Here is a 57,671-nt window from a genome sequence, read left to right as displayed (position 1 = left end):
ACAGAGGCGTCTCACAGCCCTCACGATCACCACCGGAGGGGCGGATACGTACAGGTCAGAGCCGTAGGCGTCAGTCAGGCGCCGTCGCTTCCCAAGCTGAGAGCGCGAGTTCGATTCTCGTCACCCGCTCCAGCTTGCCGGGGTCAGGATCACCGACTGTCCGCCCGCGCTCGTCATGGCCACGCTGAGCGTGGTGCCGGAGGTGACCGTCTGGGTGCTGACGACCGTGGGAGTCGCGTGCGGGGTGCTGCCCGCCGTGCCGTCGGCGTAGACGGTGGCCGTGTAGGACGTGCCGCTGTCGAGGAAGTCCAGCGGGACCGACACCGTTCGAGCATCCTCGTTGTTCATCGCGCCGAGGAACCATGTGGTGCCGCTGCGGCGGGCCACGGCGACGTACTCGCCGAGGGAGGCCGCGACCGTGGTGCTCTCGTCCCAGGTGGTGGGGATGGCGTCGAACCAGCCCAGGCCGGGCCAGTTGGCGGTGGTGGCGTAGGCGGACGGCTTGGAGTACCAGTAGAGGAAGTTCAGCGGCTGGTAGTAGACGGCGGCCATGGCCATCTGGTGGTTGTTGGTGGTCTGGTCGCGCGACTGGCCGTAGCAGACGGTGTAGTCCATGGGGCCGCCGACGTTGCGGGCGAAGGGCAGCAGGATGTTGTTCGTGGCGGTCGGGAACTGCTCGTTGCCCCGGACGCCCTCCAAGCTGATCCAGTTGGGGTACGTGCGCTCGTAGCCCCACGGCCGGACGTCGTCGTGCATGTCGATCAGCAGTTCGTACTTGGCCGCGGTCTTGGCCCAGGTGATGATCTGGTTGGTCATGGTCTGGGTGCCGTCGTTGATGAAGCCGAGCTTGATGCCTGCCACGCCCCAGCTCTTGTAGAGGCCGAACAGGGTGTCCGGGTCGGTCAGGGCGATGCGGTTGACGTACAGAAAGACACCGACGCCGTTGGCCGTGGCGTAGTCGATCACCGTGGGCAGGTCGATGGCGGATATCGCGGCGGTGGCGTCGGTCGTGGTGAACTCCGGGCCGTACCAGCCGGCGTCGTACTCGATGTAGTCCAGGTTGCGGGCGACGGCGAAGTCCACGCCGGCGGTCCCGGCGGCGGTGGTCAGCTCGCAGCGGAACACCTTGCCCGGCTTGATCCAGGAGGTGTCCGACAGAGCGCAGGCCGGGGCCAGGTTGAGCACGAGTTCGGCGTTGTCGATCAGATCGCCGGCCTCGTCGCCGAGCACCAGCACACGCCACGGCGTGGTGAACGGCGTGGTGACGGTCGAAGTGGTCTGCGCCGTGCCGGAGGAGCGGGCGGGCTTCGTCATCAGGTACGTCTTGAGCGTGCTGCTCTCACCGGTGACCGAACTGATCATCGACCGCGGGTAGTCGACCCGGGAGGACTCGCAGATGGTGGCGAACAGTCCGCTGTCCAGGGTGACCAGCAGTGGCAGGTCGCTCAGGTAGCCGTAGTCGGTGCTGGAGGTGCCGGTGTACGGGATGGCGTCCGGCGCGATGGCGCTGTAGGCGGCCTCGTCCCGGGCGCTGTAGACCGTGGTGCTGTCGGGGAAGACCCAGGTGGTCAGCTCGTCGGAGATGATGGCGCTGCCGGTGTCCAACAGGACGTAGCGCAGCGCGACGCCGGTGTCGTAGGCGCGCAGTTGGACGGCGAAGCCGACGCCGCTGGTGCTGTCCTGGAGGTTCCAGCGCATCTCCTGGTAGTGGTCGCGGACGGTCGCGTTGCGGCCGAAGACCGGGGTCCAGGTGCTGTCCTTGGTCCAGTGCTGGTACTTGGTCACCGAGACGTCGGCGGTGCCCAGTTCGGTGCCGTCGCTCAGTTTCAGGCCCAGCACCGAGGTGTCGAGGACCGTCGTGCCGCTGCGCCTGACCGACCAGTTGAGCATCCCGCCGACCAGGGACATCGAGATCTTGTTCCTGCCGTCCGGCGAGGTTGCCGTGATCGACGAGTCGGCTGCCCGGGCCGCGGGCCCGGTGCCGAGGCCCAGGATCGCACCCCCCGCCGTGACCGCAGCCCCCTTCAGGATCCCTCTTCGGGACAACCCCCCGGAGCTTCCGGGTGCGTGCGGGCGGTTGCGCGGGTCTTCGGATCCGAAGGCTTCCATGGAGTGTGCACCTCTTCGTCGAGCGAACTGCACGGGCGGGGGCGGCACATGCCGGCCCGGCGTGGACTGCGGCGCTGAGGGCCGCCGCACGATCAAGTTCCGGTTACTGACGAACTGCCCCTGAAGGTTGGCGAGTGCGGAGGTTGCCACTTCTCAAACAAAAACAACCAGGAATGAACGCTGTCCGATATGCAGAGGATGTTCTACGCCCTTCTCGTTGGACTGGTCAACCACTTCGACCCGATATTTCGATCTTGACCATGGGTCAGTACAGGGTAAAACTCCACCAATACAAGTGAATCGGACTCCTCGCAGAAGGAGACATGAAAGACCATGGTCGATCATCTGCGCCCGTGGATCTCCAGTGATCCAGTCATGCATCCGGCACAAATCCCATCGGACGTCTCCGGCCACCGTGCCTCGCGCGGCGAATCAGTCGCGAATGAACAAAATCCAAACCCGCACCCTTGACAGGCTTTCTGACGCGGGCTGTCATTAACCCGCCATGCGGCGGATGCGCCATTCGTCTCCCCGACAGCCGGACACCGCACCCGGCCCGCCGTACCCGGCTTCCCCGTACCCGACACCATCCGTCCCCCCACCCGGGATCCCGGACGGCGATTCGCCGTACCCGCCCGAGCAGGGACAGTGCACCGGGAACCTCGACGAAGAGGTGAAGAAAGATGTTCAAGGGAATGTCCCCCAGCCACGGCGGACGTCCGTGGCGCAGTGGCGCCCTCTCGCTCCTGACCCTGCTCGCAGGTGTCGCGGCGCTCCTGATACCCGCACCGCTCGCCCGGGCCGCCACCACCGTGACCTTCACGACCGGCGCCGCGCGGACCGACACCAGTGGCAACACCCTGCAGCTGCACGGCATGGGCATCATCAAGGTCGGTGGCACCTGGTACGGCTTCGGCGAGGACAAGACGGGCGAGACCTCGTCCGACACGTCCTTCCAGGCCATCACCTGCTACAGCTCGACCGACCTGGCGAACTGGACCTTCGTCGGCGACGCGCTGTCCGTGCAGAGCAGCGGAGACCTCGGCCCGTCGCGGGTGGTGGAGCGGCCGAAGGTGATCTACAACTCGTCGACCGGCAAGTACGTGATGTACCTGCACATCGACAGCACCAGCTACTCCGAGGCCAAGGTCGGCGTCGCCACCAGCGACACGCCCTGCGGCACCTACACCTACCAGGGCAGCTCCCAGCCGCTGGGCCACCTCAGCCGTGACATCGGCCTCTTCCAGGACGACGACGGCACCGCGTACCTGATGACAGAGGACCGTTCCTACGGCCTGCGCATCGACCTGCTCTCCGACGACTACCTGTCCGTGGTGAGCACGGTGGCCATCCTGGGCGGCTCCGGCAGCTCCAGCTACGAGGCGCCTGCCATGATCAAGAGCAACGGCGTCTACTACCTGCTGGCTTCACACCTGACCGGCTGGAGCCTGAACGACAACGTCTACGCCACCACCACCTCCCTCAGCGGGACTTGGTCCTCGTTCAGGAACTTCGCTGCCCCGGGCACCCATACGTACGGCAGCCAGACCGCCAACATCATCACCGTGGCCGGCACCTCCGGCACCACGTTCGTCTACGCGGGCGACCGCTGGAACACCTCCGACCTGGGCGCGTCCAAGCTCGTCTGGCTGCCCATGACCATCAGCGGCACGGTGGTGAACGTGGGCCAGTACCCGACCTGGTCGCTGGACGTCTCGGCGGGGACGTGGACGCCGAACTCGGGCGTGCCGAGCGCGGCGGCGCACACGCTGACCAACGCCAACAGCTCGATGCTCCTGGACGTGTCCGGCGCCTCCACCGCGACCAACGCCAAGATCGTTCAGACGTCCTCCACCGGCGGGACCGACCAGCAGTGGACCGCGACCAAGGTCTCGGACAACATCTACACGCTCACGAACGTCAACAGCGGACTGTGCCTGGACGTCCCCAGCAAGTCCACCGCGGAGAACCGCCAGCTCATCCAGTGGACCTGCAACGGCGGCACCAATCAGCAGTTCTTCTTCGACCTGGTCGGCAGCTACACGGGCAAGGTCTTCATGCTGGTCAACGTCAACAGCGATCTGCACCTCGGCGTGCTGGACAGCTCGACGACGACCGGAGCACAGGTCGTCCAACTGACGGGCACGGGCGCCACAAGCCAGAAGTGGACCGTCGGCTGACCTCCGCGGGACGATCCGGGTGAACAGGGGGGCGCAGCACCACTGCGTTCCCCTCCCACCACACCTCATCGATGGGATCGGACCCCTGCGCCGTGTGCGTTCGCGACGGCGTCCCGGTCAGTCCGGGAAACGACGGGGATCGGGTCGGCACCAGCCTCATCCGAGCCTCCGCCCGGAGGCGGTCGGCGGCGGCGCGCCCACAGCGTGCCCGCAAGGGCGGGCAACCACGGCCAACAGTGGCGCGATCCGACCGGAACGACCACTTCAGGTCAGAGACCCGGGCCCTTTTGCTGTCCATCGTGATCAGTTGTCGCGTGCCGGATTCGTACCGGATGGTTGATCGTCGGGGGCGGCTGTCTCCTGTTCTGGCACGGCCGCAGCTGCTGCCTGACCGGCCCGGGCACGAGCTTGAGGGTGTTCGGCGCCGAGCATGGCGGTGATCCACGTCGGCAGGCCCTCAGCCTGCGGTTCCCCGAAGAGCGCTGCTGTGCGAGGGGCCCGGCTCGCGGGAGCCTTTCCCGGTCTGCGTCCACCGATCGGTGGACGCGAAGTTCAACCGGGCGCCTCTGTCTGTCAACTACCCAGGGCAGCAAGGCTTTTGGGCATGAAATCACTCACTGTTCGCATGGCGCGTTGGAGTGCCCGGCACCCCTGGCGGGCCGTCGTCGGCTGGCTCGTGTTCGTGGTGCTGTGCCTGGCGGCCGGCAGTGCCGTCGGCAGCGGCCACCGGTGTCACGCTGACCGGGGCCCTGGTCCGGCAGGGCTGGTCGGCGGAGTTCTTCGGCGAGACGCTGGTGTCCACCCTGATCGTGGTCGCGGTGGGGGTGCTGATCGGCCTGTGGGCGCACTCGGTCGTCGCGCAGAGCAGCGAACGGGCGCGGCTGATCGAGGAGTTGGAGCGGACGGAGGCGCAGCTGTCCGAGGCTCACCAGCGGCAGGGCGCGGCGGACGAACGGGAACGCATCGCACGGGACATCCACGACACGCTCGCCCAGGGCTTCGCTTCGATCATCGTCCTCGCGGAGGCGGCACGGGCGGGCCTGTCCGACGACCCGGCGCGCAGTGCCCGGCAACTGCGGTCGATCGAGTCCACCGCCCGGGAAAACCTCGCCGAGGCCCGGGAGTTGGTGGGTTCGGCGAGGCAGCCGGGTCCGGGCCGGGCGGCGGCCGGTACGGTGGCGCAGACGCTGCGCCGTACCCTGGACCGCTTCGCGGAGGACACCGGGCTCGCCGTGGACGCCGACCTGGCCGACCTGGAGTGCGACCAGCAGACCCGGATCGCGCTGCTGCGCTGCACCCAGGAGTCCCTGGCCAACGTGCGCAAACACGCCCGCGCGTCCACGGTGGGCGTGGTGCTGGTCCGGCGTCCCTACGGAGTGGAGCTGGAGATCACCGACGACGGCAGCGGGTTCGTGGCGGGGGAGTCGACCGGCTTCGGGCTCGACGGCATGCGCAAGCGACTGGCGGAGCTGGGCGGGAGGCTCACGGTGACGAGTTCGGTGGGCGACGGTACCCGGATCCTGGCGACGATCCCGCCGGCGAGTGAGGTGGAGACATGAGCGGACGAGGTCTGCGCATCGTCGTGGTGGACGATCACACCGTGATGCGGGCCGGAGTGGTCGCCCTGCTCGCGGCCGAGGACAGCATCGAGATCGTCGGCGAGGCGGGCGACGGGCGCGCGGCGCTCGAACTCGTCGAGCGGTACGACCCCGATGTCGCCCTGGTCGATCTGCGGATGCCCGTGCTCGACGGGGTGGCCACGACGACCGAGATCGTCGCCCGGTATCCGCGTACCCGGGTGCTGATCCTGACGACGTACGACACCGACACGGACATCGAACGCGGGGTGGAGGCCGGTGCCATCGGCTACCTGCTCAAGGACACCACCCGCGAGCAGCTCGTCGACGCCATCCACGCGGCGGCACGCGGCGAGACGGTGCTCGCTCCCCGGGTCGCCGAGAAGCTCGTGGCGCGGATGCGGCGTCCCGTCCAGGACCCGTTGACCGACCGTGAGACCGACGTCCTCAACGCGGTGGCCGACGGCCTCACCAACGCCGAGATCGGCAGACGCCTCGTGATCGCCGAGGCCACCGTGAAGACGCATCTGCTGCGCCTGTTCGCCAAGCTCGATGTGAACGACCGGACGAGGGCGGTGGTGGTGGCCATGGAGAGGGGGTTCCTGCGGCAGCCTTAGAAGCGCCTTGGCCCGCAGCGACACTGCACGCTCCCACAACCGCCAAGCCTCTCCACAGTCAAGACGGCCCTGCTGAAACCCGCGTCAGGAGCCGACGGCGTCCACGGTGATGTGCCCTGTCCGGCGGTCCGCGCGGAGCACGTTGCGGGCCGCCGTGAGGATCTCCTCGTCCATGTCCGTTCCGGAGGCCGTCAGAACCTGGAGCAGACGGGTCCACCACACGTCGGGGTCCGTCTCGTACGCGTCCAGCACCCGTATGCCATAGCCGCCCGGCACGCCGTTCCCGCCACCGCCCAACCGTCGGCGGACTGCCTCTCTCAGCGTGGCGTGCAGGTCGTCGATCACTCCGAGTGAGGTGCCGGGGAGTCCGGGCGCCGCCCCTGTGGCCAACGCGGTGGCCACCAGTTCCACTTCGATCACTCGGTCCCCCTGTGGTTGTGCGGGTTGTGCGATGTCGTCTCCATCACCATGACCGGGGGTGCTGCAATACTGGTGAATTTTCGATGACCTACGGGAGCGGAGGCTTCGCGGTGGACGGGGGATCTCCTGAGCTGCTTCGATTCGAGGTGCTTGGGCCGTTACGGGCCTGGCGGGGCGGAACGCCCCTGAAACTGGGCCCGTTGAAGCGACAGGCCGTACTGGCCGCGCTGCTGCTGCGCCAAGGGGCCGTGGTCAGTCATGAGCGGCTGCTCGACGCGGTGTGGGGGCCGGAGCCGCCCGCAGGCGGCCGCAAGGTGCTGCCGACGCACGTCAACTCGTTACGCAGGGCCCTTGATCCGGAAGGCACCCGGCCCGCGGAGTCGGTGATCCGCAGCGGCAAGGGCTGGTACCGCTTCGTCGTCGAGGGGATCCGGCTCGACACGGCGGATCTGGACGTGCGGAGCGATGAGGCGCTGCGCACCGTCGCGTCGGGCGATCTGGTCACGGCAGCGGGGCAGTTGTCGGCGGCCGTCGAGTTGTTCCGGGGCGAGCCCCTCGCCAACCTGCCGGGACCGTTCGCCCAGGAAGAGCGGCAGCGGCTGGAGGAGCGCCGGCGGACGCTCCGGCTGGAGCGGCTCAAGTGCATGCTCCTGCTGGGCCGGTTCGCCGAGGCCCTCCACGACCTCGGTGGGCTGTCGGCGTCGTCGGCGGCTGACCGCTACGACGAAGCACTGATGTCCCTGCGCCTGCGGGCTCTGTACGGCTGCGGACGTCAGGCGGAAGCGCTCAAGGCCTACGAGGACATACGCGTACGGCTGCGCGACGAGCTCGGAACCGATCCCGGCGAGGAACTGCGCCGGGTGCACGAGGCGGTGCTGCACCAGGACGACGCCTTCCTCCTACGCCCGCCGGCTCCTTACCCGCCCAGGCCCGCCAAGCCGCGCGAGAGCCCCGTGCCCGCCGAACTTCCGCACGACGCACCGGGCTTCGTCGGCCGCACCGGCGAACTCGCGCGGCTCCACGCCCTGCTTCCGCCCGTGCAGGACCGGGGGGCTGCGAACACCGTGGTCATCTCCGCCATCGGCGGCGCCGCCGGCATCGGCAAGACCGCGCTGGCCGTGCACTGGGCACATCAGGTCCGCGACCGCTTCCCGGACGGCCAGCTCTACGTCAACCTGCACGGCTTCGACCACGACCGGCAGCCCCTCCGGCCTGGCGAGGCCCTTGAACTGCTGCTGCGCAGCCTGGGGTTCACGGCGTCGGAGATCCCCTCGCACCACGAGGCCCAGGGCCGCTTGTTCCGGACCCTGATGGCCGACCGGCGCATTCTGGTCCTGCTGGACAACGCGGCCTCGGCCGAGCAGGTACGTCCGCTGCTGCCGTCCAGCCCGACCTGCTGTGTCGTCGTCACCAGCCGCAACCGCCTCGGCGACCTCGTCGCCCACGACGGTGCCCATGCCCTGCCACTGAACCTCCTCAAGTCGGACGAGGCCCGCGCGCTGCTGAGCCGAACCCTCGGCGCGGACCGGGTGGCCGCCGACGAGCGTGCGGTCGGCGAACTGATCCGGCTGTGCGGCAGCCTTCCGCTGGCGCTGCGTGTGGCCGCCGCCAGGCTGGCGGGCGATCCGGGCCTGCGGGCGGCCGACCTGGTCGCCGAGATGACCGAGGGCAACAGGCTGCAGGCGCTGGAGCCGGAAGGCGAGGCCAACTCGCCCCTGCATACGGCCTTTTCGGTGTCGTACCGGGATCTGGTACCAGGCGCGCGCCGGCTGTTCCGCCTGCTCGGCCTGTGCCCGGGGGCGGAGTTCACCGCCGAGGTCGCGGCGGCCCTGCTGGACGCACCGCTGTCGCAGGCCCGGCGTCTGCTCGGTGCGCTGGCCGCTGCCCACCTGATCGAACCGGTGACGGTGGGGCGTTACCGGTTCCATGATCTGCTTCGCGAGTATGCGCAGGAGCGGGCGCTGATCGAGGAGACGGCCGTGGAGCGCGACGCCGCGTCGGAGCGGCTCATGATCTGGTACCTGAACGCCACTCGCCGGGCCGCGGGAACCTGGTTCTTCCCGGAGCTGCCCCCCGACCTCCGCCCCGGCGGGTACCCGGACAGGCACTCGGTCCCCGGATCCGACCGGTGGTTGGAGGCGGAGGTGGCGAACCTGCTCGCCGCCATCAACCATGCCGCCCACCACGGCCCCCGCCCCGTCGCCTGGCACCTGGCCGACGCACTGTTCGGTCATTTCTGGCACCACCTGCCACGGGCTACGTGGCAGACCACGGCGGAGACGGCGCTGGACGCGGCCACGGCCGAAGGCGACCTGTTCGGCCAGGCAGCCATGCACATGAGCCTCGGAGTGATCAAGTGGGACCGGGGGCATGGCAGGCAGGCGATGGATCACGGCGCACGCGTACTCGACATCAGCCGGCAGCTCGGTTGGGCGACGGGGGAGGCAGCCGGCCTCGGCGTCAGAGGTTTCGTGGAATGGAGCATGGCGCGCCTCGACAGTGCGCACGAGCATTTCACCGCCGGCCTGCGCGGCTTCCGGGCAGCCGGTAACCGCTACTTCGACGGGTTCGGGGTGGTCGGCCTTGCCATGACCTGCCGGGATCTGGGCCGGCTGCACGAGGCTGCCGATCACCTCGAATGCATCATCAACGCCGAGGAAGAGCTCGCCTGGTCGAACAAGAACGGAGCCCTGCAGATTCTGGGCTGGGTCTACTGGGAACTCGGCCGTCTCGCTGACGGCCTTGACGTCCTCGGCCCCGCGGTGGCCGCCGGCAAGAGGGCCCCTTATCGCCCCGGCCGCGCGATGATGCTCGACGCCATCGCGAAGATCAATATCGAGCTCGGCCGCCAGGGCGACGCGCTGATACTGGCCGGGCATGCCTTCGCCACGGTCAGACACACAGGACGCCTATGGATTCAGTCCGGCATCCTCAACACGGTGGCCGCCGCCCACCGCAAACTGGCACATCCGGAACAAGCTCTCCAGGCTGACGAGCAGGCTCTCACCCTGGCCCGCGAGGCGAGATTCAAGCGCGCCGAGGCGGACAGCCTCGTGAGCCTCTCCCTCACCCACAGGCAACTGGGCCGTCACGGCGAGGCCCGCACCCATTCCGAACAGGCACTGCGCCTGGCACGCGACCACTCCTTCCGTGTGGTGGAGGGCCAGGCCCTGACCGCACTGTCCGAAACAGCGGAGTCCGAGGGAGCACACGCCACAGCCGTCGAGCTGGGCCAGGAGGCCCTGGCCGTGCACCGCGAGACCGGCCACCGACTCGGCGAGGCCCGCACGCTCATGGCGCTCGCGCGCGCCCACCGGATGACCGACGGTGCTGCCGCCGAACTGATGAGGCGGCAGGCATGGGAGGTCTTCTCGGACATCGGTGTGCCCGCGAAGGAGTACCAGGATCTCGACCGGTGACGTTTCGGCGGCCGTCCAGGGGCACAACGTCCTTGCGGGAGCAGGTGCGTGGCCGCCGAGGATCTCGTCGGTGTCGTAGTCGGCCGCAAGGGCCACGTTCACCGTGCCGGCGAGGTCCAGGTCGAGCGCGCCGTAGCGGACTCGGAGGGCGATTGCCGGCGGGTGAGGCATCCACGTCACGTGGCACGCGGAGGCCTGGCGGCCACGGTCAGTTGTTGCTCGTGGCGCCGACGATGGAGGAGAAGATCCTTTCCTGCGGTGTGGTCGGCACATGGAAGAGGCCGTTGTTGCGGCCCAGCCGCAGCACCGCCGCCTCGTCCGCCACAGCCTTGACGTCTCCCAGGTTGTGGCTGATGAGAATCACCCCGACGTCCTGTTCGCGGAGCTTGTCGACGAGATCGAGGACATGACCGGCCTGAGAAACGCCCAGCGCCGCGGTGGGCTCATCGAGGAGGACCACCTTCGGCCGGCCGAGAAGCGCGCGGGAGATCGCCACGGTCTGCCGCTGGCCCGCCGACAGCGAAGCGACCGGAGCGCGCAGGTCGGGAACACGGATGCCCAGTGCGTCGAGCTGCTGTCGAGCCTCCCCGCGCATGCCGTCCTTGTCCATCAACCGGAACAGGCGGCCCCGGGCGCCGGGGCACCGCCGCTCCCGTCCGAGGAAGAGGTTTTCGGCGACATCGAGGTAGTCGCACAGCGCCAGGTTCTGGTACACGGTCGCGATGCCCAGGCGCTGAGCGATCCGAGGGGTCCTGATGTGGACGACCTGGCCCTCCCACTCGATGACGCCCTTGTCGGCGGGGTCGACACCCGCGATGACCTTGATGAGGGTGGACTTGCCGGCACCGTTGTCGCCCAAAAGGGCGACAACCTCGCCTCTGCGGAGCTCCAGATCGACATCCTGGAGGGCTTGGACGGCACCGAATCGCTTGGAGATTCCGCGTAGTGACAGCAGAGGTGGCCCAGTCACGCGAATCTCACCCTCTCCAGGACTCCCTCTATCGAATCATCATCTTTCGCCCCTCTCGGGGCGGGTGCAACCCGTCGGCCGACAGGTCGCTGAGGAGGAGACTGAAATGATGGCGTAGTGCGATATTTATTACCAATATGGGCACGCTTATGTGGATCATGGAGGCTGCCAGGCGCCAGCCCCGGCAGGGGGTCACGCTCCTCCTGGTGGGCACGTTGCTGGTCGCCGCCGCCGCTGGCTGCGGCGGGAGTCAGGGCGCCTCGGACGGTGGCGGGCACCGTAAGGTCTCGATCGGTCTGGTGACCAAGACCGAGACCAACCCGTTCTTCGTGACCATGCGCAAGGCCGCCGCGGACGCGGCGAAGAAGAACGGCGCCGAGCTCATCGCCCTGGCCGGCAAGTTCGACGGCGACAACGAGGGCCAGGTCGACGCGGTGGAGAGCCTCATCGCCCGCCATGTGCAGGGGATCCTGATCACGCCGTCGAACACGACGGGGATCCTGGGCGCCATCGCGGAAGCCCGGCGGGAGGGCATCCTGGTGATCGCGCTGGACACCGCCACGGACCCGGCGGACGCCGTGGACGCCACGTACGCGACCGACAACCTCAAGGCCGGACGCCTCCAGGGCGCGTATGTCAGGGCCGTACTCGTCGGCCGGCCCCCCGAGCTGATCATGCTGGACGGTACGGAGGGCTCCTCGGTCAGCCGGCAGCGCCACGACGGGTTCCTCAAGGGCTTCGGGATCAAGAACGACTCACCGGCGATCCGCGGGCGGGCGAACACCAATGGCGACCGCAACCTGGCGCAGACCGCGACGGAGAACCTGCTGCAGCGCACGACCCACGTGAACTCGGCCTACACCATCAACGAACCGGTGGCCGACGGTGCCTCCGCGGCCATCGCCGCACGCGGCCTCACCCGGCAGGTGACCATCGGCACCATCGACGGCGGATGCGACGGCGTGCGGGCCGTCAGAGCCGGCAAGTACGCGGCCACCGTGATGCAGTTCCCGGTCAGGATGGCCGACGACGGAGTGGCCGCGGTCACCGAGTTCGCCGAGAGCGGGAAGAAACCGGTCGGCTTCACCGACACGGGCACGCAACTCATCACCGACAAGCCGGTGCGGGGACTGACGTCCCGCACCACGGACTGGGGACTCCGGCACTGCTGGGGATGACCCTGGGGCGCCGACCGGTGGAAGGAACCAGTAAAGGATCATGAGATCTCCCGGTACCACCAGCACTGCCGCCGAGAGAGAGCCGGGCGCCCTGTTGCGGGAGGCGCTGCGGTACGCCCTGCGCACGCCGACGGTCGGTCCCCTCGCCGCCCTGGCCGTCGCCGTACTGGTCTTCTCGCTCACGACGGACACGTTCATGACGCCGGAGAACCTCTCCCTGGTGCTGCAGCAGACCGTTGTGATCGGCACCCTGGCGCTCGGGCAGTCCCTGATCATCCTCACCGCGGGCATCGACCTGGCGAACGGGGCCATCGCGGTTCTCGGCACGATCGTCATGGCCAAGCTCGTCTTCGAGGGGGACAGCCCCGCGGCGGCGCTGCTGCTCGGCCTGGCCGTGGCGACCTTTCTCGGCGTCGTCAACGGCCTGCTCGTGGCCCGGCTGGACCTGCCCCCCTTCATCGTCACCCTCGGCGCACTGAGCGTCGTCTACGCCACGAGCAGGCTCTATTCCGATTCCCGCAGCTATCCGGTGACCAGCGATCTGCTCGTCTTCTGGGGACACGGCGTCCACCTCGGCGGCGTACTCGTCACCTGGGGAACGTTCCTGCTCCTCGGTCTGTACGCGTTCTTCTGGTACGTGCTCACCAAGACGGGCTGGGGCAGGCACATCTACGCCGTCGGCAACGCGCCCGAGTCCTCCCATCTGGCCGGCATCGACGTCCCGCGCACGGTTCTGTCGGTCTACGCCATCGCCGGTCTCCTCTACGGCATCGCCGCCTGGCAGGCCCTCGGCCGCATTCCCAACGCCGACCCCAACGCGTACCAGACGGCGAACCTGGAGAGCATCACCGCCGTCGTCATCGGCGGGACCAGCCTCTTCGGCGGCCGGGGAAGCGTCGTCGGAACGCTGATCGGGGCACTCATCGTCAACGTGCTGCGCTCCGGTCTCACCCAGGCGGGTATCGACAGCCTCTATCAGGACATCGCGACCGGGACCCTCGTCGTCGTCGCGGTCGGCATGGACAAGATCCTGCGCAGGGGCGGCACTCGCGGACACCGGTGAACGACCGTCCAGCGGCCGGATTCCGCTGCGTTGAGCAGGCCGCGCCCGCCCGGGCACGCGGCGGTCTGGCGGGCGCCGTCCCCGTCCGGCCCGTCCGGTCGAGGATCTCCGGGTCCGCCGGAACGATCCGCAGGGTGTCGTCCGGCGTGCGGGCGAGGATGCCGATCCGGTCCTCGATGCCGGTGCCGGGTCTTTCGGCCGGTCCGGCGGTGCAGAGCGCGAGGGTGCGGGACTGCCGCCCGAAAAATTACCCAAAATGTATTGACTTTTGGTATTTATCGTGGAGGGTGATTACTAGGCCGCAACACCGGAAAGGCCACAAAGTCGGTGAGGACGTCTAGTCGGCGGAGTGACTCGGACAGGATGTGGTTCAGGCCCCCGGCAAGCCGGCGCGATACCGAGGCAACGGTGACGACTGAAGCTTCAGGACACGTGCAGCACTACCGGGGACTGTTTTCGCCCCCGGAGCCGTCGCCTTCCGGCACCCACTCCAGAGAGAAACCCCCAGGTCGTGGACCCGGGGGTTCTTTGTTGTCCGGACCGGCGGGCGGGGCGCGCGGCAGCCGCACCACGGGCTCTCGGCGGCCTCCTCGTTGTGGTGCTTCGCACGCCCGGCGTTGTGGCGCTTCGCACGCCCGGCGCGGACCAGGTCGTCGAGCCCGGCGGTGACCTCCCGTTGCCGGGAGGCCGTTCGGGGCACGCTTGCAACCCCGCCTGCCGGACACCGCACTTGCAGAATGCATATGTCCGAATACAGTGAGTAGTGACATTTGGGCTGATTCGGTGCGGTGTTGTCGCGATGGATCACCCGTTCTGTGCGACTGAGAGGAGCACCCAGATGCAGCCCCACCCTGAGGACCTGCGTGCGGAGGCGACCTACCGCGACGACGGTCACGTCAAGCTTGAGGGCATCTCCCTCACCTGGCAGATCGGCCAGAACGCCCCTGACCAGGGACTCACGCAGCCGCCCGACTGGAACAACGGCCAGCCGGACTACCCGCACCACTACGAGGTGTGGTTGGACGGGCGGCTGGCACAGACGGTGGACCTGTACTGGGCGGTCTGGTACCCGCACTGGCAGGCGGCGAACCGGCACTGGGTGTGCCTGGGTGAGGCTCCGGCCCGCGAGTACCGGGTGAAGATCCGGGCCCGGCACACGGACGGCTCGTGGGGGCCGTTCACGGACGAGCTCACCGTCGACACGTCCACGTCCAAGCCCTACAACGTATTCATCCCCGCGCGCACCGAGGAACGCCAGGAGGGCGGCCGGGAGCGGCACGGGAGTCTGGAGTTCCCGGTCAGCAGGGCGATCCGGGCGATCCGCGACGAGGACGATGCGCCGATCTGCCAGCAGGCGCGTGCGCTGAACACCTCGACCACCTGGCAGGAAGTGGTGCCTCCCGGCACGGTCGGCAATCCGCCGTGGAACGAGGCCCGCGGCTACTTGGAGTACCGGAAGTTCTTCCGGGGCGCCGACGTGGCGTCGGCTGCGAATCCCGCCTTCCAGGGCCTGGACCTGCCCGGCGGGGACGGCCTGGGCGACTGGCCGACCAGCACGCTGCAGGCCGTCGACGGCCGGCACACCTTCACCTACAACTACCGGCAGAACCACATGGGCCCGAAGTGGACGCACCAGTGGTTCATCACCTCAGAGGGCTGGGACCCGGCGCAGGGCATCTCCTGGGACGTGCTGGAGCCGACTCCCTTCATGGTCGAGTACCACGGCGGCGGCACGCACGCCGACCAGGAGCTGCAGTACACGACCGAGGCACTGGCGTCCCGGCGGGGACGGCACGCCATCGTCAACATCTGGGGTGGCGGCGACGCCGGACACGACTCCGTGGGCGAGTTCTTCGTCAGCGTCTCCGACGTGGAGTTCCACTAGACCCGTCCGGGAGATGAGCCATGAGTACACGCACGTCCGCCACCCTCTCCGCACAGTCGCTCTACCACGCCATGTCCGGCCTCGGCGGCCCGCTGAGCTCCGGTGAGGGCACCGCGCCCGACTTCGCCGCCGCACCGCGCGCGGCGGCCGGCGAGGAGCCGTCGGTACTGATCCTCGGCGCGGGGGTCGGTGGCCTCACCGCCGCCTACGAACTGGGCAGGCTCGGTTACCGGTGCACGGTCCTGGAGCCCCAGCCCCGCACCGGCGGCCGCAACCGCACCGCCCGCAAGGGGGACAAGCTGTACGAACTCGACGGCGAGGGCAACAGCCCGGTGCTGACCCACACCTGCGCGTTCGACCAGGGCCTGTACCTCAACCTCGGGCCCGGACGCATCCCCTACCACCACCGCAGAGTCCTCCGATACTGCACCGACCTCGGGGTGACGCTGGAGCCGTACATCATGGAGACCACGGCGAACGTCGTGCACCGGGCGGGGCACACCCCGCCCGGCCGGCCCTGGCGCAACCGGCGGATCGCCAACGACACCCGCGGCCACCTCGCCGCGCTCCTGTCCGCCACCCTGACCGAGAGTGACGAGTTCACCGGGCTGCTGCGGGACCTGCTGGGCAAGTTCGGCGACCTGGACGAGGAGAACGAGTACCACGGCTCCACCCGCTCCGGCTTCGACGAGCCGCTCGACGTCCACGAATTCCCCCGGCCCGCGCCCCCGCTGCCCCTCGCCGAACTGGTCCGGTCGGAGTTCTGGAAGCACAGGTTCTACCAGCCGGTGGACTACCTGTGGCAGGCCACGATGTTCCAGCCGGTCGGCGGCATGGACAAGATCGTCCACGCCCTCACCGAGCGGATCACCTCCGAGTACGACGTGACCGTCGAACTCAAGGCCGAGGTCACCTCGATCGACCTGGCGGGCGACGCGGTCGGCGTCACCTACCGATCGGGCGGACAGGAACGGACGACGACGGCGGACTACTGCGTGAGCAACATCCCGCTGCCGGTGCTCAAGCAGCTCACGCTGACCGGCTTCTCCACAGAGTTCCGGAACGCCGTAGGAGCGGTGGGCTTCGCGCCGACGTGCAAGGTCGGCTGGCAGGCCAACCGGCGGTTCTGGGAGGACGACCACAACCAGATCTACGGCGGCATCAGCTGGACCGACCACCCCATCACCCAGTTCTGGTACCCGTCCAACGACTACTTCTCCGAGACGGGCACCCTCACCGGGGCGTACAACTTCGGCGAGTACGCCGAGGACATGGGCAAACGCACGCCGGCCGACCGGCTGCGCCTGGCCCGCGACGGAGCGGCACAGCTGCACCGGGAGTTCCTGGAGAAGACCACCGTGCCCCAGGACCTGGGGGTGACCATCGCCTGGCACAAGGTGCCCCACCAGCTCGGCGGCTGGGCCGACTGGGACCCGGACGACCCTGACCACCAGGTCGCCTACAAACAGCTCCTCCAGCCCGAGGGCGACGGCCGTTTCTACGTCGTCGGCGACCAGGCATCCCCGCTGCCGGGTTGGCAGGAAGGGGCCATGATGTCGGCGCAGTACGTCGTCGCCCAGATCCTCGGCCTCCTCCCGCGCACCGCCCCCACGGCCGTCCAGGTCCCCGACGCCGCCTTCCTCACTCAGGGGCTCTGACCACGACACGGCGCCCCGGGCCCGGATCCACGGCTGATCCGGGCCCAGGGCGGGTACGCCGGCAGTCGGCTGTCTCCGCACCTGCCGGTGCCCGCAGGCTGCCGTAGCGTTCCATGCGCTGCCACCGCAGGCGTGAGCCCGACACGGCGGTGAAGACGGACTGGATGACGACCAGGTACATCAACTGGCGGTAGACGAACTGCTGCAACGGCAGGCTCCACAGCGGGCCCGGGCGTTCTCCGTCCAGGCGGAACGCGTACAGGCCCGTCAGCAGTTGCAGCAGCAGGAAGGCGAGCCAGAGGGCGGTGATCCTCAGCGGGTCGAGGAAGACCAGGCCGTAGAGGGCGAAGACGTCGACCACGGGGGCGAGCAGGGGCAGCAGGATCTGGAAGAGGAGGAGGTAGAGCAGGCCCCTGCGGCCGAGTCGGCCGGCGGCGCCGCTCTGTACCAGCGCGCCGCGGTGCTTCCACATCGCCTGCAGGGTGCCGTAGCACCAGCGGTACCGCTGCCGCCACAGGGCGCCCAGGGACGCGGGGGCCTCGGTCCAGGCCACCGCGCCCTCCTCGTACACCACACGCCAGCCGGAGCGGCACAGTGCCATGGTGAGGTCGGTGTCCTCGGCGAGGGTGACGTCGCTGACCCCGCCGAGGGCGAGCAGCGCCCGGCGCCGGAACGCCCCGACCGCACCGGGCACGGTCGGCATGCACTCGGCGAGGTCGAAGAGGCGACGGTCGAGATTGAAGCCGATGACGTACTCGATGTGCTGCCAACGGCCCAGCAGGCCACCGCGGTTGACGACCTTCGCGTTGCCCGAGACGGCACCCACCTGGGGGTCGGCGAAGGGCTGCACGATCATGCGGACGGTGCCGGGTTCGAAGACGGTGTCGCCGTCGACCATGACCACCAGGTCACAGGTGGCGGCGGCCAGACCGGTGTTGAGCGCGGCGGGCTTGCCGGCGTTCCGCTGCCGGATCACCCGCACTCCCGGCAGACCGAGGGCCTCCACGAGGTCGGCGGTGCCGTCGGTGGAGCCGTCGTCCACCACGATGATCTCCACCGGATGGTCCGAGGCGACCAGGGAGCGTACGGCCGCCTCGATTCCGGCGCTCTCGTTGTACGCCGGGACGATGACGCTGACCGGTTCGGTCACCGGCGGTCCCCAGGGCCTGGCCCGGCGCCCTGCCCGCAGCCGTCGGTGCCGGTGGGCCGCCACCAGGACGACGGCCGCGCGCAGCACGCTGATCGCTCCGGCCGCGTACATCAGCACGCCGAGCAGCCGGATGGTCCGGTCGCCGAGCTGCAGCATCCTGATGAGGGCGATTCCCTGGAGGTGGTCGCCCGCTCCGGCGGGCCGGACGGGGGCGGCCATGCCGACCGCGGCGCCGACCGTCGAGAACCGGAACCCCTGTGCCTTGAGCCGGGGGATCAGGGTGTTCAGGGCGGCGACGGTCTGGGAGCGGTCACCGCCGGCGTCGTGCATCAGCACGATCTGCCCGGCCCTGCCGTGCGGTGTCGCGTTCGCGAGGACGCGGGCCGTGCCGGGGCGCTGCCAGTCCTCGGCGTCCAGGGTGGAGAGCACCGTGACGTACCCGGCCGTGTCGGCCTGCTTCAGGACGGACCAGTCGGCGTCGTCCAGCGCGTCGTTCTCCGAGGAGTACGGCGGCCGCAGCAGCGCGGTGGTGACGTCGGCCGCGCCGGCCACCGCCAGCTGTGTCTCGCGCAGCTCCAGGGAACGCTGCCACGGGGCGAGGCGGGAGAGGTCGGGGTGGGTGAAGGTGTGGATGCCGATCTGGTGGCCCTCGGCGACGATCCGCCGGACCAGCTCGGGGTGGGCGACGACCTGGGTGCCGACGACGAAGAAGGTCGCGTGCACCTGGTTGCGGCGCAGCACGTCGAGGATGCGCGGCGTCCAGACGGGGTCGGGGCCGTCGTCGAAGGTGAGGGCGATGGTGCGGGCCTTCGGGCGGGCGGTGTGCGGGGAGCCGGCGGCGTTCGCGATCACGGGGCCGCCGTGGGCCACCTGGCCGGGAACTGTCCCGCTCCGGCCACGGGGGCCGGTCACGTCGTCCGAGGTGATCCCGAACATGTGGTGGGTGTAGCCCTGCAGCAGGAGGGCCGCCGACAGGGTCACCACGAGCACGCCCAGCAGCAGCCAGTGGGTGCGGGGGGTGACCCGGCGGGTACGGTCCCGGCGGCGGGGCACGGCGGTGCGGCGCCGGCGATCGGTCGGGTCGGTCGGGTCGGTCTGGTCGGTCACGTCAGGGCCTTGGGTCACTTCACGGGCTTGTGGGACGCGGCCTTGGCGCGCCCCTTGGCGGAGGGCGCGTCCGTGCCGGTGGTGGCACTGGCACCGGTGGTGGGACGGGCGGTCGCGGTCGTGGTCGGGGCGGCGGTCGGGGAGGTGGTTCCGGTGGGCGTCGCGGTGGTCGCGGACGTGGCCACGGGGGTGGTCGCGGCCGTCGGCCGGCCGGTCCGGCCGACGGCCGTCCGCGGCGTCGTGGCGCGGGCGTTCTCGTCCGTCGCGCCGGAGCCCGCGTTCCCCGCCGCGCGACCCGTACCGGCGGGAGATCCGGGGGCGGTCGCCCGGGGCGCGGCCGGGTGCGTGGTGTCCGGGAGCGGGACGAACGGAGCGCTGATGGCGGGGCCGCCCAGCAACGCGCTGACCAGCAGGGCGACATAGACGCCGGCGGGGATCACCAGCAGCCGTGCGGCGCGCCGCACCCGGCGCTGGCGGCGCCCCGAGGCGTCCACGAAGACGGGCCGTGCCGGATCGTTCTCCGGCGTGTCCGGCTCCGGTGCGGGACGGCCGGAGTCGTCGTGGTCCGTCGGCAGCACAGTGATGACGGCACCGTGCGGAGAGTCCCGCTCCGCCGTGGCGGGGTGGTCCGGCCCGGCGACGAGCACTGTCGCACCGGCGGTCCGGGGCTCCGGCTCCGCCGTGGCCGTGCCGGCGGTGATGCCGCCGCCGGTGCCCTCGTGGCCGTGGGCATACCCGTACCCGACGCCGGCGGACGGCTCCTCGCCGTACCCTGCGCCGTTGTCGCCCGTCCACTGCACGAGTCCTGCCTCCTCTCCCAGCCGACCGACGTGGTCGTCCGCATGGAAAGAGCGCAGCGGGCCGAAACCGTTACACCTCCCGCCTCGGATCGCCACCGCTCACTTCTCGGATCGCCACTTCACCACCGCGTCCCCGCACCTGGCCGTGTGCACGTAGAACGCCCGCAGCTCCCGGTGCGCCACGGCGAACGCACGCGCCGTCTCGGGCTCCGCGGGCGCTCCGCCGTAGCGGGGCAGCAGTCCGTCCCGGGCGAAGTCCCACAGTGCCTCGAAGTCGGTCTGCTCCAGGAATTCGGCCACCCGGCGGGCCTGGGCCGCCGTGAGTACCAGCAACGGAGGCTTTCGCCGGTCGGTGCGGAACACGGGGCGGCCGCCGAGCACCACCTGGGCCTGGGGCCGGTCCCCGGGACCGGCCGGTGGTGCGCCGGTGTAGATGCGCTCCTGGTCCAGGCAGCACTCGTCCAGCACCTCTTCGGTGCACCGGCCGGCCGGGTGCCGGACGGTCGCCGCATCGCTCGCGAAAAGCCGTTCCAGCCAAGCCGGACTGTTGCGCAGTGCCGGGGCCGGTACCGCTCGCAGACGGAGGTACGTACTCATGACAGTGGGAGCGCACGAGGGTGCCGAAGCATCACACGGCCCGGCGGTGCCGGGAGACGGAGCGACCGCTCGTTGCCGGTCTGTCCATCCCTCTCCGTACCGCTCACGGGGGGAGTCACGAACGGCACGGAGAGGGGGCCAGGGGGCGGGCCGCGGCGCCGTCGCCGGCGAATCGCCGCTGCCGATGCGGTACCGAGCCCGCCCTCCTCCCCAGCGCAGGTCCTGTGGGAAGCGTCACCCGGCTCGGACGGGTGATACTGCGGGGGCTCCTGTGTCGTTGTGACGTTTCTGTGAGCTCGCGCGCTGGTCACCATGGGGCCGTCGGTGCGACCGGAGCACGGCGGACGACGTGGACTCGGCTGTGAACGGTGCGAACGAGGGCGATCTTGGGCCAGGTACGGCAACCCCGGCGCGTACAGGAGTACGACGGGGAACTGGGCGCGGCGGTGGCGCGCGCCCAGGACGGCGACGAGGCCGCCTTCGCGGTCGCCTACCGGATCGTGCAGCCGGGCCTGCTCGGCTTCCTCCGTGGTGTCGTCGGCGACGAGGCGGAGGACGTGGCGTCCGACGCCTGGCTGGAGATAGCCCGCGACCTCGGCCGTTTCCAGGGCGACGGCGCCGGCTTCCGCGGCTGGACCGCGACCATCGCCCGGCACCGGGCACTGGACCATCTGCGTCGCCGGCGCGTGCGGCCCCAGGCCGGCGGCACCGACCAGGACGTACTGGATCTGGCCGGCCCGCACAACACGCACGAGCAGGCTCTGGAGTCCCTCTCCACCGAGCGGGCCCTGGAGCTGATCCGCGGACTGCCGCGGGACCAGGCGGAGGCCGTGCTCCTGCGGGTCGTGGTCGGTCTGGACGGTCCCGCCGCCGCGCGCGTCCTGGGCAAGCGGCCGGGCGCGGTGCGCACCGCCGCCCACCGGGGCCTGAAACGCCTCGGCCGTCAGCTGGGCATCGGTGGCGAAGCGGAGGAGGGTGTGACGGATGTGGCTTCCCGCGCGCTGGGGGAGTCGACATGAACGACAACCGCGACAGGACCGACAGGATCGGCCGGCAGGCGTCGGATCCGGGGCAGCGGACGAATCGAATCGGTCGGACAGGAACGGAAGCGGACATGGGTGAACGGCTGGGCGGTGACGGGGTACGGGGCCGTCGACGTGTGCAGCCCGGCGGCGCCCTGTCCGACCCCTGGGACGCGGGGGACGACGCCGCGCTGGAAACGGCACTGGCCGCCGCAGTCCGCGCAGGCGATCTCGCGTCCCAGGGCGAGCAGCAGGCCGTGGCCGCGTTCCGGGCCGCTCGCGCCGCGGGCGCGCATCGTGCACGTACCCGGCGCCGGGACGACTGGCGGCCGGCTGCGGAGCGGCGGGCCGGGCGCCCGGCGAAGCTGACGTTCGGCGTGGTCTTCGCCAGCCTCGCGCTGGGGGGTGTGGCGGTCGCGGCCATCGGTTCCGCGGGCTCCTCCACCGAGGGCGCCGGCCACGGCCGGGGAACGACGAACCCGTCGGCGGCCGCCTCCGACCGGCCGGGCGGGGCGGCCCCGTCACCCTCCTCCGGCAGCGATCGGCCGGCGGACCGGCCCGCCACCGCCCAGGACACCGAAGCCCACTGCCGTGCCTACGAGCAGATCCAGGGCCATGGCAAGGCGCTGGCCGCGACCGCCTGGCAGCGGCTGGTCGCGGCGGCCGGCGGTGCGGACAAGGTCGCCGCCTACTGCGCCGAGCAGCTGGCAGCGGCGACGGCCAAGCCGGGCCACTCGACCGGTGCGGGCAAGTCGGGCAAAAGCGCCGCGAACTCCGCAAACGGCACGGCGGGAGAGACCGGCGCTTCCGGCAACGCGTCTGCCAACAGCCAGGCGAACGGCGGGCAGGGCAACGGCAAGAAAAAGTAGCCTCCGCCTCCCCGCACGGACGGGCCGTCGTGGCCTACAGGCCCTGGCGGCCGAAGCCGCCCTCGACAGCGAGCCGTTTCCCGCTCGGGAACGCGATCAGCTCCAGGGCGTGCCGAGGAGCGCACCCCACGGACCCTGGCCCGGTATCACGGTCGGTACCGACGGTGCGGTGCCCGTCTGGTCAGCGGGCTGGTTCACCGTGCCCGGGGCCTGCGCGAGTCCGGTGGCCCACAGCTGGTCGACACGCGAGCGCTCGGCGGCGTTCGGGTAGCGGTTGGTGCAGGACGTGCCGGCGGCGCCGCCCGACATCAGCTCACTGCACGGCCCGCTGTAGTCGTCCGGCAGGCCCAGCACGTGCCCGGTCTCGTGGGCGACGACGCGGACCGAGTCGTACCGCCGGCTCTGGGAGTAGTCGATGAAGATGTAGCCGCTTCCGTGGCCGTTGGTGGAGGCGTAGGACCCGCGCTGGTCGTTGCCCTCGTAGTAGGAGAAGTCGGCACCGCTCGAAGCCTCCTGGAGCTTGACGTGGGACTCGGAGCTGTTCCAGATCGCGGCCGCGCTCGCTATCTGCGAACGGAAGCTCGGTGCGTGGGAGGCGTTGTAGTAGACGGTCACCGCCTGCGCGCCGGGCTGGGCGGCCCGCTTCTCGGCGACCGACTTGAGCACGGCCTCGAAGAACGCCTTGTTGTTCGCGGCCTCCTCGCCCGACCCGTCGTACCGCGCCACGGAGGTACCGGCGGAAGCGGACGGGGCGGCGGCCGTCCGGGCGCTCGCCGCCACCGCCGTGCCCAGCACGCCGGAGGCCAGACCCAGGCCGAGAGTGAGAGCGAGAGCGAGGGGTCTCGCGGACATACGGGACGAGTTCATGTGGGGGGCTCCTACTCGCTCGGTGACGCCGAGCGCCCGGTGCGCGGTCGACCATGCGTGAACACCGGTTCCGAACTGCGGCGACGTCCTGTGGGTCGTCATTCTTAGGACGGCTTCACAGGGAGCGCAAAGGGGTCCCGCCACTACGTCGCCTCGTAGGTCCCCGGGACCTCGCCAGGGCAGTGCGCGGGCCTCCGGTCCGCCTGTGACGGCGGGAGGGAAAGCTGACGCGACGTCAGAAGCCTTGCAGAACGGGGCGGTGGGCGGGTGCGCCGGCCGGGCGGAGTACCGGAACGTGCGTCGGGATCCACATCCGAGCCAAGACGGACAAATGCCCAAATGTCTGCCATGCCGCATCTACTAAGCGCGCCGGTAGGTTGGCGGAACGCTGTGACTGACGTCATAGAACACGCGCATCCGCATATTTCGCACTCCGCCGACCCCGAGTCACCCTCGGCGCCGGGCGGCATCCCTCACCCGGCATCCCTCGCCGTTGAGCCGCCGCCGCTCGCCCGGCTCTGTGGCCTGTGCTTCTGTTCCGGAGTGAACATCAAGAGCTTCGGGGTGCCTGGCGAGAGGCCGGGCCCCTCTGTCCGGCCGAGGGCTGACGGCGATGTCGAGGAATGTGTGCGGGTCCTCTCGGAGGTCCATCGGCTTGACGGCTATCCGCTGAACTGGCCCGACCGGCCCGGCGAGTGGCTGTCGGGCGGTCCCCTGCTGGGCTCCTGGGTTGCCGACCTCGACGGCCGCCTGGCCGGGCATGTCGGTTTGACCCCCGCCGGCGAAGGCGATCTGGCCCCGACGCTGTGGAGCGAGCGGAACGGGACGACGCGGGCCATGGCCGCCGTGGTCGGCAGACTGTTCGTCGCCCCGTGGGCGCGGGGACATCGGATCGGTGCGCTGCTGATCGGCCGGGCGGCGGAGGAGGCGCGGCGTCGCGGCCTGCATCCGGTGCTCGACGTCGTCACGTCCGACACTGCCGCCGCAGCCTTGTACGAGCGGCTGGGCTGGGAGCTGATGGCCACGGTCGAGCAGCAGTGGAGCCCGCACCAGACGGTGGCCGTCCACTGTTACGCAGCGCCGTCGTGACGCGGCCGGTCATGGCGCGGGCTGTCGTACCGTGCGGGTATTGCCTGGCCTTTGCCGTCCCTTGGTAAGATCCGGGCACTTGTGTGAGGGTGCGGACCCTCGTGGGGGAGGGAACATCACGTGGGCAGACACGCCCTGAGACGGGGCGGGCTTGCCGCCGCCGTCTCCTCGCTCGCGGTCGCCGTCGTGGCCGCGTCCGTCGTGGTCCTGTCGGAGGGCGGCGGCTCCGCGGAAGCGGCAGAGGCCGACACCACCGCGATCACACTGGTCGACCCCGGCTCCACCACACCACGCACCGACCGCCCGTACGTCGCGGGCGGCACCGGCTTCCTGCACCGGCAGACCGGCAGGGCCGGACTGCTGTGGACCGACTACGCGAGCGGCAGGACCGTCACCGTCGAGAACGCCGACGGCGTCTACACACCGGGCACGGGCTGCACGAACATCGGCTCCGAGTGCCGTGACGCCTGGTACGGCTCGGACGGCGACCTGGTCGCCCTGCCGACCACGGCCAACGACGCGTACGCCACCCTGTGGGATCCGGCGACGGCCACCTCCAAGAAGGTGAGCTGGAACAGCTCCGGCCAGTACGGGCAGGGCTACTACCGGGCCCTCGCCGGCGGCACGATCGTCACCACCAACTCCCTGATCGACAAGGTCGACGGCGAGTGGCGCACCCGCAAGGTCACCGGTGACGCGACGAACGTCGGGAGTGAGGACGTGCTCGCCGCGGACTCCGCCGGTGTGTTCGTGTCGGAGGACACCTTCGGCACGCTCCGCTACATCGACATCGCGTCGGCCGTGACCACCACCGTGTTCACCGACGCCACCTACGCCTCGCACTACGTGATGAGCGAGGACCGCATCGGCTGGTACCAGTCCGGCACCGCCGAGCTGCACCTGAAGTCCCGCACCGACCTCGCCGCCGCCGAGCAGGTCGTCACGCTGCCCGCCCACCCGGGCGCGCTCGACGGCGCCCCGGTCCTGGTCGGCGACTGGCTGCTGCTGCCGCTGTCCTCCAGCGCGCTCGGCTCCCAGCTGCTCGCGGTCAATGTGGACGACCCCTCGGTGCAGCAGACCCTGCTGGCGAGCGCCGGCCAGTACACGCTGGCGGCGGGTGACGGCAGCGCGCTGGTCACCGGCGGCACCGACGCCACCGACTGGTGGGTGCGGCGGGTGAGCCAGGCCGAGGACGGCACGCTGAACCTGGCGAAGGTCCAGCAGGCCCCGGCGGTGGAGAACGCCAAGACGGGCATCGCGCTCAGCCGCGGCAGCCTGCGGGTCGCCGAGGACGACCCGGACGCCACCGCGGACACCACGTCCGTGCGCACCCTCACCACCGACGGCTCCGCCACGCTGACGGCGTCCGAGGCCACGGCGAGCCGCTCGGTCTACGCCGCCCTCTGCCCGTACGAGGGCACCACGTGCTCGGCGCTGTGGGGGAACCTCGACGCCCGGGACGTCTACCTCGACTCGAACGGAGGCACCGACGAGGGCGAGAGCCTCGGCGACGACCGGCTGGTGGAGATCGGCGGCCACGACCTGGACTTCGGCGGCCAGGGCGGCCACATCGTCGACGTCTCCGACGACTACGCCGTCTTCGACTCCGGCGGCACCGGCCCGGCGCAGTACGTCGGCGAGTTCGGCCAGGGGCAGAGGCTGAAGCGGTCCGTGCGCGCCGCAGCCCTGAACGGCTCCACCCTGTGGAGCGCCGGCACCGTCGGCAAGCTGACCTCGTACAGCATTCCGCTGGCGAAGACGCTCACCACGGTGACCGTCCCGGGCCTGGCCTGCGTGCCGAGCGAACTCCAGGCGGCGGGGCGCTGGGTGTACTGGGCCTGCGGGACGGACTCGGCGGGCGTGTACGACACCAAGGCCGGTACGTCCAGGGCCGTCACCCCCGGCGACGTGCTGCTCGGCGACGGCTTCACCGTCCGCCACGACCACGGCGCGGGCACGCTCGTCCTCACCGAGGCGGCCACCGGCACCACCCGCACGATCGCCTCGGACCTGCCCGACAAGGGCTCCGTGGACCGCCGTTACCGCTGGACGGTCGACGAGTACACCGGTCTGGTCGCCTGGTTCGACGACTACGAGCGCACCCACGTCACCACCACGGGCATCGCCCCGTCCGCCGTGACGGCCTTCGAGACGTCGGTCGGCGACTACGTGGACCCGGGATCGCCCTTCCAGGGCACCTGGGTGCTGTCCCGCCCGGCCACCTCCTGGTCGCTCACCCTCACCTCGGTCCAGAGCGGCGCGAACGGCAAGGCCGCCCGCACCCTCACCGGCGGCGCGACCGCGGCCCGGGTGACGGCGACCTGGAACGGCAGGACGGCGGGCGGGAGTTACTTCCCCAACGGCCGCTACACCTGGACCCTGAAGGCGACCGGCCTCGGCACCGCCACGCCGGACACGGTGACCGGCGGCGACGGCTTCCTGGAGCGCGGGGCCGCGGTGCGCCGCGACTTCGTCAGCCCCGACGGCCCGGACGGCCGCGGCGACCTGCTCACCCTGAACTCCTCGGGCGGGCTGACCTTCCACAGCGGCACGGGGACGGGCAAGTTCGGCGACAAGTACACGGGCACCGGCTGGCCCACGACCGTCACGGCGATCCCCTTCGGCGACCTCAGCGGCGACCGCTGCAACGACGTCCTGGTCCGCTACAGCAGCGGCGCGCTGCGGCTGTACAAGCCGGGCTGCGGGGCGGCGGTCAAGCCGTCGACGTCGTACACGACCCTCGGGACCAGCGGCTGGACGCAGTACAACGCGTTCACCTCGCCCGGCGACGTGAGCGGGGACGGACGCCCGGACCTGATCGCGAGGAACGCGTCCACCGGAGCGGTCTACCTCTACAAGGGGACGAGTACCGGCAAGCTCGCCGCCCGCGTCAGGCTCTACGACAACTGGAAGGGCTACAAGAAGATCGTCGGCACCGGTGACATCACCGGCGACGGCAAGGCCGACCTCCTCGCCCAGGACACGTCCGACAACGTCTACCGCTACAACGGCAAGGGCGACGGCACGTTCGCGGCCCGCGTCAAGGTGCTGTCGAACTGGGGCGGTTCGTACAACGCGGTCGTCGGGGTCGGCGACATCACGGACGACGGCAGGCCGGACCTGGTCTCCCGTGACACCAGCGGCAAGGTGTGGCGCAACAGCGGGGACGGAAAGGGCTCGTTCGGTCCGCGGGTGCAGATCGCGAGCGGCTGGAGCGGCTACAAGTTCCTTTCCTAGGCGGCGAGTTCGGCTCCCCAGCCGCTGCCGGCGGTGCGGGAGCCGGGCCCTCGCTAGCATCCCCCCATGCCTCTTCGTCGGCGCCATGACAAGCTTGCCGCCCTGCCGCGCGACCCGCGAGCCGACGACTACCCGATGCCGGCCGTTCCGCACGGGTGGTACGCCGTGCTCCGCAGCGCCGAGCTGCGTCCGGGCAGGGTCGTCAGCCTCCACTACTTCGGACGGGCGCTCGTCGCCTTCCGGGGAGCCGACGGCCGGCCGGCCGTACGGGACGCGCACTGCCCCCACTACGGTGCGCACCTCGGCGCCGGCGGCAAGGTCGTGGACGGCACCGTGGAATGTCCGTTCCACGGCTGGCGGTTCGGTCCGGACGGGCGGTGCGTGCAGGCCCCGTTCGCGCACCGGGTCCCGAAGGTGTCCCTCGGCGGCTTTCCGGTCCGTGAGCACAGTGGGCTCGTCTTCGTCCACGCCGGGCCGGACGATCCGTCATGGGAGGTGCCGGAGATCCCGGAGGCGGCGTCAAGGCGGTTCGCCAAGCCGATCGACGACACCTGCCGCGCGCGCATCCACGTCCAGGAGATGCGCGAGAACATCGTCGACGAGTCCCACTTCCACTTCATCCACGGCCAGAGCGAACCGCTTGCCCAGGACTGGCGGTCGGACGGCCCCTTCGCCGAAGCCCGTGGCCGGATCCGCCGGCGCGTCCTCGGCCGGGACATCGACAACACCTTCGACGCCTTCATGTACGGACCGGGCGTCATGGTGGTCCGCACCCACGGCCCCGTCCTGTCGCTGACCGCCGTCGCCCTCACCACCCCTGTCGACGAGCGCACGAGCGAGATGCGGATGCTGTACTACATCCGCAAGCCGGCCCGGTTCCCGTTCCTGACGCCCGCGCTCAAGGCCGTCTTCCGCACGCAGGCCCTGGGCGAGGTGCGCGAGGAGCTCCGGATCTGGGATCACAAGATCCACCGACCACACCCGATCCTGCTGCCGCACGAACAGGGCATCAAGACACTGCGTCGCTGGTACGCGCAGTTCTACCCGCCCGGCCTTCCCCTCGCACAGCCGCGCGACCGCACCTCACCCGCCGGAACCCGCGGCAGCGGCCCGACGCGGAGCGACCAGGCATGAGCCGGCCGAAGACCTCCTGCGATCCGGGCCCTGTCACCAACGGAATCGGCGAAGACGAACAGCCGCAGCACCAGGAGACGTCCGGGGGGCGGGCGGAGCCGGCCCGGGCCGTCAGTTCGTCGTGTCCGAGGTGGCCGGCGCGACGGTGTTGCCGGTCACGGTGCCGCCGGCACCGTCGATGGTGACCAGGTGCCGGACGCCGTCGGCGCCCAGCACCTCGACCTCCCACGCGCTTCCGCCGCCCTGCTCGGTGACCACGCGCAGCGCCTCCGTCTTGCTGTCGGGGACCGCCTTGCCGGCCGCCTCGATCGCCGCCGCGGCCGAAACCGCCGGCAGCGGCGCGGGCGCGAGGGTCCCCGAAGCGCTCTGACCGCTCTGGCTGCTGCCCTGACCGCTCTGGGTGCCCTGGCTGTTGCCGTCGAGCCCGGATGCGCCGTTCCGGCCGCCGCGACCGCCTCGGGCCTGCCCGTGTCCGCCCTGCCGGTCGCCGCGGCCGTCCGCCTGACTGCCCGCTGCCGCAAACCGGCCGTGCTCGCCCTTCTCACCATGGTCGTGGTGGACGACCGCAACAGTGCCGGTCGCGGCCGCAGCCGCCAGGAGAACCGCGACGCCGAGGACGGTCCCACGACGCCGGCTGACCCGGGGAAGGCGTGCCCGGAAGGTCTTGGGCGACTCGGCCGGCTTCGGCGGCTCGACCGGTGAGTCCGGCGCCGACTCGGGCTGCTGCTGCGGCGGTTCGGGGTGGGACATGCTCGGGCTCCTGATCGCCTCGACCGGCCCGGTGCCGGCGGCTGCGATCAGCTTGGAACGCCGTTGCTGAAGCCAGGCTGAAGGTGGCTGAAGGCGTCTTCAGCCACCGTCCGTCCGGCGTGCGAGGCTGTATGACGTGCGCGTACTGGTGGTCGAGGACGAGAAGCGGCTGGCTGCCGCTCTGCAGCGAGGTCTCAGGGCGGAAGGGTTCACCGTCGATGTCGCCCACGACGGGAACCAGGGACTGTGGCTCGCCCTGGAGCGCAGCTACGACGTGGTCGTGCTCGACATCATGCTGCCCGGCCTCAACGGCTACCGGGTCTGCGCCAGGCTGCGTTCGGCCGGGAGCGACACACCGATCCTGATGCTCACCGCCAAGGACGGGGAGTACGACGAGGCCGAGGCGCTGGACACCGGTGCCGACGACTTCCTGTCCAAGCCGTTCTCCTACGTCGTCCTGGTCGCCCGGCTCCGCGCGCTCCACCGTCGCACCGGCCACCGGGTCCCTCCGGCATTCCGGCTCGGTGACCTGGTGATCGATCCGGCCGGGCACACCTGCGTCCGCAGCGGCACCGAAGTCCGGCTCACGGCACGGGAGTTCGCCATTCTGGAGTACCTGGCCCGGCGGGCCGGCGAGGTGGTGTCCAAGCGCGAGATCCTCGAACACGTCTGGGACTCGGCCTCCGAGGCGGACCCCAATGTCGTCGAGGTCCACGTCAGCGCCGTACGCCGCAAGATCGACACCGCCTTCGGGCGCTGCGCCCTGGAGACCATCCGCGGCGCCGGCTACCGGCTGGCGGCCGACGGTGGCTAGGACCCGGCCGGGACGACTCGTCCCGCGCGCCGGCGAGATGCCGGCGGCGATCCGGCGCCTGCGCTTCGCCGCCGTGCGGCTCGTGCGGCTCGTACGGCACCCGTGGCCGGGATCGGTGCGGGCCCGGGCGACGCTCGGGGCGACCGCGGTCGTCGCCCTCGCACTGACCGCGGCCTCCTTCGCGCTGTTCGCGATGCTGCACACCGACCTCCAGCGCAACGCCAACGACGCGGCCACCGCGCAGGCGGACACCGTCGGTCAGCTGGCCGCCGAGGGCAAGCTGCCCGACCTGCTGCCGCTCTCCCACGGCGCCGACTTCATCCAGGTCGTCGACAGCGGCGGGCGCGTGGTGGCCGCCAGCCAGAACCTCGTCGGCCGCCCGGCCGTCGCCCACCTGCGCCCGCACGAGGGCAAGCTGCGCGCCACCTGGTCCGGCGAACCGTTCGGCGAAGGACACCGCCAGCGGATCGTCGCCGTCACCGCCCGGACCCCCGGCGGCACGGTCACCGTGTACGCGGGCACGTCGCTGCGGGACGCGGACGCGGCCGACGAGATCACCAAGGCCGCGCTGGGCATCGGCACACCGCTGCTGCTGGCCACCGTCGCCCTGGTCACCTGGTGGGTGACCGGCCGGGCCCTGCGTCCGGTGGAGGCCATCCGCGCCGAGGTCGCCGAGATCACCGGACACGCCCTGCACCGCCGCGTCCCGGTACCGGCCGCCCAGGACGAGGTAGCCCGCCTCGCCCGCACCATGAACACCACCCTCGACCGCCTGGAGGACGCCGTCGTGCGCCAGCGCCGGTTCATCGCCGACGCCTCGCACGAACTGCGCAGCCCCATCACCGTCCTGCGCACCCAGCTGGAGGTCGCCCTCGCCCATCCGGACCCGGCCCTGTGGCCCGACCTGGTCAGCGACGCCCTGGAGGACACCGTCCGGCTCCAGGACCTCGCCTCCGACCTGCTGCTCCTCGCCCGTCTGGATGCGGCCGAGCCGGTCAGCCGCGTCCCGCTGGACATGGCCGAACTCTGCCGTACGACCGTCGCCGCGCGCCACGGCGACCGGCTCCCCGTCGACACCAGGCTGCAACCGGGCCTCACCGTGGAGGGCAACCGCGGCTGGCTGGTCAGGCTCCTCACCAACCTCCTCGACAACGCCCAACGGCATGCCGACCGCCGCATCGAACTGGTGCTGCGCACCGACCAGGACGCCCGCCTGGCCGTACTGGAGGTGACCGACGACGGACCCGGCATTCCCGAGGCCGACCGTGAGCGGATCTTCGAGCGCTTCACCCGCCTGGACGACGCCCGCAGCCGGGACCTGGGCGGAGCCGGCCTCGGGCTGGCCATCGCCCGCGACATCGCCCGTCAGCACCACGGCACTCTCCGCGTCGAACCCCGCCCGCACGGCGCCGCCGTCGTCGCCCGCCTCCCGCTGTCGCCGTCCGGGCCCTGAAGCGGCCTGAAGCGGACGCTCACGCACCGCCGCCGCCCGACGAGCCGGAGCAGGTGCTCCGGCATAGGCTGACCGAGGGGGTGCATTCGGGTGAATCGCATGCCGGAAGGGGCGCCCCGATGGACGAATACCCGCTCATCGAGAACCACGGGCTGATCGGCGATCTGCAGACGGCGGCGCTGGTCACCACCGACGGGACGCTCGACTGGTTCTGCTCCCCGCGGTTCGACTCGCCGAGTGTGTTCGGGGCGCTTCTGGACAAGGACAGGGGCGGCCACTGCACGGTCCGGCCGGCGCATCCGACCCATTCGACCAAGCAGTTGTACCTGCCCGACACCGCGATCCTGGTGACCCGGTTCATGACCGAGGCGGGCGCCGGTGAGGTGGTCGACTTCATGCCCGTGACCGGGACGACGGTCACGGACCGGCACCGGCTGGTCCGCCTGGTCCGCTGTGTGCGCGGCACCATGACGTTCGACGTGGAGATCGCCCCACGGTTCGACTACGGGCTCAGCAAACACGAGGTGCACATCACCCCGCACGGGGCGGTCTTCGTCGCGGAGGACGGCACGGAACTCACCGTGCACCCGATCCGGGAGCCGGAGGACGAGCGGCTCGGGGACATTCTGACGCACCGGGACGCCGACCTGCAGGTCACGCTGACGCTGGAGGCCGGTCAGCAGCGCGGGCTGATTCTGGAGATGGGTGCCGGGGGACCGCCCAGGGAGGTCCGGCGCGACGAACACGAACGGCTCTTCGAGGAGACGGCGGAGTTCTGGCGCTCCTGGCTGGCGCAGTCCCGCTACACCGGGCGCTGGCGGGAGGTGGTGGAGCGGTCCGCGATCACGCTGAAGCTCATGACCTTCGCGCCCAGCGGTGCCGTGGTGGCCGCTCCCACGGCGGCGCTCCCGGAACAACTGGGCGGCGAACGCAACTGGGACTACCGCTTCACCTGGATCCGGGACGCCTCCTTCTCCGTGTACGCCCTGCTGGGACTGGGCTTCACGGAGGAAGCGAGGGCGTTCATCATCTGGCTGAGCGACCGGGTCAAGGAGCGGGCCGGCGGCGGCGGGAACACGGGCCCGCTCAACATCATGTACAAGGTCGACGGCTCCTCCGACCTGAACGAGCAGATCCTCGACCACTGGGAGGGCTACGAGGGGTCCGCTCCGGTCCGGATCGGCAACGGCGCCGCCACCCAGCTCCAACTGGACATCTACGGCGAGGCGCTGGACAGCATCTACTTCGCGCACCAGCACGGCTTCCAGGTCGGGCACGGGGGCTGGACCTCGCTGCGCACGGACCTGGACTGGCTGGCCGACCACTGGGACCAGGCGGAGGAGGGCATCTGGGAGACCCGCGGCGGCCGCCAGGACTTCACGTACGGCCGGGTGATGTCATGGGTGGCGTTCGACCGCGCGCTGCGCCTCGCCCAGTCGAAGGGGTGGCCGTCCGCGGCCGGCCGCTGGCAGGCCGAACGGGACGCCGTCTACGAGCAGGTCATGGCCAAGGGCTGGAGCGAGGACCGGCGGGCCTTCGTCCAGCACTACGGCAGTGAGGTCCTGGACTCCTCGCTGCTGCGCATGGCGACGGTCGGGTTCCTCACCCCCGGGGATCCGATGTGGGCGTCGACCTTGGACGCCATGGAGGAGGAACTGGTCAGCGACAGCCTGGTCTACCGCTACAACCCGGACGCCTCGCCGGACGGCCTGCGCGGCTCGGAGGGCACCTTCTCGCTGTGCACGTTCATGTACGTCGACGCCCTGGCGCGCGCGGGACGCATCGACCGGGCGAGGCTCGTGTTCGAGAAGATGATGGGGTACGCCAACCACCTGGGCCTGTACTCCGAGGAGATCGACCCGACGGGCCGTCAGCTCGGCAACTTCCCGCAGGCGTTCACCCATCTCGCCCTCATCGACTCGGCCATCACCCTCAACGAGGCCCTCGACAACCGGAAGCCCGGACTCGTCCGGCACGGCTCCTAGGGCCTGTCGTTGGATCAGGCCGGCCTGGCTCACGGTGCCTTGTCGGCCGACCCGAGCGGGGCGTGGTGCGTGCAGCTGCAAGGCGGAGGAGGCGTAGACGATCAGCCGCTGCCGCGGCGGGCGACGCGGTGGGGGCACCTCCCGGCCGAAGGCTGGGGGACGTCGGCGAGTGACGACAACGCGGCTGGGGGTCCCCCACGCCTTTAGGGCAGTGGGGGAGTGCGTGCCACGCCCGCGACGCCGGCAGGATCCAAACGACAGGCCCTAAGGGCTGTCCCGCCGCAGGTCGGCGTCGGTGAGGCTCTCCAGTTCGCCGTGGGTGTCCAGCCAGTACAGGAAGGCGACCGCGGGGACGATCAGGACGACGGCGATGAGGGTGACGAGCCCCAGCCAGCGCAGTGTGGTGTGCGCCCCCGCGCCCTCGGCGACGGTCAGCGAGGTCGGGACGAGGTAGGGGCGCTGCGCCATGCCCCAGGCGATGACGGCGGCGGCGACCACGCCGACCGCCGTGACCCGGGACCAGGCCCCGGAAGGGCGGGTCAGCAGCCATGCGGTGGCGAGGGTGGCCAGCACCGCCACGACGACGAAGACGAGACCGACGCCGTGCGTGAGGCCGTGCCAGACATGGGGCGCGTCGCCGTGGGTGACGAAGAGGGTGACGGCGGCGAGCACGGCGACGGCGGCGAGGGCGCCAAAGGCGCGTCGGCGGAAGTAGCGGTCCAGGTCCGGTGCGGCGAAGCGGCGGGCGTCCGCGGCGAGGAAGACGGCGCCGAGCGTCGCCGTGGCCGCGACGGCCAGCAGGCCGAACAGCAGGGACGTGGGGTTGGCCCAGGCGTCCGTGGACGCCGTCGCGGTGGCGGTCGCCCGGCCCGAGGCCACTCCGCCGGCCGCGGCACCGAGGAAGAACGGGGTCAGCAGCGAGGAGACGGCGAAGACCGCCCCGTACAGGCGTCGGCCGGCCAGCCGCCGGACGGGCCTGCGCAGGGCGAAGCCGGCGCCGCGCAGCACGATGCCCACGGCGGCCAGTGCCAGGGGCAGCCACATCGTGGTGAAGACCCGCTGGAAGAGGACGGGGAAACCCGTCCACATGATCACCAGTACGAAGATCAGCCAGACGTTGTTGACCTCCCAGACGGGCTCCATCGCGTGGTCGATCAGCCGGCGCGGACGCTTGCCGCGCGCCGCGCCGCCCGCGGTCAGGTCCCAGAAACCGGCGCCGTAGTCGGTGCCCCCGCCGCAGGCGTAGGCGGCCACCGCGAGCAGCAGGACGACGGCCATGACCCCGGCGATCACAGCCGGCTCCCGGCCGGGCGGGGCCCGTACGGCGTGTCCGTCTCGGGTGTGTCGGACTCCGGTGTCTGCTTCGGCGGGCGCGGTCCGCCCTGCTCGTCGGCGAGCCGCCAGCGTGCGCGCATCTTCAGCAGCACCGCGAGGAACGATCCGAACACGAAGACGTACACGACGACGACCACCGCGAACATGATCCACAGGCCGGTGGAGCGGGTCGCCGTCACCGCCTCGGCCACCCGCATGTTCTGGTAGACGATCCAGGGCTGGCGGCCGACCTCGGTGGTGATCCAGCCGCACTCGACGGCGGCCACGGAGGCGACGCCCGCGCACGCCGCGGCGCGGAAGAACCACGGGGAGGCGGGCAGCCGGCGGCGCCGGAGCCACAGGACGCCGTACCAGAGCGCGAGCAGGAGCAGCAGCGAGCCGATCCCGACCATGGTGTCGAAGGCCCAGTGGGCGATGGTGGCCTGGGTGGGCGTCGGCCGGTCGGCCGCGGGGACCGAGGTGAGTCCGGTGACCCGGGTGTCCGGGCGGAAGCCCGCCAGGACGGAGTCGAGCCCCGGGATCCCGATGCCGCCGGTGACGGTGCCGTCCGGGTGGAGCCGGCCGTACAGGTACTCCGTCTGGTGGGTGGCGGTCTTCCAGACGATCTCCATGCCGGCGAACTTCACCGGTTGCTTCTGGAAGACCTGGCGCGCGATGGAGTCGCCGAGCACGAACTGCACGGGCGTGCACACCGCGGCGAGCGTGAAGGGGATGGTGAAGCCGAGCCGGTGGTAGTGGTCCCGGCGGCCGCGCAGCCATCCCGTGGCGTAGACGCCGGCCACGACATAGCCCGCCGTCACGAACATCGCGAAGACGAAGTGCCAGTACTCCGGGCCGAACATCGGGGTGAAGACCGCCTTCCAGATCTTCACGTCGACCGGGTTGCCGGCGGAGTCGAGGGTGAAGCCGCGCGGGGTGTTCATCCACGAGTTGGCCGCCAGGATGCCGAAGGCGCCGAGCAGGGCCACCACCGGCAGGGGCAGTCCGAGCAGGAAGTGGGTCCGGGAGGGAAGCCTTCGCCAGCCGTAGAGGTAGATGGCGATGAGGACGGCCTCCAGGAAGAACGCCCATGCCTCGATGCCGAAGCCGATGCCGAAGACATCGCCCCAGCGGCCCATCATGCCCGGCCACAGCAGTCCGAACTCGAAGGACAGCACCGTGCCGGTGACCACGCCGATCGCGAACTGCACCGCCATGACGGCCGACCACCGCCGGGCGAGGAGCAGGGCGGTGGCGTCGCCGCGGCGCAGGCCGTAGCCGTGCATGACGAGCGTGATCAGCGGCAGCGCCACGCCCAGGGGCACCAGGATGATGTGGGAGGCCAGGGTGAAGGCCATCATCGATCTGGCCGGCAGCGTCTGCGCCGGTACGTCCGCCAGCAGGACCGTGTGGACCGTGTGCATGTGTCGTCTCTCCGGGGCCGGCGCGGATGGGACGGGTCGGCCGCCGGTGTCAGCCGCCGGTGGCGAAGCCCGGGAAGAGCGTCATCCCGCCGTCGACGTAGAGGGTGGTGCCCACCACGTAGTCCATGAGGTCGGAGGCGAGGCCCACGGCCGCGTGGCCGATGTCCTCGGGGTCGCCGATGCGGTCGTAGGGGATCAGCCGCAGCAGGTCCTCCCGGGCCTGGGGCGTCTCCCAGGCGCTGCGGTTGATAGGGGTCTTGATGGCCCCGGGGGCGATCGCGTTCACCCGGATCTTCTTCGGCGCGAGTTCCTGGGCCAGCGTCTCCATCATCATCTGCACCCCGCCCTTGGAGGAGGCGTAGTTGACGTGCCCGGCCCACGGGATGATCTGGTGCACCGAGCTCATGCAGATGATCTTCCCGGCCGCGCGCGACACCTCGGGCACGACACCGCGGCGCAGGAACTCCTTCGTCGCCTCGCGGGCGCACAGGAACTGTCCGGTGAGGTTGACGTCCAGGACCTTCTGCCACTGGGCGAGGGTCATCTCGGTGAACGGGGCGTCCCGCTGGAGTCCCGCGTTGGCGACCAGGATGTCGATCGTGCCGAACTCCCGGACCATCCGGTCCGTCATGGCGACGACCTGCTGCTCGTCGGAGACGTCCGCCTCGTAGGCGGCCGCCCGGACCCCGAATCCGGTGATCTCCTCGACCACCTTCTCGGCCTCGTCCTTGCCCGCCACGTAGTTGACCACGACATCGGCCCCGGCCCGGCCCAGGGCGACGGCCGTCGCCCTGCCGATACCGGAGTTCGCGCCGGTCACCAGCGCCTTCTGCCCGCGCAGCAGATGGGCGGGGATCACGCTCTGCGGTGTCCCGGACGTCCCCTCGGTGGAACTCACGATGTCCTGCTCCTCCACTGCGTGCCCGCTTCCGCCGGGCCCGTCGCCCGGCAATCCGGGCATCAGACAAGCACCGGGGAGAGACGTGGGCGCGCCCCGGCGGAGCGCGTTGCGCTGCCCGGCGGAGGAACTTCGCCCGGTCGGGGGCCGGGCGCCGGCGCAGGCCCGGCAGGGGGCCGGACGCCCGGCGGAGGCTCAGCCCAGCCGCTCCAGCAGGTGGTCGCCCACCCGGAGGGCGTTGGCGATGGCCGTCAGGGACGGATTGACCGCGCCGATGCTCGGGAAGAAGCTGGTGTCCACGACGTAGAGGTTGTCCAGGTCGTGCGCCTTGCAGTTGACGTCCAGGGCGGAGGACGCCGGGTCGGTGCCGAAACGCACCGTGCCGGCCTGGTGCGCGGTGGCACCGATCGGCATCCCCTTGTGCAGGTAGATGCTGTGGGACAGCAGACCGTGCTCGTGCATGCCCAGATGGCCCAGCATGTGCTGCAGTTTGTGCCGCAGGCGCTGGAGACCGGCGATGTTGTTGCCCTCGTCGAGGGTGAGCCGGATCCGGCCGTCGTCCTCCAGGGTCACCCGGTTGTCCGGCTGCGGCAGGTCCTCCCCGCACAGCCAGAAGTCGACGGCGTGATGGGCCAGGACCTCGAACGGCATGTCCGGCATGACCGCCCCGGCCCAGCGCGGGGCCTCGCCGTGGATCTGCTCGGCGTCCGACTTGCCGAGCATCTGGATCCCGCCGAGCGGGTACTCCCAGTCGTCCGCGCCCAGGTACCAGTCGTGCAGGGCGAGGGTCTTCTGGAACCGGGTGTCGTTGGGTTCCTCCGAAACGGCCATCAGCGCCAGGTTGTTGTGACGCATGTAGTGCCGCCCGACCACGTCCGAGCTGTTCGCCAGACCGCGCGGATGCCGGTCGTTCGCCGAAGCCAGCAGCAGCGCCGCGGAGTTGACGGCCCCGCAGGCCACGACCACGATGTCGGCCGAGAACCGGGCCTCCCGCTCGCCCGGGAGCTGCGCGACGACGCCGGTGACACTGCGTCCGCCGGCGTCGGTCTCCAGCCGGGTCACCCTGGCGTTGGTGATCATCTCCACGTTCGGGTGCTCCAGGGCCGGCTCCACACAGATCACCTGGGCGTCCGACTTGGCGCGCAGCAGGCAGGGGAAGCCGTCCACGCGGTCGCAGCGGATGCAGACGCTGGAGTGGGTGGCCCGGCCGTCCTCGTCCTGGGTGAGGTTGACCCCGATCGGCAGGTGGAAGGGGTGCAGTCCCTGCTTCTCCAGGTCCATGCTCAACTGCTCGATGCGCGGCTCGTGTTCGACCGGCGGATACGCGTACTGGGCGCTGCACGGCCCTTCCCAGGGATCCTCGCCGTGCCGGCCGTGCACCAGGTAGAGGTGCTCCGCCTGGGTGTAGTACGGCTCCAGGTCGTCGTAACCGATGGGCCAGGCCGGGGAGATGCCGTCGTGGTGGCGGAGTTCGCCGAAGTCCTCGGGGCGCAGCCGGAACAGCGCGGCGCCGTAGAACTTGGTGTTCCCGCCGACGTAGTAGTTCACCTCGGGCGGGAACTCGTTGCCGTGCCGGTCCAGCCAGAACTCCGGGGCCCGGTACTTGGCCTTCACGAACACGGCCGTGGAGTCCCAGTTGTCGCGTTCGCGTGGCAGGTAGCCGCCGCGTTCGAGGACGAGGATCCGTTTGCCGGACGGGGCCAGGCGGTGGGCCAGCGTGCCGCCGCCGGCACCGGTGCCGATGACGATGACGTCGTACGGGGGCAGGGCGTCCATGGCAACCACCGTCCTTGTTCGCGCGGTCCGCGGCCGGCGCAGGCCTCCCTCCTTCGAACGTACGCGCCGTGCGGGGGTGCGGCACCCGGGGTGGGCCCGCACCGGCGCCGGACACCGGCACGGTCAGAGAACGGCGATCGGGTTCACCGGAGAGCCGGTCGCCGCCGGGAGCCGCAGCGGGGCGATCACGCACAGGAAGTGCCAGCGACCCTGCTGCTCGCACACCGGTACCAGGTCCTCGAAGTCCAGCCAGTCCAGCAGATGCAGCCCCATGGCGTTGACGGCCAGCACATGCACGGGAAACCCGACTTCGGGGACCGCGCTGGGCGCGGCGTCGCTGTTGCCGTCCGAGCCCAGGACCGACACGCCCCGGTCGGCCAGGAAGTCCATGGCCGTCGGGTGCAGGCCCGCGCGGGCCCGTGTCACGTCCCAGGGCCCGAGGGTCCGGCGCCGCAGGCGGTGGCCCACCCGTACGAACAGCAGGTCACCCGGTCCGGCCGTGGTCCGCTGGGCGGCCTCGGCCGCGGCGAGGTCCTCGGCGGTCACCTGGTCGCCGGGCTCCAGCCACCGCACCCCGCGCAGGCGCGGGACGTCCAGCAGGACACCCCGCCCGACGATGCCGTCCCGCACCAGATCGACGGTGAGCGCCCAGGCACCGTCCGGTGTCACGGTGCTCGCCGGGACGCCGCCGTACAGCTCGCCGTCGAAGATCACGTGGCACAGCGCGTCGAGGTGGGTGTCGACGTCACCGTGGACGTTCATGGCGAACCGGTCACGGGCGAACGCGAGCCCGGGTGCGCAGGTCTCCCCGCGCGTGGGAGCCGTCATCCGGTGGGAGGCGGGCTCCGGACTGTCCGGACCGGACCGGGTCTCGACGGTCGCGGCCAGCGACACGGTGCGCCCGGACCTGACCTCGGCGGCCGCCGCCACGACCCGCTCCGGCGTCAGCCGGTCCAGCGCGCCGCGCCGTTCCGCCCCGCCGTCCGGGGCCCGGCCCCGCAGCCGGCGGTACAGGTCGCGGAAGGCCGCTTCGGAGAGGGGCTGCGGTGCCGTGGGACGGAAGGGCCGGGAGGGCGGGGTAGGACGGGAGGGCGGGGCAGGACGGGAGGGTACGGGCTGGTCCGGGGTCATCGGGACACCTCCTGCTCCTGCCGGCACTCCTCCCGACACCGAACCACCGCGGCGGCCGGGCCACCCGCCGGGCGCGGGCCGAGCGCGCCGGCCGGTCGGCCGGCCGACCGCGGCCGGGCCGCCGGCACAGGGCTTCCCGGGGTGCGGGCGGTGTGCGCGCGGCATACGCTGATCGGGTGAAACACCAGGATCTCTAGGCGGTCTCACCGCCGCCGGTCGTCGTCGCCGGTCGCCTGGGCGCGACGACGGATTCCTTCTCGCGATCACCCAATTCTTCCTGCGGAGACCCGACTGGCGCGGTGCGCCGCCTCGCGGTGCGCGGAGGCGGACCCGGCGGGAGCCGGTTTCGGGGCCCGCAGCTTGCAGCCCCTGTGGAGGCCGGGATGCGAGTCGTCGTTGATCTTTCCCGATGCGAAGGGTATGCGCAGTGCGCGTTCCTGGCCCCGGACGCGTTCCGGATGCACGGCGAGGAAGCGCTGATGTACGACCCGGACCCCGATGACGCCCAGCGTGACCGGGTGCTGCGGGCCGCGGCGGCCTGCCCGGTCCAGGCGATCCTGGTCGACCGGCTGGAGGGGCGGCCGCAGGAGCGGGACGTACCGGTGCCGGCGGCGAGCTCATGACCAGCGCCGACAACCTGCGTGCGTTCAGGCGCGACGGCCGCATCGTGATCGTCGGGGCGTCGCTGGCGGGACTGCGGGCCGCGGAGTCCCTGCGGGCCGAGGGGTTCACCGGATCGCTGACGATGATCGGCGACGAGCTGGGCGAGCCCTACGACCGTCCCCCCTTGTCCAAGCAGGTGCTGACGGGGTGGGTGCCCGCCGGGGGCACCACGCTGCCGCGGCGTCGTGACATCAACGCGGAGTGGCTGCTGGGCGTGCCCGCGAGCGGTCTTGACCTGGCCACCGACCACGTGCGTCTCGCCGACGGACGCGAGGTTCCCTTCGACCGGGTGCTGATCTCCACCGGGGTACGGGCCCGGCCCTGGTTCGTCGAGTCCGAGGCGGCCCTGGACGGCGTGTTCGTCGTACGGACCCGCGAGCACGCCGAAGGCCTGCAGCGGGCGCTGGCCGCCGGGCCCTCCCGGGTGCTGGTCATCGGTGCGGGATTCACCGGCTCCGAGATCGCCTCCGTCTGCCGGGAGCGGGACATCCCGGTGACCGTCGCCGAACTCGCGCCGTACCCGCTGGTCGGTGCGCTCGGCGCGATGATCGGCGAGGTCGCGGCCGACATGCAGCGCGCCCACGGTGTCGATCTGCGGTGCGGTGTCAAGGTCACACAGCTGGAGGGCGACGCACAGGGGCGGCTGCGCCGCGCCCACTTCGACGACGGCAGCACGATCGACGCCGACGTGGCGGTGGTGGCGCTCGGCGGCATCCGCAACACCGAGTGGCTGCAGGGCTCCGGACTGGCGGCGGGTGTCTGGGGCATCGCCTGCGACACGGGCTGCCGTGCCATGGACCTCAACGGCCTGATCACCGACGACGTCTTCGTCGCCGGGGACGTGGCGCGCTGCCCGAACCCGGTCTACGAGTACCGGCTCATCTCGCTGGAGCACTGGGCCAACGCAGTGGAACAGGCCGAGGTCGCGGCCCACAACATGCTCCATGGCCAGGCGGAGCGCTGGCCCCACCTGTCCATCCCGCGGTTCTGGTCGATCCAGTTCGGCGTCAACATCAAGTCCGTCGGCGTGCCGACCTTCGCCGACGAGGTGGTCGTCACCCAGGGGTCGGTGTCCGGCCACCGCTTCGTCGCCGCATACGGCTACCAGGGCCGGGTCACCGCGGCGGTGACCTTCAACAACGCGAAGTGGCTGGACCACTACCGGCGTCTCATCGAGACGGCCGCGCCCTTCCCGCCGCCCTGTCCCACGCCCGACCAGCCCGTCGACACGAAACCGGTGCCCGTCGACTTCCCCGGCCCCACCCTGCTCGCCCAGGGCGCCACCGTGGTCGTCACCGGACACGACCCGGGCGAGCGACGCGTCACGGCCGCGCACCAGCACCACCGGTGACCGGCAGGAGGGAAAGGCAAGCGAGATGACCACGACCGAGACGCCCGACATGCTGCACCGGATCCTCGACTACTCCTCCCGGTCCGACCCGTACCCGCTCTACGCGGAGCTGCGCAGGACGCCGGTGGCCCGGCAGGACGACGGCAGCTACGTCATCAGCACGTACCGCGAACTCGCGGACATCCTCCACAATCCGCACCTGAGCTCGGACGTCCGCAACCTGTCGCATCCGATGCCCTCGGCCGAGGCAGGGGGCACGCCGTCGTTCATCAACATGGACCCGCCCGACCACGACCGCCTGCGGCGGATGGCGATGCGTCACTTCGGCCCCCCGCACACCCCGGGGCTGGTGACCGCCCTGGAACCCGACCTGACCGCCACCGTCGGTGGTCTGCTCGACGACTGCGCGGGCAAGGAGCAGATCGACATCGTCGACGACCTCGCCTACCCGTTCCCCGTCTCGGTGATCTGCCACCTGCTCGGTGTGCCACGCGAGGACGAACCGAGGTTCCGGGTGTGGGTGAACGACCTCATCAACTCGATCGACTACGACCCGAGGACCGACCCGAAGCAGAAGCTCGACGACGGCGTGCAGGCCCGCCAGGACCTGCGCGAGTACCTCGGCGGGCTGGTGGAACAGCGCCACGGCCGGCCGGGCGACGACCTGCTGGCACGGCTGGCCAACGACGACGGGCCGGACGGGCGGATGACCGACGAGGAGATCATCAGCACCGCCAACCTGCTGCTGATCGCCGGCCACGAGACCACCGTCAACCTCATCGCCAACGGCATGCTGACGCTGCTGCGCCACCCGCAGATCCTGGAACGACTGCGCGGCGAACCGGATCTGGTCGTGCCGCTGGTCGAGGAACTGCTGCGCTACGAGCCGCCCGTGCACATCATTCCCTGGCGGGCGGCGTACAGCGACGTCACCGTCGCCGACACCGTCATCCCCCAGGGCTCGCAGGTCATGCTGATGCTGGCCTCGGGCAGCCGCGATCCGGACCGCTTCCACGACCCGGACCGCTTCGACCCCGACCGGAGTGACAACCAGCACCTCGGCTTCGGCAGCGGCATCCACCTGTGCTTCGGCGGCCCGCTGGCCCGGCGGGAGGCGCAGATCGCGCTGACCGAGCTGGTACGCCGCCTCGACCGGCCCAGCCTGGTCGCCGACCCGCCGCCGTACCGGCGCAGCCCCGTGCTGCGCGGGCCGATCCATCTGCGGGTCGAGCAGAACGGCGGTTAGCACCCGGGAGTCGAAAGGGGCCGGCTGCTCCCCGAGGAGGAGGCCGGCCCCTTCGTCGCGGGCGGACGGGGTCAGCTCAGGCCGAGGTCGGACAGTGCGGTCGTCCAGTCCGTGAGGATCGCGTCCTGGGCGTCGGAGAGGGTGACGGTGCCGGCGCAGACGGCCTTCTTCAGCTTGTTCTCGACGGTGTCCTTGTTGGCGGCGGTCTTGGTCCCGTACTCCGGCTCCGGCCAGAGGTTGAGCTCGCTCTTGGGGGAGCCGCCGAGTTCGAGGGGGAGGAAGTGGTCCTCCTCGTAGTCCGAGGTGCTGGTGTCCGTGTAGCCGTACTCGACGATCTGCTTCTTCTTCAGCGCGGTGGTGTAGGAACTGGAGGGCCGGACGGTCGCGGTCCACCCGGAGACGCAGATGGTGGAGTCGATGGTGGACTGGGTGACGTCCGGGTTGAAGTCGCCGGGCTGGCAGCTGGGGTCGGGGAGGGGGAGGTAGTCCTGGCTGCAGCTCTGCGCGTGCGCGGTGCCGGCTGCGACCGTGAGGCCGGCGGCGGCGAGGGCGAGGGAGGAGAGGGCGGTGACCAGGGAGCGGGATATTCGGGGCATGGGGGGATCTCCCGGAGCGGTGCCCGGCAGGGATTCCGGGCGGTCGTGAGCATGACAGCACCGGGATCATCTATGCGGGTAGAGCCCTTTGCCGGTCGCGGAGATCCTTTTGTTGAATTTTTGAACACCACGGGGCTGGTGAAGGGCAAGTCATGGGCAGCGCCTGGTTGTCCGCATCGCGCGCCGGGCCGGGAGGCAGGCCCGGAGGCGGCCGGGTCCCTCGAACCCGCCCTGGCCGCAGGCTGGTTCGCCCTGGGCCAGGGCAGCTGCTTCCCGAAACCCTGAGTGTCACATGGTGCGGATCGTGCCCGGCTGCGCGGCGACCGGGTGACCGGGGAGTTGTGCCGGGCCGGACATCAGAAGCTCGATCAGGGCCAGCAACAGGTCGCGGCTGGCCCGGCGTTGCCGGAGGTCGCCCATGACGACGGGGGTGTGCGGGTCGAGGTCGAGGGCCTCCCGGACCTCGGACTCGGTGCGGTCCTGGCGTCCGTCGAAGCAGTTGACGCCGACGACGAACGGGACGCCGCGGCTCTCGAAGAAGTCGACCGAGGCGAAACTGCTCTCCAGCCGCCGGGTGTCCACGAGAACGACGGCGCCGAGCGCCCCGTGCACCAGGTCGTTCCACATGAACCAGAAGCGTTCCTGGCCGGGTGTGCCGAAGAGGTACAGCACGAGCTGGGGGCTCACGGTGATCCGGCCGAAGTCCAGGGCCACCGTCGTGGTGGCCTTCTGGTCCACCCCGTCGATGTCGTCCACACCGACGCCCGCGACGGTCAGGTGCTCCTCGGTGTTCAGGGGCACCACCTCGCTCACGGCACCGACCATGGTCGTCTTGCCCACGCCGAATCCGCCCGCGATGAGGATTTTCACCGCCGCCGGAGCCTGCGCGGCGGTGGAGTGGGTCGCGTGTGCCCCGACCCGGTCGTCAGAGTCTGAGTAGGCCATCTTTCACCGCCTGAAGAAGTGTCATGTCCAGTCCCTGGCCCGCCGCGACCGCCAGCGGTGCCCGGGCCGTCACCCTGCCGAGTGTGATCAGGTCGGAGACGAGGATCTTCGTCACCGCCACGGGCAGGTTCAGCCCGGCGGCGACCTCGGCGAGGGCCACCGGGGTGCGGCACTGCTGGAGGATCAGCCGGTGTTCGGGCTGCAGGCCACGGGCCGGGGGCTCCTCACCGGGCGCGTCGACGGTCGTGAGCACGGTGATGAGGGTGAGGTCGTCCCGAGCCGAGGTCGTACGCCCCTGGGTGATCGTGTACGGCCTGACAAAGCTCTGCTCCGCGTACTCGTCGTCCGGTGCCGCGTCCGCCCAGTGGCTCACCCACGTCCTCCCCCACTCTCGGCGTCGCCGGAGCGGCGGGACGCCGATCCCTCGGCAACGTCCGGCGCCACCCGGACCTCGGTGCCCAGGCGCTGCCCGACCTGCTGCACGAGGGTGTGCATCGCCACCGACATCACCTCGGCGTCCACCTCCTGGTCCGCCACGACGGCCAGGTGGGTGCCGCGGCCGGCGGAGCTGACGAAGAGCCAGAGGTCACGGAGTTCGATGATGACCTGATGGACCGGTCCGCCGCCGAAGACCTCGCCGACTCCGCGGGCCAGGCTCTGCTGGCCGGTGGCGATGGCGGCCAGGCGTTCCGCGTCGACCCGGTCGATACTGCTGGACTGACTGACCACCAGGCCGTCGTCGGACAGCACGATGGCGTTCCTGGTGCCCGGAACCTGGTCGACCAAGCGGTCGAGCAGCCAGTCGAGGTCGGAGTTGGTGGCAGTGGTTCGCAGAGTCATCGTCCGTCTTCCTTGCGGGCCCCGTCGTGGCGCGGTGAGGGTTGAGTGGGCTGTTGACCGGAATCGGGCCCGAGCCGGGCTATCCGGGACTGGCGCTGGAATGCGCCGACGGTGGCGCCGGAGCGGCGCGACGTGGTCCTGCGCGGCAACGGCTCCGGATTCGTCTCCGGCTCCGTCTCCGAGTTCTCGACTTGCGGCTGCTCAGGGTACACACAGGAAGGATCGCGGAGTTCGGCGGCCAGACTGGCCTGCCGTACCCGCCGGGGCAGCGGGTCCGGACTCGCCGTCGGACCCGCCGTCGGGGGCGCGGCGGCGGCGCGGGCCGGCGGTTCGGTCCCGGGGCCGGTGACCGGGAGCGCGGACGCCTCCGGGCCACCGGGATGCGGTTGCGGTCGGAGGTGCGGCTGAGGCTGAGGCTCCGGCCACGCACCCCCGGGATCGCCGTCCTGCCCGGAGCCCGAGGACGCGCCGATGACCGCGAGTTGCGCCGGGACGGCGTCGTCCGGCGGCTCCGAGCGCGGCTTCCCGTCGGAGATCAGCTCGGCCGGCACCAGGACGACCACCCGGGTGCCGCCGAACGACGAGGGCCGCAGCTCCACGTTCAGCCCCAGGTTGGCGGAGAGCCGGGCCACGACGTACAGGCCGAGGCGGGCGTCGTCGGCGCGGGACATCACGTCCATGCGGGGCGGGTCGGTCATCAGGCGGTTGGCCTCGGCGTACTGCTCGGGGTCCATGCCCATGCCGCGGTCCTCGATCTCGACCGCGACGCCGCGGCCCACCCGGGACGCGGACACCTCCACCGGAGTCGGCGGCTTGGAGAACGACACCGCGTTCTCCATCAGTTCGGCCAGTACGTGCACCATGGGACCGACCGCGCGCTCGGACAGCCAGATGTCGTCCTCGGTGTCGATCCGGATGCGCCGGTAGTCCTGCACCTCGCCCTGCGCGGAGCGCAGCAGGTCCAGCAGCAGCACGGGATTGCGCCAGCGCCGCTGGGGCTGACCGCCGCCGAGGATGACCAGGTTCTCCTCGTAGCGCCGCAGCCGGGCGGCCAGGTGGTCGACGTCGAAGAGTCCTTCCAGGACCTCGGGGTCCTCGTGCTGCCGCTGCATCGTGGAGAGACGTTTCATCTGCATGCCGATCAGCAACTGGGTGCGTCGGGCGATGCGTTGCAGCAGGCGCTCGAAGCCGCGGTACTGCTCGACCTGCCGTACGGCTGTCTCCAGGGCACTGCTGCGGGCCTGGTTGAGAGCCTGGCCGAGCATGCCCAGTTCGTCGTTGCCGTAGCGGATCTCGGGCAGTTCGGCGTCCGTGTCGACCGTCTCGCCCTGCCGCAGCCGCTCCACCATGTCGGGCAGCCGCGTCTGCAGCTCCAGCGCCGCGTTGCGGAGCCCGAGGATGCGGCGGCGCAGGACTCCGGTGAGCTTCAGCGAGACCAGGAACACCAGCAGTACGGCCGCGGCGCCCACGGTGCTGTCGACGACCAGGTCGGTCATCATGTCGCCGAGTTTGTTGTTGGTGGCGTCGACGAGGTACGCGGAGTACACGCCGCTGGCCTGCAGCAGCTGGGGGGTTATCGCGGCGTAGCTCTGCTGCCACTCCTTGCCGAGCTGTGCGGACACCGGGGTCCGGCCGTCCGCCCCGGGGATCTCGGCGGTCAGGGCCTGCTGCTCGATCCCGGTCTTCTGCTTCCAGGCCGCGCCGGACAGCACCCGCTGGTACGTCTTGGCGTACTTGCCGGGCAGCCGCGGCACGACCTTGTTCTCGTAGATGTGCTGCTGGCTGCCGATCACCTCGGCGATGTGGAGGCGCTGTGCACTGGTGAGGTGACCGCTCACCGTTCCGGCGGTGAAGACCGCGCTCTCGCGCGAGAGCATCTCCTGGCCCCACTGCGCGTCCAGCACCGGCCTGGTGAGGACGTTGACCTCGCCGATGCCGACGTTGGTGAACTCCTCGAACAACTGCATGTCCGAGGCGATGACAGCGGTGTAGCTGTCGAACATCTGGTCCTCGGTGGCGTCCCGCTTGTCCACCGCGTTCCGGTACTCGGGCAGTCGCTCCAGACCCCGGCTGAGCTGCTGGAAACTCTTGGTGAGACCGCCCGGCACGGAGCCGGAGAGCGCCGTGAGGCCCTGGACGGACCGGTCGGTGAGCTCGCGCTGCTTCGCCAGACCGGACCGGTCGGCGTTGTGGCCGGCGAGTGCCGCCGCGCTCAGCTGCCGCTCCGCCTGCAACTGGTAGAAGACGCCGACGATCGGCTGCCCGAGCTGCTTGCCCGCGTTGTTGCGGTCGTTGATGCTCTTCCAGTTGCCGTAGAGCTGCGCCGAGTTCGTCGCCCACAGGGCGATCATGGCGACGGTGGGAACCAGGGCCAGGATGAGCAGGGTCGTACGCAGCGACAACCCGCGCTCCGGAGCCGTCTCCTCGCCGCCTCGCCGCCGTTCCGCTTCTTGGCCTGCCTGCTGTTTTGCCGCTTGCGCGTGAAGTGCCACAGAAGTCCCCGGCGTGCTAGCGATGGCGGACTGGTCCGAAATGGGGTCCGCGCCATTTCAGGGGAAGCCTACTCATCACACAATCGATCTCAATAGTTTGATCATTCAAATTGAAACCGGCGATTTGGGTGACAGAGCGTACGTGTAGGTGACGGGAAGGCTCAAGGAGCGGCCGGGCAACGGAGTTGACGTCCAATGACATCTGATCCGGGGTCACGCCCACCGGGACGAGGCCGGGTGCGACCGGTGAGTACCGGGTGGAGCAGGAATCCGGAGCCGGTGATCTCGATGATGCGGGCCATGGCCTGCGACGGGTAGTGCAGTCGCAGGGCCGTACCGGCATCCGTGACAAGCCGGAACGCCGCGAGGAAGGCGTTGAGTCCGCCGGCGTCGCAGAAGGCGACCGCCGTGAGGTCGACGTCGATGTCGAGGATTCCGTCGCTCAGGCACTCGGCCAGCGCCTCGCTCACCTGCGGTGCCGTGGCGAGGTCGATCTCTCCCACGAGGGTGATCAGAGCGCGGGTGGCGCTGTCGTGCCGGTAGACGTTCAGTTGTGGAAGGGACATGGATCCTCTGTTCGGACGCATGGGGTGTGGGTGGGACGGGGTTCGTCAACTCGGTTCACCGCACGCCGTGCGACCGGGCAGGTGCGGCGGCTCGGTCTCGGACACCGTCCGCAGCCGTGCCGCCTCCTCCATCAGCCGGCTCGCGGTCGACGTACCCAGGGGGTCGCTCGCGGCGGCCATCAGCCAGGCGGCCGAGGCGGGGTCCGTACGCGGCGGGACCACGAGGAGGTTCCAGCGGCCCATGCGGTAGGAGAGCAGCAGCAGTTCGTGCGGGTCCAGCTCGGCGAGGAACCAGCCCACCTTCACCACATGCCCGGCGACGGGCACCTTGCGCGGAACGACCGGCCAGTGGGTGGGATTCACCGCGACCCGGGTGATCCGCCCCCAGAGCGGATCCAGCACGGCGGTCAGGGCGGGGAGCTCCGCCCCGAGATCACGGGAGCGGGGCCACCATGCGCCGTCCAGGAGAGCCGGTGCGGGACCGACGGGAGCCAGCGACAGGCGGAGCGGGGACGAGGAGGGAGGGGACGACGACAACCGGTCTTCGAGTGTCGGCGAGAAGGAGATGGTCGCAGTCATGACGCGAACCCTGCCCCGGGCCGACCTCGGTCGGCCCGGCCTATTCAATCGCCGAAAACGACACGAGCGTGGTGGCCGGTGCGCGAAATACCCTCGGTAGTTTCAGCGTACTCCTCGGACCGGCCGAACGGACCGTCGCGCCGGTGGACGAACCGCCCCTCCCGAGCACGGAACCCCTGATGCCCGAAATGCGCATCAGGCATAGGGTGAAAGCGGGTCGGCACACTCTCACGTGCGACCGGCCTGGAAGGGCGACCCCGGTGTTCACACGCGCCGGGGTCGTTGGCGGACGACCGCTTCGAGCAGACCGGCACCCCGGGCCCGGCCCGACGGACTCCCGCACCACAGATGATGGCGGGTATGCGTATCCGTATCCGTATCGACGCCTTCGACCTGCCCGGCCGCACCTGCCCGGCCCCCGCCGACGGTGACGGCCCCGCGTACGCCGACATCCATGTCGCCGTGCAACGCCGCGACCGTCCGGCCGAAGTCCTCCAACCACATCCGGGCGACGCCACGTTCGCGACATGGACCCTGGAGTGCACCGCGACCGCCACACCCGACGGCATCGATGTGACAGGACCGTATGTGCAGAACCGTCTGGGCCGCCGGTTCGTCTACCTGTCGTGGGGCACGGTCGACGACTCGGGCGTCTTCACCATGTTCCGCCGCGCCAAACTCATGCTCGACGCCGTCCCCGCCGACGTACTCGCCGCCGCCGCGCACGACGGCCTGCTGGTCGGACGCCTCGGCCTGACCGACGCGCACGGCGGCCCCTTGTGCGCACGCGTCGAGCCCCCGCACATCACCTGGACCGCCGAACCCACCGACCAGGGCGGGCCGCCACCGAGCCATGAGGACCCGGTCCCCCCTCGGTGAAGGCCGACGGGCGCACCGGTCCTCGCACCGGGATCGCCACCGGGTGGCAGGGCTACAAGGCCCTGTACTGACCGGCCGTGACAGGTTGCGTCCGGGCGCGGCGCTGCCGTGCCGGGCCGTGCCGAGCCGCTTTCCCGGCGTCGCGGCGATCTTCCCGATGGCCGGCGTCGTTGGGATTCCGTGGGCTCTGGGCGGAGTGGGGAACTGGTCGGGACGCGGTCGCCGGACCCGGCGGCGGCGAGGGCGGTCCTGCGGGTCGGATGGCGGGCCCGGCTCACCGGAGCCGGCGCGCCTCTTGCGCACCGCGGTTTTCGGCTGCACCTCGCCGCCCGGCTGCTGTCGTGGACGGGCTCGGCCGTCGCCCCCCTCGCTCTCGCGTTCGCGGCACTGCACATCGGCGGCGGGCCGCGTGCCCTCGGCCTGGTGCTCGCGGCCGGTGTCGTTCCGCAGCTCGCGGCGCTGCCGGTCGGCGGTGTCGTCGCCGACCGGCTGGACCGGGCCCGGGTGATGGTGTGGTCGAACCTGGCGTGCGCGTTCGCCGAGGCGACGGCCGTAGCGCTGTTGGCGTCCGGTGCGGCGCGGGTGTGGCAGCTGGCGGTGATGGCCGGGGTGTGCGGGGCGGCGGGCGCGTTCTTCGCCCCGGCGGCGGACGGTGCCGTCGCCGAGGTCGTACCCGCCGGGCAGTGGCACACCGCTAACGCGCTGCTGAAGTTCGGGCAGAACACCGGGAAGGCGGCGAGCCCCGCGCTGGGCGGTGTCCTGATCGCCGCGGCGGGGCCGGCCTGGGCGATCGGCTGGGACGCGGTGACCTTCGCGGCGTCGGCGGCCCTGTTCGCGCGGGCGGGGGCACTGCCCCGGACGGTGCGGCCCCGGGCGGCCTTCACCGCCGATCTGCGTCAGGGCTGGTACGAGGTGCGGTGCCGGCGCTGGCTGGGGGTGATGGTGTGCCAGGCCGCGCTGATCGGGCCCGCGTGGCTGGCCGGCTACCAGCTGCTGGGCCCCCTCTACGGGGAGCGGGTGCTGGGCGGCGCCGGGCCGTGGGGTGTGGTCGTGTCCGCGTTCACCGCCGGACTGATCGCCGGAGCCGTGCTCGCGCTGGTGTGGCGGCCGTCCGGGGCCGGTGTCACCGTGTGCGCCGGAACCGGTGCCCTGGCCCTGCCGCTCGCGGTGATAGCCGCACGCATACCGCTGCCTGTGCTGGTGGCCGCCATGCTGCCGGCCGGAGCCGGACTGGAGGTCGCCATGGTCGTGTGGGCCTCGCTGCTGCAGGAACGCATCCCCGCCGACCGGCTCGGCCGGACCCTGTCGTACTCGACGCTCGGCCAGACCCTGCCCGTACCCGTCGCCTACCTGCTCACCGGCCCGGCCGTCGAACTCCTCGGCCTGCGCACCACGCTCGGGGCCGCCGCCGCGCTGATCACGACCGCCGCCGTACTGCCACTGGCGCTCCCGCAGGTACGCGCCCTGACCCTCGCACCGGCCGAGCAGGCCGGGCCGGCGCCCGCACCGCGCGGTGGTGTGCCCCGCAGGCCCTAGGGAGCGGAGCCAGGCGGCGTGTGGGGCACGACCTGTCCCGGCCGTGCCTCGCGTCCGTGTCTAGGCTGGTGGCCACCACAGAGGGAGATGCACCGTGTTCGTCCGCCCCAGCCTCCTGTTCGTGACCGATCTCGCCTACCAGGCCCGGGGACGGCGTTACTGCGACGAGGACATCTTCCTGACCTCCCGGCTGCGCGACGGCTTCGACCTCGCCCTGTGCCACCCTGTGGACGCCGCGGCGCTGATGGACGCCTTCGACGCGGTCGTGGTCCGCAACAGCGGCCCCGTGCTGCACTACCAGCAGGCCTACGACGCCTTCCGGGAGAAGGCCGCCGCACAGGGCACCCGGGTCTACAACCCGCTGTCGGGGCGCGGCGACATGGCCGGCAAGCAGTACCTGCTGGACCTGACGACCGACGGGTACCCGGTCATCCCCACCGTGGACCGGCCCGAGGACCTGCACCTGCTGCCCGAGGCCGAGCGCTACGCGGTCAAGCCGAAGGCCGGAGCTGACTCCATCGGTCTGGCCTTCGTGCCCCAGGACCGGCTCGGCGGCCTCCCCTACGGCGACATCCTGGTCCAGCCGGGCATCGACTTCCGCTACGAGGTGTCCTTCTACTACATCGACGACGCCTTCCAGTACGCCCTCCATGCCCCCGACCCCGACCGGCGCTGGGTCCTTGAGCCCTACGAGCCCACCGAGGCCGATCTCGCCTTCGCCCACCGCTTCATCGACTGGAACACCCTCGACCACGGCATCCAGCGCGTGGACGCCTGCCGCACCCGGGAAGGCGAACTGCTCCTGGTCGAGCTGGAGGACCTCAACCCCTACCTCTCCCTCGACCTGGTCTCCGACCGGACCCGCGACGCCTTCGTCACCGGCATGACGGCCTCCCTCCACCGGTTCCTGGACGCCCCGCCCCGCACCTGAAGCGCCACGCCGGGATCCGTCTCGTACGCGTGCAACACCCGTACGCCGTAGCCGCCCCGCACGCCGTCGCCGCCGTCGGACCGCGTCGGCCGGTGCGGTCCGTACCGGCGGTGACAGGCCCCGCCGGAGTGGCCTTACCGGCGGGGCGCGGAGGCGCTGCCGTTTCGGCCGTGCGGATGGGCACTCGGCGGGGGACCATCGGGGCACGACGTCTCTGTGGGCCGCGGTGCGGTCGGTGTGGGAAGGGCGGTGGCGGTGCGGTCGAGGGCTTGAGGTCCGGCGGAGAGCACGAGAGGCGGCTGTCGGCGGTGGAGCCAGGTCTGTGGCAGCAGGTGGTGGAGCAGCTGGGCACGGCCATGGCCGTGATCGACCAGGCCGGCCGGATCGTCGCGGTCAACCCGGCCGCCGAGCGGCTGCTGGGCCGCCCGGCAGCGGCGGTGTACGGGCGGGACCTGCACGACCTGTGCCATCGGGACCCGGGAGGCGCCCTCGTCCCGCGGGAGCGCTGCCCGCTGCTGCGGGCGCTGGCCGAGGGGCGTTCGGCACGCGGGGACGACGACAGGTGTCTGCGGGGAGACGGACGGCTGATCCCGATCTCCTGGTCGGCCACGCCTCTGACGGGCGACGACGTCTCCGGTGTCTCCCCGGGCATGGTCGTGCTGATCGTCGAGACGGTGGCCGACCGCCGTGCCCGCAGGGAACACGCGGAGCGTGCGGAACGTGCCGAGCTTGCGGAACGCGCCGAGCGTGCGGAACGTGCCGAGCTTGCGGAACGCGCCGAGCGTGCGGAACGTGCCGAGCGTGCCGAGCGTGCGGAGCGGGGGGAACAGGCGGAACGAGCTGCTCATACGAGTGCTCTGGAGAGTCTCGCCGAGCGGCTGACGCTCGTCGCGGAGATCACCGATGTGCTCGGCCAGACCCTGGAAGTCGACGAGGCTCTCGCCCGGTTGGGCCGGCTCCTGGTTCCCCGCCTCGCCGACTGGGCCGCGGTGGACCTGCGGGTCGGCTCCCGGCAGGTGCACCGGGTGGCGGTGACCGGCCCCGAGGGCCGTGACGCCGCGCAGGAGGACTGGCGCGGACATCTGCCCCCTGCCGGCGAGGCGGTCCACTCGCCCCTGGCCCAGGTGCTGAACGGAGGCGGTCCCGTCCTGCAGGACCGGGCGGACCTGGACGCGCCGCCCGACTCCCCGCTGGCCACCGTCCACGACGCCTTCCTCAGAGCGACCGGCGCGGCCTCCGTCATCACGGTGCCACTGGGGAGCAGACGGCAGGTCACCGGTGCCCTGACCCTGGTGCGCACCGACACGGCACGGCCCTTCGACACCGGCGATCTGGAGGTGGTGAGCGACATCGGCCGCCGGGTCGGCCTGGTCATCGACAACGCCCGCCGGTTCGGCCAGCAGCGCGCGGTCGCCGAGGCCATGCAGCGCAACCTCCTCCCCCCGCTGCCCGAGCACGGCCGGATCCAGCTGGCGGCCCGGTACCAGCCCGCTCCGGCCGGCTCGCAGGTCGGCGGCGACTGGTACGACGCGTTCACGCTGAGGGACGGCACGCTCGCCCTGGTCATCGGCGACGTCGTGGGCCACGATCTGACCGCCGCGGCCGGCATGGCGCAGTTGCAGGGCGTCCTGCGCTCCCTCGCCTGGGACCACATCGGGCCGACCGGTGCCGTCGTGGACCGCCTCGACGACGCCATGCACGCCATCACGACCGTGTCGATGGCCACCCTCGTCCTCGCCCGGGTGGAGGGCCCGGACACCGGTCCCTGGACGCTGCGCTGGACCAGTGCCGGGCACCCGCCGCCCCTGCTGCTGACACCCGACGGGAACGCGCAGTATTTGGAAGCCGGGCAGGGACTGATCCTCGGAACCCAGCTGGGCGGCAGCGGCCGCCGGCCGAGCGCCGCCCACGCCCTGTCGCCGGGGTCCACGCTCCTGCTCTACACCGACGGCCTGATCGAGTCTCCCGGCAGCGACCTGGACACCGGGCTCGGCCGGCTGCGCCGACACGCCCTCACACTCGGCCACGAACCGCTGGACACGCTGTGCGACCAGCTGGCGGCCCGGATGCCGCTCGGCAGCACCGACGACATCGCCCTCCTCGCCCTGCGCTTGCCTGTGCCCCTGACCGGGACCGAGGTGTGATCCATGGGGAGCCTCCGGGGAGTCCGTGGGGAGCCCCTGGGGAGGCGGCCGCTCACGTCCCCGGAGCCAGGACCAGAACGCGGAACGGACCGGGCGGCACGGCCAGCGGCACGGCCGGGAGGGTGTCGTCTCCTGCGTACCGCCAGCCCCAGGACCGCATGGTCTCGACCGTCCTGTCGTCCCGGGCGTCCACCAGCGTGACGCCGAGCGCGGCGCCGTGGTCGGTGAGCAGTCGCCGCTGCAGGCGCCGGGCGAGGTTCCAGACCTGGTCCTTGTACTCCCGGCGCACGCGAGGCGGCACCACGATTCCGGAGACGACGAAGAGCCCGCCGGAGGCGGCGCGGCGAAGCAGACTCCCCCCGACGTGTCCGTCGAACCCCGCCCACCAGGGACCTGGGCCGGCTGTGGGGAAGCCGTAGGCGTATCCGGCCAGGGCGGTGGTCTCCGCGATCAGCAGCGAGAACCCCGGTCGTCGTGCGTCGGCCGCGAGATGGAGCAGGAAGGCCGCACGCGCCTCGTTCCAGGCCCACGGGTCGCCGCCGGAGGTCTCCGCGTACAGGTCGCCCAACTCCTGCAGGCGGTCCTCGACCTGACCGCGGGTCAGCGGTCGGACGCGTTCGGCCACCGCGGGCGAGGAACTGCGCTCCGCCCTCGGCGCGCCCGGCAGGCGAGTGCGCGGCCTGCCCCGTGCGGGTCGGAGCACGGGGAGGGTCAACGTCGTCGGGAGGAACACATGCACGGGCATGAGCAACCCTGCCCCGGGCACGGGCGAAGGCCGACCCGGCGTCTTCGATCCCCGAGAACGGCACCGGTGTCGGAGGCGGTGCGCGGCATGCCCTCGGTCTCTCCACGGTACTCCCGGCCGGGCCCGCCGCGGCGGGCACCGAGGTGCGCGGCAGCCGGCCGGCCGGCCGAGCCGTGTGCCGGACCATGTGCCGGACCGTGGCGCGTCGGCGCGTCGGCGCGTGGGGGGAGTGATCAGGGCGGCGCGTGAGGGGTGATCGGCGCGGCGCGTGGGGGTTGATCAGGGCGGAAAGGCCGGCGGGGATGTCATGGCGCCCGGGTCAGCCCTCCCCGAGGGCGCCCGCAGCGGCCGCCATGAGCGGTCCGGCGGCGTCCTCGGTGGTGTCCGGAGGCACGACCACAAGGTCCCAGCGCCCTCGGCCGGGGGCGAGCAGGACAACGGTGTGCGGGGCGTTCGCCGCCTGGGCCCTGCGCAGTCGTACGACCTGGTTGGAGACGAGTATCCGGCCGGGCGCCGCCGACCACACCGCCCCGTTGACGGTGGCACTGGTGATGTGGCCCCACTCGCGCGGCAACCCGGCCAGCAGCCGCGGAAGTTCCACGAGGAGGTCGTAGGAGCGCGGCCACCACGCTCCGTCGATGGACCGGGGCAGGTCGCTGCGGGGCGCCAGCCGCAGGCGGAGGACGGGGTGGGAGGGAAGCGGTGGTTGCAGGGCGGTGGTCATGAGGCTGCTGCCAACTTCCTTGGGCGGATGCGTGGTTGCCGTCAGGTGTGACCCGCGACGCCGTGCCGGGCGCTGGAGCGGTCCGCGTGGTGGAGCAGTGCGATGCGGTGCGGACAGGTCCCGTCCACGGCGCGGCGGTGTCCGGCGGGGTGGGCGTGAACGGGGCCGGTCTGCATGGAGGGGTCCTTGACCTGGGCGAAGGCCGCTCGGCGAAGGCCGCTGGGACGGAGGTGCGGCGGGGGTCACGGACTGCCCCTGGGGGATGGGTGGTGTGCTGGTGACGACCTGTCGGATAGGCACGACGCACCCTCGCTCGGCCCACCGTACCCCCCGGGCCGAGGGGATACCCGGATTCCGCTGATCAGGGGCCTTCGGCCGGATGCACTCGGGCCGGTGTCGCGTTGACACGTACCGTCGCCGGACGTTGACTGGCGGGACGGCTGAGGGCCACGAAGGGCAGGGCCGACCGGGTCTCCGGAAGCCTGAAGCAGGCCGTCGAGAAGGCGAAGGGCGCCTCCAGGCGGTGCCCCCATCGCAAACGGAAGCGGTACATACGACGATGTACGACCAGACACGCGCCCAGCAGCCCCCGGACCGGTCCCCGGGTCCGGGCGGCCGACGCAGCACGGGCCCGGAGCCGCTGCTCCCCGCGGAAGAGCGGGACGAGATCGTGCGCCGCCTCGGACACGCCGTCAACACCTTCGCGGACACCCCGCGCCAGGCGCTGGAGGAGGCGGAGGCCGCCTTCGACGAAGCCGCCGCCCGGCTCACGAACGCCCTTTCGGAGATGCGGCGGGTGCTCCGCGCCGGCTGGCAGGACCGGGACCCCGAAACAGACTCCACCGAGCTGCGGGGCGCGCTGCGGCAGTACCGGGAGCTCACCCAACGGCTGCTGCGGACGTAGCCGGCGGCAGGCTTCCGCCGGAGAGCGGCGGAGGCCC

General features: G+C 71.2%; 46 protein-coding genes and 2 pseudogenes. 24 read left to right on the top strand and 24 right to left on the bottom strand.

What is annotated here, in order from left to right; all coding sequences use genetic code 11:
• Positions 1–120: 120 nt before the first annotated feature.
• Positions 121–2,046 carry a glycoside hydrolase family 97 protein gene (locus SSP29_RS09965; RefSeq protein WP_245883060.1) on the bottom strand — a complete coding sequence of 642 codons (1,926 nt, stop codon included), beginning with the start codon at positions 2,044–2,046 and terminating at the stop codon, positions 121–123.
• A 746-nt stretch (positions 2,047–2,792) separates the two neighbouring features.
• On the opposite strand from SSP29_RS09965, the gene SSP29_RS09960 reads away from it, so the two are divergent.
• From SSP29_RS09960 to SSP29_RS09950, 3 genes and pseudogenes are all read left to right on the top strand, one after another.
• Entirely contained in the window at positions 2,793–4,289 is a 1,497-nt protein-coding gene (locus tag SSP29_RS09960) for an RICIN domain-containing protein (protein ID WP_089100179.1), read from the top strand.
• A 722-nt stretch (positions 4,290–5,011) separates the two neighbouring features.
• Positions 5,012–5,848 (top strand): annotated as a pseudogene (locus SSP29_RS09955) (sensor histidine kinase); the annotation flags it as partial.
• Positions 5,845–6,483, top strand: a complete 639-nt coding sequence (locus SSP29_RS09950; protein ID WP_089100178.1) for a response regulator — start codon at positions 5,845–5,847, stop codon at positions 6,481–6,483. The pseudogene SSP29_RS09955 and the gene SSP29_RS09950, both read left to right, overlap by 4 nt.
• Before the next feature lie 84 nt (positions 6,484–6,567).
• On the opposite strand, the gene SSP29_RS09945 is transcribed toward SSP29_RS09950, so the two are convergent.
• Positions 6,568–6,903 (bottom strand): hypothetical protein, encoded by a 336-nt coding sequence (locus SSP29_RS09945; RefSeq protein ID WP_089100177.1) that lies wholly within the window; start codon positions 6,901–6,903, stop codon positions 6,568–6,570.
• A gap of 200 nt (positions 6,904–7,103) precedes the next feature.
• Between SSP29_RS09945 and SSP29_RS09940 the strand changes: the two genes are divergently transcribed.
• Entirely contained in the window at positions 7,104–10,322 is a 3,219-nt protein-coding gene (locus SSP29_RS09940; RefSeq protein WP_245883059.1) for an AfsR/SARP family transcriptional regulator, read from the top strand.
• Between the two features lie 57 nt (positions 10,323–10,379).
• On the opposite strand, the pseudogene SSP29_RS59600 reads toward SSP29_RS09940, so the two are convergent.
• Together SSP29_RS59600 and SSP29_RS09930 are read right to left on the bottom strand one after the other, a co-directional pair.
• Positions 10,380–10,478 (bottom strand): annotated as a pseudogene (locus SSP29_RS59600) (VapC toxin family PIN domain ribonuclease); the annotation flags it as partial.
• A gap of 52 nt (positions 10,479–10,530) precedes the next feature.
• The gene (locus tag SSP29_RS09930; protein WP_167449890.1) at positions 10,531–11,292 is read right to left on the bottom strand and encodes an ATP-binding cassette domain-containing protein; all 762 of its coding nucleotides are present in this window, start codon (positions 11,290–11,292) and stop codon (positions 10,531–10,533) included.
• 158 nt (positions 11,293–11,450) lie between these two features.
• On the opposite strand from SSP29_RS09930, the gene SSP29_RS09925 reads away from it, so the two are divergent.
• The 4 genes from SSP29_RS09925 (at position 11,451) to SSP29_RS09910 (ending at position 17,076) form a co-directional block, all read left to right on the top strand.
• Positions 11,451–12,470, top strand: coding sequence for a substrate-binding domain-containing protein (locus SSP29_RS09925; protein WP_089100739.1), 1,020 nt, complete (start codon positions 11,451–11,453; stop codon positions 12,468–12,470).
• A 40-nt stretch (positions 12,471–12,510) separates the two neighbouring features.
• Positions 12,511–13,533 carry an ABC transporter permease gene (locus SSP29_RS09920; protein ID WP_150133869.1) on the top strand — a complete coding sequence of 341 codons (1,023 nt, stop codon included), beginning with the start codon at positions 12,511–12,513 and terminating at the stop codon, positions 13,531–13,533.
• A gap of 838 nt (positions 13,534–14,371) precedes the next feature.
• On the top strand, positions 14,372–15,418 hold the full coding sequence (locus SSP29_RS09915) for a lytic polysaccharide monooxygenase auxiliary activity family 9 protein (protein ID WP_089100175.1): 1,047 nt from the start codon (positions 14,372–14,374) through the stop codon (positions 15,416–15,418).
• A 20-nt stretch (positions 15,419–15,438) separates the two neighbouring features.
• Positions 15,439–17,076 (top strand): flavin monoamine oxidase family protein, encoded by a 1,638-nt coding sequence (locus SSP29_RS09910; RefSeq protein ID WP_089100174.1) that lies wholly within the window; start codon positions 15,439–15,441, stop codon positions 17,074–17,076.
• Here SSP29_RS09910 and SSP29_RS09905 read toward each other — a convergent pair.
• The 3 genes from SSP29_RS09905 to SSP29_RS09895 all read right to left on the bottom strand — a co-directional run bounded on the left by SSP29_RS09905 (position 17,060) and on the right by SSP29_RS09895 (position 20,730).
• Complete coding sequence (locus SSP29_RS09905; RefSeq protein WP_150133867.1) at positions 17,060–19,333, bottom strand: bifunctional polysaccharide deacetylase/glycosyltransferase family 2 protein; 2,274 nt, start codon at positions 19,331–19,333, stop codon at positions 17,060–17,062. The genes SSP29_RS09910 and SSP29_RS09905 overlap by 17 nt on opposite strands.
• A 14-nt stretch (positions 19,334–19,347) precedes the next feature.
• The gene (locus tag SSP29_RS09900; protein WP_089100173.1) at positions 19,348–20,133 is read right to left on the bottom strand and encodes a hypothetical protein; all 786 of its coding nucleotides are present in this window, start codon (positions 20,131–20,133) and stop codon (positions 19,348–19,350) included.
• Between the two features lie 99 nt (positions 20,134–20,232).
• A complete protein-coding gene (locus SSP29_RS09895) occupies positions 20,233–20,730 on the bottom strand; it encodes a DUF1877 family protein (RefSeq protein WP_089100172.1) in 498 nt (165 codons plus the stop codon).
• 386 nt (positions 20,731–21,116) lie between these two features.
• Between SSP29_RS09895 and SSP29_RS09890 the strand changes: the two genes are divergently transcribed.
• Positions 21,117–21,749: an RNA polymerase sigma factor gene (locus SSP29_RS09890; RefSeq protein ID WP_089100171.1), complete on the top strand. Its 633-nt coding sequence runs from the start codon at positions 21,117–21,119 to the stop codon at positions 21,747–21,749.
• A 95-nt stretch (positions 21,750–21,844) separates the two neighbouring features.
• Positions 21,845–22,621, top strand: a complete 777-nt coding sequence (locus SSP29_RS09885; RefSeq protein ID WP_089100170.1) for a hypothetical protein — start codon at positions 21,845–21,847, stop codon at positions 22,619–22,621.
• A 96-nt stretch (positions 22,622–22,717) separates the two neighbouring features.
• Here the strand turns inward: SSP29_RS09885 and snpA are convergent, their stop codons facing one another.
• A complete protein-coding gene (gene snpA / locus SSP29_RS09880; RefSeq protein WP_089100169.1) occupies positions 22,718–23,488 on the bottom strand; it encodes a snapalysin in 771 nt (256 codons plus the stop codon).
• A gap of 543 nt (positions 23,489–24,031) precedes the next feature.
• Here snpA and SSP29_RS55240 point away from each other — a divergent pair.
• From SSP29_RS55240 to SSP29_RS09865, 3 genes are all read left to right on the top strand, one after another.
• Positions 24,032–24,577 carry a GNAT family N-acetyltransferase gene (locus SSP29_RS55240; RefSeq protein WP_174855941.1) on the top strand — a complete coding sequence of 182 codons (546 nt, stop codon included), beginning with the start codon at positions 24,032–24,034 and terminating at the stop codon, positions 24,575–24,577.
• 120 nt (positions 24,578–24,697) lie between these two features.
• On the top strand, positions 24,698–27,814 hold the full coding sequence (locus tag SSP29_RS09870) for an FG-GAP-like repeat-containing protein (RefSeq protein ID WP_089100167.1): 3,117 nt from the start codon (positions 24,698–24,700) through the stop codon (positions 27,812–27,814).
• A gap of 66 nt (positions 27,815–27,880) precedes the next feature.
• Entirely contained in the window at positions 27,881–28,948 is a 1,068-nt protein-coding gene (locus tag SSP29_RS09865; protein WP_150133863.1) for a Rieske 2Fe-2S domain-containing protein, read from the top strand.
• 111 nt (positions 28,949–29,059) lie between these two features.
• Here the strand turns inward: SSP29_RS09865 and SSP29_RS09860 are convergent, their stop codons facing one another.
• Entirely contained in the window at positions 29,060–29,698 is a 639-nt protein-coding gene (locus SSP29_RS09860; RefSeq protein WP_089100166.1) for a hypothetical protein, read from the bottom strand.
• Between the two features lie 136 nt (positions 29,699–29,834).
• Here SSP29_RS09860 and SSP29_RS09855 point away from each other — a divergent pair, with 136 nt between their 5' ends.
• The 3 genes from SSP29_RS09855 to SSP29_RS09845 all read left to right on the top strand — a co-directional run bounded on the left by SSP29_RS09855 (position 29,835) and on the right by SSP29_RS09845 (position 33,950).
• A complete protein-coding gene (locus SSP29_RS09855; protein ID WP_089100165.1) occupies positions 29,835–30,512 on the top strand; it encodes a response regulator transcription factor in 678 nt (225 codons plus the stop codon).
• Positions 30,505–31,965 (top strand): sensor histidine kinase, encoded by a 1,461-nt coding sequence (locus SSP29_RS09850; RefSeq protein ID WP_245883058.1) that lies wholly within the window; start codon positions 30,505–30,507, stop codon positions 31,963–31,965. Before SSP29_RS09855 ends, SSP29_RS09850 begins: the two co-directional genes overlap by 8 nt.
• 119 nt (positions 31,966–32,084) lie before the next feature.
• On the top strand, positions 32,085–33,950 hold the full coding sequence (locus SSP29_RS09845; protein WP_089100163.1) for a glycoside hydrolase family 15 protein: 1,866 nt from the start codon (positions 32,085–32,087) through the stop codon (positions 33,948–33,950).
• 264 nt (positions 33,951–34,214) lie between these two features.
• Here SSP29_RS09845 and SSP29_RS09840 read toward each other — a convergent pair whose 3' ends face one another.
• The 5 genes from SSP29_RS09840 to SSP29_RS09820 form a co-directional block, all read right to left on the bottom strand.
• Positions 34,215–35,228 carry a cytochrome d ubiquinol oxidase subunit II gene (locus tag SSP29_RS09840; RefSeq protein WP_089100736.1) on the bottom strand — a complete coding sequence of 338 codons (1,014 nt, stop codon included), beginning with the start codon at positions 35,226–35,228 and terminating at the stop codon, positions 34,215–34,217.
• A gap of 11 nt (positions 35,229–35,239) precedes the next feature.
• Positions 35,240–36,688 carry a cytochrome ubiquinol oxidase subunit I gene (locus SSP29_RS09835; RefSeq protein ID WP_089100162.1) on the bottom strand — a complete coding sequence of 483 codons (1,449 nt, stop codon included), beginning with the start codon at positions 36,686–36,688 and terminating at the stop codon, positions 35,240–35,242.
• Positions 36,689–36,737: 49 nt separating this feature from the next.
• Positions 36,738–37,532, bottom strand: coding sequence for an SDR family oxidoreductase (locus SSP29_RS09830; RefSeq protein WP_245883089.1), 795 nt, complete (start codon positions 37,530–37,532; stop codon positions 36,738–36,740).
• A gap of 249 nt (positions 37,533–37,781) precedes the next feature.
• Complete coding sequence (locus SSP29_RS09825; protein WP_089100160.1) at positions 37,782–39,362, bottom strand: GMC oxidoreductase; 1,581 nt, start codon at positions 39,360–39,362, stop codon at positions 37,782–37,784.
• Positions 39,363–39,485: 123 nt separating this feature from the next.
• On the bottom strand, positions 39,486–40,493 hold the full coding sequence (locus SSP29_RS09820) for a cyclase family protein (RefSeq protein ID WP_089100159.1): 1,008 nt from the start codon (positions 40,491–40,493) through the stop codon (positions 39,486–39,488).
• Between the two features lie 383 nt (positions 40,494–40,876).
• Here SSP29_RS09820 and SSP29_RS09815 point away from each other — a divergent pair, with 383 nt between their 5' ends.
• From SSP29_RS09815 to SSP29_RS09805, 3 genes are read left to right on the top strand one after another with little or no spacing between them, the layout of a single operon-like run.
• Positions 40,877–41,116 (top strand): ferredoxin, encoded by a 240-nt coding sequence (locus SSP29_RS09815; RefSeq protein WP_089100158.1) that lies wholly within the window; start codon positions 40,877–40,879, stop codon positions 41,114–41,116.
• Positions 41,113–42,507 carry an NAD(P)/FAD-dependent oxidoreductase gene (locus tag SSP29_RS09810; protein ID WP_089100157.1) on the top strand — a complete coding sequence of 465 codons (1,395 nt, stop codon included), beginning with the start codon at positions 41,113–41,115 and terminating at the stop codon, positions 42,505–42,507. Before SSP29_RS09815 ends, SSP29_RS09810 begins: the two co-directional genes overlap by 4 nt.
• Positions 42,508–42,532: 25 nt before the next feature.
• Positions 42,533–43,753 (top strand): cytochrome P450, encoded by a 1,221-nt coding sequence (locus SSP29_RS09805; protein ID WP_089100156.1) that lies wholly within the window; start codon positions 42,533–42,535, stop codon positions 43,751–43,753.
• Between the two features lie 71 nt (positions 43,754–43,824).
• On the opposite strand, the gene SSP29_RS09800 is transcribed toward SSP29_RS09805, so the two are convergent.
• From SSP29_RS09800 to SSP29_RS09770, 7 genes are all read right to left on the bottom strand, one after another.
• On the bottom strand, positions 43,825–44,349 hold the full coding sequence (locus SSP29_RS09800; RefSeq protein WP_089100155.1) for a hypothetical protein: 525 nt from the start codon (positions 44,347–44,349) through the stop codon (positions 43,825–43,827).
• 288 nt (positions 44,350–44,637) lie between these two features.
• Positions 44,638–45,294, bottom strand: a complete 657-nt coding sequence (locus SSP29_RS09795) for a GTP-binding protein (protein ID WP_089100154.1) — start codon at positions 45,292–45,294, stop codon at positions 44,638–44,640.
• Complete coding sequence (locus SSP29_RS09790; protein ID WP_089100153.1) at positions 45,275–45,667, bottom strand: DUF742 domain-containing protein; 393 nt, start codon at positions 45,665–45,667, stop codon at positions 45,275–45,277. Before SSP29_RS09790 ends, SSP29_RS09795 begins: the two co-directional genes overlap by 20 nt.
• Positions 45,664–46,134, bottom strand: a complete 471-nt coding sequence (locus SSP29_RS09785; RefSeq protein WP_089100152.1) for a roadblock/LC7 domain-containing protein — start codon at positions 46,132–46,134, stop codon at positions 45,664–45,666. The genes SSP29_RS09790 and SSP29_RS09785 overlap by 4 nt, the downstream gene beginning before the upstream one ends.
• Positions 46,131–48,536, bottom strand: coding sequence for a nitrate- and nitrite sensing domain-containing protein (locus tag SSP29_RS09780; RefSeq protein WP_089100151.1), 2,406 nt, complete (start codon positions 48,534–48,536; stop codon positions 46,131–46,133). Before SSP29_RS09780 ends, SSP29_RS09785 begins: the two co-directional genes overlap by 4 nt.
• A 251-nt stretch (positions 48,537–48,787) precedes the next feature.
• Positions 48,788–49,192 carry an STAS domain-containing protein gene (locus tag SSP29_RS09775; RefSeq protein ID WP_089100150.1) on the bottom strand — a complete coding sequence of 135 codons (405 nt, stop codon included), beginning with the start codon at positions 49,190–49,192 and terminating at the stop codon, positions 48,788–48,790.
• A 45-nt stretch (positions 49,193–49,237) separates the two neighbouring features.
• Positions 49,238–49,771, bottom strand: coding sequence for a DUF5994 family protein (locus tag SSP29_RS09770; protein WP_150133857.1), 534 nt, complete (start codon positions 49,769–49,771; stop codon positions 49,238–49,240).
• A 360-nt stretch (positions 49,772–50,131) separates the two neighbouring features.
• Between SSP29_RS09770 and SSP29_RS09765 the strand changes: the two genes are divergently transcribed.
• From SSP29_RS09765 to SSP29_RS09745, 4 genes are all read left to right on the top strand, one after another.
• The gene (locus SSP29_RS09765) at positions 50,132–50,650 is read left to right on the top strand and encodes a DUF5990 family protein (RefSeq protein ID WP_150133856.1); all 519 of its coding nucleotides are present in this window, start codon (positions 50,132–50,134) and stop codon (positions 50,648–50,650) included.
• Positions 50,651–50,830: 180 nt separating this feature from the next.
• The gene (locus tag SSP29_RS09760) at positions 50,831–52,186 is read left to right on the top strand and encodes an MFS transporter (protein WP_245883057.1); all 1,356 of its coding nucleotides are present in this window, start codon (positions 50,831–50,833) and stop codon (positions 52,184–52,186) included.
• 94 nt (positions 52,187–52,280) lie between these two features.
• The gene (locus SSP29_RS09755) at positions 52,281–53,117 is read left to right on the top strand and encodes an ATP-grasp domain-containing protein (RefSeq protein WP_089100149.1); all 837 of its coding nucleotides are present in this window, start codon (positions 52,281–52,283) and stop codon (positions 53,115–53,117) included.
• Positions 53,118–53,425: 308 nt separating this feature from the next.
• Entirely contained in the window at positions 53,426–55,261 is a 1,836-nt protein-coding gene (locus tag SSP29_RS09745) for a SpoIIE family protein phosphatase (RefSeq protein WP_275539755.1), read from the top strand.
• Between the two features lie 52 nt (positions 55,262–55,313).
• Here SSP29_RS09745 and SSP29_RS09740 read toward each other — a convergent pair whose 3' ends face one another.
• The 3 genes from SSP29_RS09740 to SSP29_RS60885 form a co-directional block, all read right to left on the bottom strand.
• On the bottom strand, positions 55,314–55,886 hold the full coding sequence (locus SSP29_RS09740) for a hypothetical protein (RefSeq protein ID WP_150133853.1): 573 nt from the start codon (positions 55,884–55,886) through the stop codon (positions 55,314–55,316).
• A gap of 439 nt (positions 55,887–56,325) precedes the next feature.
• Complete coding sequence (locus tag SSP29_RS09735; RefSeq protein WP_089100148.1) at positions 56,326–56,730, bottom strand: DUF5994 family protein; 405 nt, start codon at positions 56,728–56,730, stop codon at positions 56,326–56,328.
• Between the two features lie 41 nt (positions 56,731–56,771).
• A complete protein-coding gene (locus tag SSP29_RS60885; RefSeq protein WP_275539754.1) occupies positions 56,772–56,906 on the bottom strand; it encodes a hypothetical protein in 135 nt (44 codons plus the stop codon).
• A gap of 383 nt (positions 56,907–57,289) precedes the next feature.
• Between SSP29_RS60885 and SSP29_RS09730 the strand changes: the two genes are divergently transcribed.
• Positions 57,290–57,634, top strand: coding sequence for a hypothetical protein (locus SSP29_RS09730; protein WP_089100147.1), 345 nt, complete (start codon positions 57,290–57,292; stop codon positions 57,632–57,634).
• The last annotated feature ends 37 nt before the right edge of the window (positions 57,635–57,671 follow it).

Source organism: Streptomyces hyaluromycini, assembly GCF_002217755.1.
Classification (GTDB): domain Bacteria; phylum Actinomycetota; class Actinomycetes; order Streptomycetales; family Streptomycetaceae; genus Streptomyces; species Streptomyces hyaluromycini.
The sequence above is the reverse complement of the archived record's forward strand: the minus strand, read 5'-3'. Positions and strand labels throughout refer to the sequence as shown.

Excerpts from the sequence above, each read along its gene's own strand:
- SSP29_RS09920 (WP_150133869.1), top strand. The coding sequence starts at position 12,511 with ATGAGATCTCCCGGTACCACCAGCACTGCCGCCGAGAGAGAGCCGGGC.
- SSP29_RS09800 (WP_089100155.1), bottom strand. The coding sequence starts at position 44,349 with ATGCCCCGAATATCCCGCTCCCTGGTCACCGCCCTCTCCTCCCTCGCC.
- SSP29_RS09895 (WP_089100172.1), bottom strand. The coding sequence starts at position 20,730 with ATGAGTACGTACCTCCGTCTGCGAGCGGTACCGGCCCCGGCACTGCGC.
- SSP29_RS09885 (WP_089100170.1), top strand. The coding sequence starts at position 21,845 with ATGGGTGAACGGCTGGGCGGTGACGGGGTACGGGGCCGTCGACGTGTG.
- SSP29_RS09865 (WP_150133863.1), top strand. The coding sequence starts at position 27,881 with ATGCCTCTTCGTCGGCGCCATGACAAGCTTGCCGCCCTGCCGCGCGAC.
- SSP29_RS09825 (WP_089100160.1), bottom strand. The coding sequence starts at position 39,362 with ATGGACGCCCTGCCCCCGTACGACGTCATCGTCATCGGCACCGGTGCC.
- SSP29_RS09775 (WP_089100150.1), bottom strand. The coding sequence starts at position 49,192 with ATGTCCCTTCCACAACTGAACGTCTACCGGCACGACAGCGCCACCCGC.
- snpA (WP_089100169.1), bottom strand. The coding sequence starts at position 23,488 with ATGAACTCGTCCCGTATGTCCGCGAGACCCCTCGCTCTCGCTCTCACT.
- SSP29_RS09960 (WP_089100179.1), top strand. The coding sequence starts at position 2,793 with ATGTTCAAGGGAATGTCCCCCAGCCACGGCGGACGTCCGTGGCGCAGT.
- SSP29_RS09735 (WP_089100148.1), bottom strand. The coding sequence starts at position 56,730 with ATGACCACCGCCCTGCAACCACCGCTTCCCTCCCACCCCGTCCTCCGC.
- SSP29_RS09815 (WP_089100158.1), top strand. The coding sequence starts at position 40,877 with ATGCGAGTCGTCGTTGATCTTTCCCGATGCGAAGGGTATGCGCAGTGC.
- SSP29_RS09820 (WP_089100159.1), bottom strand. The coding sequence starts at position 40,493 with ATGACCCCGGACCAGCCCGTACCCTCCCGTCCTGCCCCGCCCTCCCGT.
- SSP29_RS09805 (WP_089100156.1), top strand. The coding sequence starts at position 42,533 with ATGACCACGACCGAGACGCCCGACATGCTGCACCGGATCCTCGACTAC.
- SSP29_RS09845 (WP_089100163.1), top strand. The coding sequence starts at position 32,085 with ATGGACGAATACCCGCTCATCGAGAACCACGGGCTGATCGGCGATCTG.
- SSP29_RS09840 (WP_089100736.1), bottom strand. The coding sequence starts at position 35,228 with ATGGCCGTCGTCCTGCTGCTCGCGGTGGCCGCCTACGCCTGCGGCGGG.
- SSP29_RS09950 (WP_089100178.1), top strand. The coding sequence starts at position 5,845 with ATGAGCGGACGAGGTCTGCGCATCGTCGTGGTGGACGATCACACCGTG.
- SSP29_RS09730 (WP_089100147.1), top strand. The coding sequence starts at position 57,290 with ATGTACGACCAGACACGCGCCCAGCAGCCCCCGGACCGGTCCCCGGGT.
- SSP29_RS09910 (WP_089100174.1), top strand. The coding sequence starts at position 15,439 with ATGAGTACACGCACGTCCGCCACCCTCTCCGCACAGTCGCTCTACCAC.
- SSP29_RS09795 (WP_089100154.1), bottom strand. The coding sequence starts at position 45,294 with ATGGCCTACTCAGACTCTGACGACCGGGTCGGGGCACACGCGACCCAC.
- SSP29_RS09925 (WP_089100739.1), top strand. The coding sequence starts at position 11,451 with ATGGAGGCTGCCAGGCGCCAGCCCCGGCAGGGGGTCACGCTCCTCCTG.
- SSP29_RS09835 (WP_089100162.1), bottom strand. The coding sequence starts at position 36,688 with ATGCACACGGTCCACACGGTCCTGCTGGCGGACGTACCGGCGCAGACG.
- SSP29_RS09770 (WP_150133857.1), bottom strand. The coding sequence starts at position 49,771 with ATGACTGCGACCATCTCCTTCTCGCCGACACTCGAAGACCGGTTGTCG.
- SSP29_RS09860 (WP_089100166.1), bottom strand. The coding sequence starts at position 29,698 with ATGTCCCACCCCGAACCGCCGCAGCAGCAGCCCGAGTCGGCGCCGGAC.
- SSP29_RS09765 (WP_150133856.1), top strand. The coding sequence starts at position 50,132 with ATGCGTATCCGTATCCGTATCGACGCCTTCGACCTGCCCGGCCGCACC.
- SSP29_RS60885 (WP_275539754.1), bottom strand. The coding sequence starts at position 56,906 with ATGCAGACCGGCCCCGTTCACGCCCACCCCGCCGGACACCGCCGCGCC.
- SSP29_RS09915 (WP_089100175.1), top strand. The coding sequence starts at position 14,372 with ATGCAGCCCCACCCTGAGGACCTGCGTGCGGAGGCGACCTACCGCGAC.
- SSP29_RS09810 (WP_089100157.1), top strand. The coding sequence starts at position 41,113 with ATGACCAGCGCCGACAACCTGCGTGCGTTCAGGCGCGACGGCCGCATC.
- SSP29_RS09785 (WP_089100152.1), bottom strand. The coding sequence starts at position 46,134 with ATGACTCTGCGAACCACTGCCACCAACTCCGACCTCGACTGGCTGCTC.